44 protein-coding genes and 1 riboswitch (1 of these 45 running past the window's edge) are annotated in these 57,671 nt (G+C 46.0%); of the genes, 20 read left to right on the top strand and 24 right to left on the bottom strand.

Annotated elements, in window-relative coordinates; genetic code table 11:
• Positions 1 to 1,896 carry the 5' portion of a magnesium chelatase ATPase subunit D gene (gene bchD / locus QUA16_RS00220; RefSeq protein WP_333105775.1) on the bottom strand. Its footprint begins 213 nt before the window's first position, so 1,896 of the gene's 2,109 nt are visible here — the first part of the coding sequence; the start codon lies at positions 1,894 to 1,896; its stop codon lies off the left edge, out of view.
• Between the two features lie 34 nt (positions 1,897 to 1,930).
• Complete coding sequence (locus tag QUA16_RS00215) at positions 1,931 to 3,325, bottom strand: HAMP domain-containing sensor histidine kinase (RefSeq protein WP_333105773.1); 1,395 nt, start codon at positions 3,323 to 3,325, stop codon at positions 1,931 to 1,933.
• A gap of 231 nt (positions 3,326 to 3,556) precedes the next feature.
• Between QUA16_RS00215 and QUA16_RS00210 the strand changes: the two genes are divergently transcribed.
• Complete coding sequence (locus QUA16_RS00210) at positions 3,557 to 4,894, top strand: ArsB/NhaD family transporter (protein WP_333103782.1); 1,338 nt, start codon at positions 3,557 to 3,559, stop codon at positions 4,892 to 4,894.
• 160 nt (positions 4,895 to 5,054) lie between these two features.
• Here QUA16_RS00210 and QUA16_RS00205 read toward each other — a convergent pair whose 3' ends face one another.
• Positions 5,055 to 6,248 (bottom strand): sensor histidine kinase, encoded by a 1,194-nt coding sequence (locus QUA16_RS00205; RefSeq protein WP_333103781.1) that lies wholly within the window; start codon positions 6,246 to 6,248, stop codon positions 5,055 to 5,057.
• Positions 6,249 to 6,417: 169 nt separating this feature from the next.
• A riboswitch (cyclic di-AMP (ydaO/yuaA leader) is annotated at positions 6,418 to 6,630 on the top strand.
• A 100-nt stretch (positions 6,631 to 6,730) separates the two neighbouring features.
• On the opposite strand from QUA16_RS00205, the gene ntrB reads away from it, so the two are divergent.
• The 4 genes from ntrB to QUA16_RS00185 all read left to right on the top strand — a co-directional run bounded on the left by ntrB (position 6,731) and on the right by QUA16_RS00185 (position 11,010).
• Positions 6,731 to 7,579, top strand: a complete 849-nt coding sequence (ntrB, locus tag QUA16_RS00200) for a nitrate ABC transporter permease (protein WP_333103780.1) — start codon at positions 6,731 to 6,733, stop codon at positions 7,577 to 7,579.
• Positions 7,580 to 7,751: 172 nt separating this feature from the next.
• A complete protein-coding gene (locus tag QUA16_RS00195; protein ID WP_333103779.1) occupies positions 7,752 to 9,182 on the top strand; it encodes an ABC transporter substrate-binding protein in 1,431 nt (476 codons plus the stop codon).
• 153 nt (positions 9,183 to 9,335) lie between these two features.
• On the top strand, positions 9,336 to 10,175 hold the full coding sequence (locus QUA16_RS00190) for a nitrate ABC transporter ATP-binding protein (protein ID WP_333103778.1): 840 nt from the start codon (positions 9,336 to 9,338) through the stop codon (positions 10,173 to 10,175).
• 46 nt (positions 10,176 to 10,221) lie between these two features.
• Complete coding sequence (locus tag QUA16_RS00185) at positions 10,222 to 11,010, top strand: universal stress protein (RefSeq protein ID WP_333103777.1); 789 nt, start codon at positions 10,222 to 10,224, stop codon at positions 11,008 to 11,010.
• A 185-nt stretch (positions 11,011 to 11,195) separates the two neighbouring features.
• Here QUA16_RS00185 and QUA16_RS00180 read toward each other — a convergent pair whose 3' ends face one another.
• Together QUA16_RS00180 and QUA16_RS00175 are read right to left on the bottom strand one after the other, a co-directional pair.
• Complete coding sequence (locus tag QUA16_RS00180; RefSeq protein ID WP_333103786.1) at positions 11,196 to 11,414, bottom strand: hypothetical protein; 219 nt, start codon at positions 11,412 to 11,414, stop codon at positions 11,196 to 11,198.
• Between the two features lie 211 nt (positions 11,415 to 11,625).
• On the bottom strand, positions 11,626 to 13,587 hold the full coding sequence (locus QUA16_RS00175; protein WP_333103776.1) for a S9 family peptidase: 1,962 nt from the start codon (positions 13,585 to 13,587) through the stop codon (positions 11,626 to 11,628).
• A gap of 79 nt (positions 13,588 to 13,666) precedes the next feature.
• Here QUA16_RS00175 and QUA16_RS00170 point away from each other — a divergent pair, with 79 nt between their 5' ends.
• Both QUA16_RS00170 and QUA16_RS00165 read left to right on the top strand, forming a co-directional pair.
• The gene (locus tag QUA16_RS00170) at positions 13,667 to 14,590 is read left to right on the top strand and encodes a nucleoside hydrolase (RefSeq protein ID WP_333103775.1); all 924 of its coding nucleotides are present in this window, start codon (positions 13,667 to 13,669) and stop codon (positions 14,588 to 14,590) included.
• A 142-nt stretch (positions 14,591 to 14,732) separates the two neighbouring features.
• Positions 14,733 to 16,091 carry a DUF3370 domain-containing protein gene (locus QUA16_RS00165; RefSeq protein WP_333103774.1) on the top strand — a complete coding sequence of 453 codons (1,359 nt, stop codon included), beginning with the start codon at positions 14,733 to 14,735 and terminating at the stop codon, positions 16,089 to 16,091.
• 71 nt (positions 16,092 to 16,162) lie between these two features.
• Here QUA16_RS00165 and QUA16_RS00160 read toward each other — a convergent pair whose 3' ends face one another.
• The 3 genes from QUA16_RS00160 to QUA16_RS00150 form a co-directional block, all read right to left on the bottom strand.
• On the bottom strand, positions 16,163 to 17,746 hold the full coding sequence (locus QUA16_RS00160; RefSeq protein ID WP_333103773.1) for a DUF4335 domain-containing protein: 1,584 nt from the start codon (positions 17,744 to 17,746) through the stop codon (positions 16,163 to 16,165).
• 283 nt (positions 17,747 to 18,029) lie between these two features.
• Positions 18,030 to 18,635: a DUF3038 domain-containing protein gene (locus QUA16_RS00155; RefSeq protein WP_333103785.1), complete on the bottom strand. Its 606-nt coding sequence runs from the start codon at positions 18,633 to 18,635 to the stop codon at positions 18,030 to 18,032.
• A gap of 59 nt (positions 18,636 to 18,694) precedes the next feature.
• The gene (locus QUA16_RS00150) at positions 18,695 to 18,829 is read right to left on the bottom strand and encodes a hypothetical protein (RefSeq protein ID WP_333103772.1); all 135 of its coding nucleotides are present in this window, start codon (positions 18,827 to 18,829) and stop codon (positions 18,695 to 18,697) included.
• Positions 18,830 to 19,011: 182 nt separating this feature from the next.
• On the opposite strand from QUA16_RS00150, the gene QUA16_RS00145 reads away from it, so the two are divergent.
• Positions 19,012 to 19,224, top strand: coding sequence for a helix-turn-helix transcriptional regulator (locus QUA16_RS00145; RefSeq protein ID WP_333103771.1), 213 nt, complete (start codon positions 19,012 to 19,014; stop codon positions 19,222 to 19,224).
• On the top strand, positions 19,217 to 19,375 hold the full coding sequence (locus QUA16_RS00140) for a hypothetical protein (protein WP_333103770.1): 159 nt from the start codon (positions 19,217 to 19,219) through the stop codon (positions 19,373 to 19,375). Before QUA16_RS00145 ends, QUA16_RS00140 begins: the two co-directional genes overlap by 8 nt.
• A 348-nt stretch (positions 19,376 to 19,723) precedes the next feature.
• Here QUA16_RS00140 and QUA16_RS00135 read toward each other — a convergent pair whose 3' ends face one another.
• Entirely contained in the window at positions 19,724 to 20,665 is a 942-nt protein-coding gene (locus QUA16_RS00135; RefSeq protein ID WP_333103769.1) for a site-specific DNA-methyltransferase, read from the bottom strand.
• A gap of 157 nt (positions 20,666 to 20,822) precedes the next feature.
• Entirely contained in the window at positions 20,823 to 23,516 is a 2,694-nt protein-coding gene (locus QUA16_RS00130; RefSeq protein ID WP_333103784.1) for an endonuclease MutS2, read from the bottom strand.
• 608 nt (positions 23,517 to 24,124) lie between these two features.
• On the opposite strand from QUA16_RS00130, the gene QUA16_RS00125 reads away from it, so the two are divergent.
• Entirely contained in the window at positions 24,125 to 25,372 is a 1,248-nt protein-coding gene (locus QUA16_RS00125) for an ATP-binding protein (RefSeq protein WP_333103768.1), read from the top strand.
• A gap of 900 nt (positions 25,373 to 26,272) precedes the next feature.
• On the opposite strand, the gene thrB is transcribed toward QUA16_RS00125, so the two are convergent.
• The 4 genes from thrB to QUA16_RS00105 form a co-directional block, all read right to left on the bottom strand.
• A complete protein-coding gene (gene thrB, locus QUA16_RS00120) occupies positions 26,273 to 27,304 on the bottom strand; it encodes a homoserine kinase (RefSeq protein WP_333103767.1) in 1,032 nt (343 codons plus the stop codon).
• 90 nt (positions 27,305 to 27,394) lie between these two features.
• On the bottom strand, positions 27,395 to 27,871 hold the full coding sequence (locus QUA16_RS00115; protein ID WP_333103766.1) for a tetratricopeptide repeat protein: 477 nt from the start codon (positions 27,869 to 27,871) through the stop codon (positions 27,395 to 27,397).
• A 4-nt stretch (positions 27,872 to 27,875) separates the two neighbouring features.
• The gene (locus QUA16_RS00110; protein WP_333103765.1) at positions 27,876 to 28,442 is read right to left on the bottom strand and encodes a Uma2 family endonuclease; all 567 of its coding nucleotides are present in this window, start codon (positions 28,440 to 28,442) and stop codon (positions 27,876 to 27,878) included.
• A 203-nt stretch (positions 28,443 to 28,645) separates the two neighbouring features.
• A complete protein-coding gene (locus QUA16_RS00105) occupies positions 28,646 to 29,881 on the bottom strand; it encodes a VWA domain-containing protein (protein WP_333103764.1) in 1,236 nt (411 codons plus the stop codon).
• A gap of 72 nt (positions 29,882 to 29,953) precedes the next feature.
• Here QUA16_RS00105 and QUA16_RS00100 point away from each other — a divergent pair, with 72 nt between their 5' ends.
• The 3 genes from QUA16_RS00100 (at position 29,954) to QUA16_RS00090 (ending at position 32,218) form a co-directional block, all read left to right on the top strand.
• Positions 29,954 to 30,613 (top strand): ATP-dependent Clp protease proteolytic subunit, encoded by a 660-nt coding sequence (locus tag QUA16_RS00100; RefSeq protein WP_333038231.1) that lies wholly within the window; start codon positions 29,954 to 29,956, stop codon positions 30,611 to 30,613.
• A 254-nt stretch (positions 30,614 to 30,867) separates the two neighbouring features.
• Entirely contained in the window at positions 30,868 to 31,461 is a 594-nt protein-coding gene (locus QUA16_RS00095; protein WP_332983122.1) for an ATP-dependent Clp protease proteolytic subunit, read from the top strand.
• Between the two features lie 130 nt (positions 31,462 to 31,591).
• Positions 31,592 to 32,218, top strand: coding sequence for a J domain-containing protein (locus QUA16_RS00090; protein ID WP_333103763.1), 627 nt, complete (start codon positions 31,592 to 31,594; stop codon positions 32,216 to 32,218).
• A 56-nt stretch (positions 32,219 to 32,274) separates the two neighbouring features.
• On the opposite strand, the gene QUA16_RS00085 is transcribed toward QUA16_RS00090, so the two are convergent.
• From QUA16_RS00085 to QUA16_RS00075, 3 genes are all read right to left on the bottom strand, one after another.
• Positions 32,275 to 33,228 (bottom strand): serine/threonine-protein kinase, encoded by a 954-nt coding sequence (locus QUA16_RS00085; RefSeq protein ID WP_333180957.1) that lies wholly within the window; start codon positions 33,226 to 33,228, stop codon positions 32,275 to 32,277.
• Between the two features lie 87 nt (positions 33,229 to 33,315).
• Positions 33,316 to 33,516 carry a hypothetical protein gene (locus QUA16_RS00080; RefSeq protein WP_333103761.1) on the bottom strand — a complete coding sequence of 67 codons (201 nt, stop codon included), beginning with the start codon at positions 33,514 to 33,516 and terminating at the stop codon, positions 33,316 to 33,318.
• A gap of 139 nt (positions 33,517 to 33,655) precedes the next feature.
• Positions 33,656 to 34,387 (bottom strand): DUF7873 family protein, encoded by a 732-nt coding sequence (locus tag QUA16_RS00075; protein ID WP_333103760.1) that lies wholly within the window; start codon positions 34,385 to 34,387, stop codon positions 33,656 to 33,658.
• Positions 34,388 to 34,863: 476 nt separating this feature from the next.
• On the opposite strand from QUA16_RS00075, the gene QUA16_RS00070 reads away from it, so the two are divergent.
• On the top strand, positions 34,864 to 35,118 hold the full coding sequence (locus QUA16_RS00070; protein ID WP_333103759.1) for a hypothetical protein: 255 nt from the start codon (positions 34,864 to 34,866) through the stop codon (positions 35,116 to 35,118).
• A 3-nt stretch (positions 35,119 to 35,121) separates the two neighbouring features.
• Here QUA16_RS00070 and QUA16_RS00065 read toward each other — a convergent pair whose 3' ends face one another.
• Entirely contained in the window at positions 35,122 to 36,015 is an 894-nt protein-coding gene (locus QUA16_RS00065) for an EI24 domain-containing protein (protein WP_333103758.1), read from the bottom strand.
• 131 nt (positions 36,016 to 36,146) lie between these two features.
• Here QUA16_RS00065 and QUA16_RS00060 point away from each other — a divergent pair, with 131 nt between their 5' ends.
• Positions 36,147 to 36,938, top strand: coding sequence for a 2-phosphosulfolactate phosphatase family protein (locus QUA16_RS00060; RefSeq protein WP_333103757.1), 792 nt, complete (start codon positions 36,147 to 36,149; stop codon positions 36,936 to 36,938).
• A gap of 427 nt (positions 36,939 to 37,365) precedes the next feature.
• Here QUA16_RS00060 and QUA16_RS00055 read toward each other — a convergent pair whose 3' ends face one another.
• Positions 37,366 to 38,751, bottom strand: a complete 1,386-nt coding sequence (locus QUA16_RS00055; protein ID WP_333103756.1) for a lipid-A-disaccharide synthase-related protein — start codon at positions 38,749 to 38,751, stop codon at positions 37,366 to 37,368.
• A 207-nt stretch (positions 38,752 to 38,958) separates the two neighbouring features.
• On the opposite strand from QUA16_RS00055, the gene QUA16_RS00050 reads away from it, so the two are divergent.
• Positions 38,959 to 39,522 (top strand): Uma2 family endonuclease, encoded by a 564-nt coding sequence (locus tag QUA16_RS00050; protein WP_333103755.1) that lies wholly within the window; start codon positions 38,959 to 38,961, stop codon positions 39,520 to 39,522.
• Entirely contained in the window at positions 39,519 to 39,659 is a 141-nt protein-coding gene (locus tag QUA16_RS00045; protein ID WP_333180956.1) for a hypothetical protein, read from the top strand. The genes QUA16_RS00050 and QUA16_RS00045 overlap by 4 nt, the downstream gene beginning before the upstream one ends.
• Before the next feature lie 21 nt (positions 39,660 to 39,680).
• Here the strand turns inward: QUA16_RS00045 and QUA16_RS00040 are convergent, their stop codons facing one another.
• The 3 genes from QUA16_RS00040 to QUA16_RS00030 all read right to left on the bottom strand — a co-directional run bounded on the left by QUA16_RS00040 (position 39,681) and on the right by QUA16_RS00030 (position 49,082).
• Positions 39,681 to 44,876 carry a PAS domain S-box protein gene (locus QUA16_RS00040; protein WP_333103754.1) on the bottom strand — a complete coding sequence of 1,732 codons (5,196 nt, stop codon included), beginning with the start codon at positions 44,874 to 44,876 and terminating at the stop codon, positions 39,681 to 39,683.
• Positions 44,877 to 45,287: 411 nt separating this feature from the next.
• Positions 45,288 to 46,580 (bottom strand): ATP-binding protein, encoded by a 1,293-nt coding sequence (locus QUA16_RS00035; RefSeq protein ID WP_333103753.1) that lies wholly within the window; start codon positions 46,578 to 46,580, stop codon positions 45,288 to 45,290.
• A gap of 183 nt (positions 46,581 to 46,763) precedes the next feature.
• Positions 46,764 to 49,082 (bottom strand): tetratricopeptide repeat protein, encoded by a 2,319-nt coding sequence (locus QUA16_RS00030; RefSeq protein ID WP_333103752.1) that lies wholly within the window; start codon positions 49,080 to 49,082, stop codon positions 46,764 to 46,766.
• Positions 49,083 to 49,242: 160 nt separating this feature from the next.
• On the opposite strand from QUA16_RS00030, the gene QUA16_RS00025 reads away from it, so the two are divergent.
• The 3 genes from QUA16_RS00025 to QUA16_RS00015 all read left to right on the top strand — a co-directional run bounded on the left by QUA16_RS00025 (position 49,243) and on the right by QUA16_RS00015 (position 56,980).
• Positions 49,243 to 51,810, top strand: coding sequence for a glycosyltransferase (locus QUA16_RS00025; protein WP_333103751.1), 2,568 nt, complete (start codon positions 49,243 to 49,245; stop codon positions 51,808 to 51,810).
• Between the two features lie 143 nt (positions 51,811 to 51,953).
• The gene (locus QUA16_RS00020) at positions 51,954 to 55,460 is read left to right on the top strand and encodes a glycosyltransferase (protein WP_333180955.1); all 3,507 of its coding nucleotides are present in this window, start codon (positions 51,954 to 51,956) and stop codon (positions 55,458 to 55,460) included.
• 191 nt (positions 55,461 to 55,651) lie between these two features.
• On the top strand, positions 55,652 to 56,980 hold the full coding sequence (locus QUA16_RS00015; RefSeq protein ID WP_333103749.1) for a GH39 family glycosyl hydrolase: 1,329 nt from the start codon (positions 55,652 to 55,654) through the stop codon (positions 56,978 to 56,980).
• Positions 56,981 to 57,105: 125 nt separating this feature from the next.
• Here the strand turns inward: QUA16_RS00015 and QUA16_RS00010 are convergent, their stop codons facing one another.
• Both QUA16_RS00010 and QUA16_RS00005 read right to left on the bottom strand, forming a co-directional pair.
• Positions 57,106 to 57,405: a contact-dependent growth inhibition system immunity protein gene (locus QUA16_RS00010; protein WP_333103748.1), complete on the bottom strand. Its 300-nt coding sequence runs from the start codon at positions 57,403 to 57,405 to the stop codon at positions 57,106 to 57,108.
• A complete protein-coding gene (locus tag QUA16_RS00005) occupies positions 57,402 to 57,587 on the bottom strand; it encodes an RNase A-like domain-containing protein (protein ID WP_333235745.1) in 186 nt (61 codons plus the stop codon). Before QUA16_RS00005 ends, QUA16_RS00010 begins: the two co-directional genes overlap by 4 nt.
• Between the last annotated feature and the right edge of the window lie 84 nt (positions 57,588 to 57,671).

Below are 57,671 nucleotides of genomic sequence, written 5' to 3'. Positions count from 1 at the left end.
AGGCTTTTCTCCCTCTACAATCGGTTCGCCCAAAGAACGAGCCAAAGGAATATTGCCGCGTCCGTCAGTAATGGCGACAATCGCAACTTGACCGATATCTCCCGACTGCCGCGCGTTGACTCCCACCCGCACTGCTTGAGTCAAACCGTGGGCCAGGGGGGAACCGCCACCGCAGGGCAAACGTTCCAAACGCTTGCGGGCCAAGGCTATGGAGCGAGTGGGCGGTAGCAGCACTTCTGCTTGTTCTCCGCGAAAGGGAATGAGAGCAACTTGGTCGCGGCTTTGATAAGCTTCTGTGAGTAGCTGCATGACTGCACCTTTGGCCGACTGCATTCGGTTGAGGGCCATCGAACCGGAGGCATCGACGACAAATACGACTAAAGCTCCAGCTTTTCTGGCCAAGCGCTTCGCCCGAATGTCTCCCTGTTCCACAAATACACGCTTCTCTCGATTTGTGATTGAGCCGGCGGTGGATTCCTGGTCTGAATTCCTGTCGCGGCGGGCTTTTTGGTAAGGTGCGGCGGCTCGGAGGGTAGCGTCAACGGCGATGCGGCGGACGGGGCCTTTGGGTAAGACTGGCTTGACGTAACGGCCTCTATCTTCGGAGAAAATGGTGCTGCGGCTGCCCGATTTGCCTTGTTTGTTGGCGGATTGTTGGGCGAATAAAAGCACGCTGGGGTCGAGAATTACGCCTTCGGGGTCGAAGAGAAATTCTTCGGGAATGGTATCTTTTTCTGGTTCTTCTTCAGGTTCCGGGTTGTCTTCATCCTCTTGGTCTTCTTCGTCTTCTTGCTCGTTTTCTGGTTCGTCTTGTTCTTGTTCTGACTGCTTTTGGGGTGGTGGTGGGGGGGGAGGAGGAGGAGAGTTTTCGTCTGGGGGAGTTTGGATGATGGTGGCGCGGGGTACGATGACTAATTCTACGGCGCGGCGCAGGTCTTCGGCGTTAACTTCTGTGCGTCCTTCGATGGCGGCGGCGGCTTTGGCGACGCGGACTGCGAATATTTCGGCGCGGTGTCCTTGAACGCCACCCCGGATGGCTTCTTCTACTAGGTAGGCAATTTGTTCGCGTTTAATGCTGACATCTTTGAGCCATTCTCTGGCTAGGATGATTTGGGTTTTGAGGTTGTCGGTGTCTTCGGCGTATTGATTGAGAAATTCTTGGGGGGAGCGGGAGTAGGATAAAGCTTGTTCTACTGCATAGACTCTTTCTTCTAGTTCGAGTGCTGCGTCGGCTGAAAGTACGATCGCGATGCGATCGAGCAAATGTTCTCTCAGCGGCCCTTCTTCGGGGTTGTATGTGGCGATAAATAGAGGTTTGCAGGGGTGTTGGAAGCTAATGCCTTCGCGCTCTATTTGGTTGCGTCCTTCGGTTAATACTGTTAGCAATTGGTTGGAAATGTTGTCGTCGAGGAGGTTAATTTCGTCTACATAAAGTACGCCTCGATTTGCTTGGGCTAAGAGTCCGGGTTGAAATACGGTTTGGCCGAATTTTACTGATTGTTCGACATCGACGGAACCTAAGAGTCTGTCTTCGGTGACACCCAAAGGAATTTGAATGAATGGTGTGGGAATTATTTCAGTAGTTAAGGAATTCGTATCGGTGGTGTGGGTATCTTGCCCGCCATTTTCTGGTAACAACCCTGATGCCTGTTCGGCAATAATTTCATTAGGTTCGGCGTTGCAAAAAGAATCTTTAACAATTTCAATGGGTGGCAGTAAGGAGTGCAAGGCGCGGGCCATTACTGATTTTGCTGTGCCGCGGCGGCCTGCGATCGCAACTCCTCCCAATCCAGGATCGACTGCTGCTAACAGCAGGGCTAATTTGATTGCTTCTTGCCCGACTACGGCGGTGAGGGGAAAGGCTGTGGTGGAAGGGCTAAGGTTGGCTGCGGGCATAGGATTTTCGGATGTAAAAATTTGAACTTAATGTTTAGCTTACTTCTTGGAGTATTTTAACTTCTTGCGGCAGAATCACGGTAAAAGTTGAGCCGACTCCTATTTCTGATACTAACTCGATTTTGCCTTGCAGCAGCGAGACGAGCCGCGATACTATTGCTAATCCCAGGCCAGTGCTTTCGGTGGGAAAGAGCTGTTTGCCGGCTTCTCCTGCTTGAAAGAAGGGGTCAAAGATGCGCTTTGTATCTTCGGGGGCGATGCCGATGCCGGTATCTGTAATTGCGATCGCCCAATTTCCTTCTCCAGCAGGGCGGCAACTTAATTCAATGCTACCAGATTCTGTATAGCGAATGGCATTGCTCAACAGGTTGATCAGAATTTGTTGCAGCCGCCCAGAGTCGGAGATTACTTGTGTTGGGCCGCAGTCGCTGGTAACAGCGAGCTTTAATCCTTTAGCATCAGCAATTGGCTGCATTATCTCTACTACGGTGTTAATTACAGATTGTACATTAGTTCGCTGCAGGTTAAGTTTAATTTTTCCGGCATTGGCACGAGAAAGTTCTAGTGTGTCATTAATCATGCGAAGCAACTGTCTGCCGTTACGCAATACTCGCTCGATGTGTTCGATGCCGGGGAGGGTATCTTTGATTTCAGATTGCCATTTTTCTTGGCGCAAAAACAGTTCGGAATAACCAATAATGGAGTTGAGAGGAGTTTTGAGTTCGTGAGCTAAATGGTAGACGTTTTCTTGATTGACGCTGACGAGGCGATTGAGCTCTTGATTGGTGAGTGTTAACTGAGTTTGGATTTGGTGAAGTTCCCGCATCCTCTGATCGACGTAGCTATTGAAACACTGGGCAATTGCTTCGTCTAGTACGGCATCTATCAGCCGAAAAGCTCTGAATACGTCTGCGACGCTTCCTGCTAGCAATTCGGCTTCTAAGTGGGAGAATATTACTTGACGCAATAAATGGTATTCGCGGGCTACTTCTGCGGCGTCGTAGCCTTGTTCGGCTCTGAGAAATCCGTGATCTAAACTGGCTTCAATTATTAGTTTTATTTCGCTGTTTTGATATTGGGAAAGCACTGTGACCATCGCCGCCAGCAAGTGAGGTATGTGATTTTCGATTGCTGAGTGCGGTAAGGCGTCAGCGCTTTCAATTTTCCGATCCTGACGAACTGCTTCAATCCAGTTTTTGACGATTGTATCGGTTTTGTCGGCGAGCACTTGGCTGTAGTCCATGATGTCTGCGTGGGGGGTGAGTTTGGCAGAGATTGCCCATGCTTCATTGTAGTTGAGCGATCGCCCGATCGCCATATCAAACTTCGGGCGATCGCGACCCTGCCAAAAGAAGTAGTTTTGAGGTAATTTTTTGCCGGGGCCGGATCTCTCTTGATGAGTAGAGCCTATAGCCTTTCGATCTCTCATATGAGGTACTCCTGGGCATAGGGCATAGGGCATAGGGCATAGGGCATAGGGCATAGGGCATAGGGCATAGGGCATAGGGCATAGGGCATACCTCACCACGCTTGAGAACCGCTATAGCTTGTTGCTGCAAAAATCAGCACTTGAATTTATTGACAGAAGAGCCAGAAAGTAGTAAAATAACTCGGATCAAGAGTTTTTAATTTTTAAGTTTTAATTTTGTCAGGGGACTAAATGGAAAACGTGCAAGCTGCGATCGCTGCAACAACATTTATATGTGTAATTTTCTTAATAATTACAGAATGGATACACCTCACAGTTGCGGCATTTCTGGGAGCGGTGATTCTGGTTTTTACCCACGTGATGACGTTAAACAACGCGATCGAATATATCGGTCGGAGTCACGCCACGCTGGGCTTATTTTTCGGAGTCATGGTAATGGTGAGAGCCTTTGAGCCTACCAAAGTATTTGAATACTTGGCAACTCAAATGGTGCTTTTGGCGAAAGGCAAAGGCAAAAATCTCTTGCTGGGTATTGTCGCGATTACTACGCCAATTTGTGCAGTTTTGCCCAATGCCACGACAGTCATGCTGCTAGCACCATTAATTCCGCCAATGGCAGAAGAAGTCGGTGTAGATTTTGTGCCGTTACTGATTTTAATGGTATTTGTGGCTAACAGTTCGGGACTGCTGACAATCGTGGGCGATCCGGCGACATTCATTGTCGGCGATGCTATTAACATGAGCTTTGCAGATTACCTGCTAAAGTTAAGTTTGGGCGGGGCGATCGCAGTAGGAGTGATAGTAGTTATGTTGCCTTGGCTGTTCCGGGAAATTTGGCACAAAAACTTAGACGATTTGGAACATTTGCCCCACCCAAAAATCAATCACCCACGAGTTTTAGCAGTAGGCGGCTTAATTATAGCTTTCGTGCTGACATTTTTTGTAATAGGAGAGTCTCTGCCCGTGCCTATTTCACCGGCAGCCGTTGCTTTGTTGGGGGCTGCTTTGGCAATGCTTTTAGCTCACCATTCCAAAATTGATTCTGTTAATAATATTTTGCGGGATTTAGATTGGAGCACCCTGCTATTTTTTATGTCTATCTTTGTGCTGATTGGCGGTTTGGAAAAAACCGGAGTTATCGCCAGTATATCTGGAATATTAGCAGTGATTTTGGGTAAAAATATTTTTCTTGGTTCTTTAGTTTTGTTATTTTTTGTGGGTTTGATGTCGAGTGTGGTGCCAAATATTCCGCTGGTAGTGGCGATGGTGCCGCTGCTAAAACAGTATGTTGTCAATGTCGGGCTTGCACCGGCAGAGGTGCTGGCGCCGGATTTTGCAGGGCAGTTTCCACCTGCTGTGCTGCCGCTGTTTTATGCGATGATGTACGGAGCAACTTTAGGCGGAAATGGCACTTTGGTAGGAGCTTCTTCTAATATAGTGGCAGCGGGAATTTCTGAACAGCACGGACGCCGGATTTCTTTTCAAACTTTTCTGCGTTACGGGCTGCCTGTGATGGGGGTGCAATTGGTGGCTGCGGCTGTTTATGTAACTATTCGGTTTCTGATTTAAAGAAGTCATTAGTCATTAGTTATTAGTCATTAGTCATTAGTCAGTTGTCAGTTGTCAGTTGTCAGTTGTCAGTTGTCAGTCAACAGTTAACAGTCAACAGTTAACAGTTAACAGTTAACAGTTAACAGTCAACAGTCAACAGTCAACAGTTAACAGTAATCTAAACTCCATCCAATTCTAAGGGGAAAATTACAGTGAAGGAGGTGCCAACTCCTACTTCAGAAACTAATTCGATTTTACCTTGCAAAAGGTTGACTAATCGAGCGACAATTGCTAGCCCTAAGCCGGTACTGTCAGGCATCACAGAACCCAGGGAGTTGTTGGCCCGAACAAATGGCTGAAAAATCCGATCGCAGTCTTCTGAAGCAATGCCAATTCCTGTATCGGTGATGCAGATACTCCAATGTTCGTCTGGCAATAATTCGGTTTTTATGGTAATAGTACCAGCTTGGGTGTAGCGAATGGCGTTGCTCACCAAGTTGGTGATAATTTGCTGCAAGCGCAAGTAATCTGTCATAACTTGATCGAGAAATGGATCGCATTCAAGGGCGATCTCTAAATTTTTTGCTTTGGCCAAAGGCTCGATTATTTCGACAACAGTGCCGATCGCCGATCGCACATTTGTGGCACTTAGCTGCAATTTTATGCGTCCCGTGTCGTACCGCGAGATTTCGAGAGTATCGTTAATTAATCTAAGTAATAGTCTGCCGTTGTTGAGGACTTTATCAATATGTGCCAAATTGGGAGCCGAATCTTTAACTCTAGGATTGTTTATTTGGCGCAAAAACAATTGTGAGTAGCCAATAATAGAGGTGAGGGGGGTTTTCAATTCGTGAGCTAAGTGAGATATATTCTCTTGACTGGCGCGAAGTAAGCGACTCAGCTCTTGATTTGTAAGTTGCAATTGGTTTTGCAACTCCTGTAGTTCTTGGAATCTTGCCTGGGTATAGGTTTTGAAACAGTCAGCAATTGCTTCGTCGAGGGCACTGTCAATTAAGCGATAAGCTCGGTTCACTTCAGCGGCTGAGCCTTTTAGCAATTCTGGTTCTAAAGCATCGAAAATTACCCTCCGCAGCAAGCGGTATTCCCGCGCAATTTCTTCGGCATCGTAGCCTTGCCCGGCCCTGACATTCCCGTGGTCTAAACTTTCTTGTATAACTGCCCGAAAGTCGCTTTCTTCTGATTCGGACAGCATAGTTACGATCGCTTGCAGTACGATGGGAAGGCTGTCGCGCACGGAATCGTAGGGGAGTTGCTTGGCGGTGTCGATTTCCTCGTCGCCCCGAACAGCTTCGATCCAGTTTTCGGTAATTATATCAATTTTATCTTGTAGCGCTTGGCTAAAATCTATCATTACTTTTATAGAAATCAAGTAAGCAATCGTATTTTATATCTCTAGATTACTTTAATAATTAACTTTTTGAATTTTCTTTCAACTTTTGGGAGCTGTCGCACTCACATAGCTACTCCCAAAGACCTATTGACAATATAATACGCTCGTGCTAGCTTAAGTTAAATTGGCTTAAAACGTCAAGCCTAATCCAGCGCTGCGCGATCAAACCAAGCGTGTGGCTGGAGCGGAGGAACCAATTTTCGGGGCGAATCTCTACAGAATTAAAAATCCAAGTTAAAAATTGCCCAATTTGAGTGTAATTTTTGATTTTGAAATCTAAGGAGAAGGACATCTCTCAGTCCTAGCCCGTCAGCTAACTTCGCAGGCATTGAGAAGAGACTGAAAAGCCAAATGTTCTGAAAAAGATTGTTTGGCTTCGTCAGTGTCTCAGGTTGGTATTGTTCAAGATTCTTGTACCTGCCCTGACTCTGAAGGAGATTGAAATGTTCATACAGCTTAATTTATCTGCGATCGTACTTGCAGGAGTGGCAACGTGGAAACGTGTAAAACCCGTTGTCATCCGAGATGCTGTTTTGTTACCTGCTGCGGGTTTTTTGGGAATTATTGGCTTGTGGTGGATTGTTGCCAGCTTCAACAGCGATTTGATTCCCACTCCCTATCAGGCGTTAATCGCTAATTTAGATTACATATTCCATCCATTTTATCAGCGCGGGCCTGGAGATTTAGGCATTGGCTGGCTGCTGCTAGCGAGTTTGCGACGGGTGTTGGTGGGATTTTTCCTGGGTGCAGCAGTGGCGATTCCCGTGGGATTTCTGATCGGGATGTCGAAACCAGCAATGATGGCGCTCAATCCGCTGATTCAAATCTTCAAACCGGTGTCGCCGCTAGCTTGGCTGCCCATAGCTTTATCGATTTTTAATTTAGCAGAGCCGTCGGCAATTTTTGTCATATTCATCACGTCTTTGTGGCCGACAATTATCAACACAGCTTTGGGAGTTTCTAGCGTTTCCAAGGATTATCTGGATGTGGCGCAAGTGTTGGAAATGCCGCGCTGGAGGCGGATTACCAAAATAATTTGGCCGGCGAGTTTGCCATACATTTTTACAGGTTTGCGGATTAGTTTAGGGATTGCTTGGCTGGTGATTGTGGCGGTGGAAATGTTGACAGGCGGTGTGGGAATTGGCTTTTTTGTCTGGGATGAGTGGAGCCGTTTGAATCTGAGTTCGGTATTTTTAGCGGTGTTTGTAATTGGCTTAACTGGATTGTTGCTCGACGCTGCTGTTGACAAAGTTCAGGAATTGGTAACGCATCGATCGGTTATTAATCATTAGTCAGTTGTCAGTTGTCAGTTGTCAGTTGTCAGTTGTCAGTTGTCATTTGTCATTAATCATTAGTCAGTTGTCAGTTGTCAACAGTTAACAGTCAACAGTCAACAGTCAACAGTCAACAGTCAACAGTCAACAATTAACAGTCAACAGTTAACAGTCATTAGTCAAATTAAATATGAGTGACAAGTTTTCCAATGAATGGAACCGCCGAGAGTTTTTGCAAGGGATGGGATCGGCGGCGGCGGGAATGGCTTTATCTGGTTGTGCAATTAGCGCGGATCGATCGGCAAAAGGACTCACAGAAGAAGCCTCAGCCGTAAAGCCGGTTGTCGATTACCGAACCTTAGAAAAACCAAATTTAACCGTAGGATACGTGCCGGTTAACGATTGTGCACCATTTGCGATCGCCTGGAAAAAAGGCTTTTTCCGCAAATACGGTTTAAACGTCCAACTCAACCGCGAAGCAAGCTGGGCAACCTCCCGCGACGGCGTAATCTTCGGCCGCCTCGACGCCTCCCCAGTCGTATCCGGCGCCGTCACAAACGCCCGAGTTGGCGCCGAAGGAGCGCGCCACGCACCCCTGTGCGCGGCAATGACAATTCACCGCCACGGCAACGCCATGACGATGAACAAAGCTATGTGGGATTCCGGTTTGCGCCCGTGGCACGAATACAACGGCAATTTGGAAGAATTTGGCAAACAATTTCGCGCTTTTTTTGACCATCAGCCAGCGGAAAAAAGAGTTTGGGCAGTGGTTCTGAGTTCTGCGATTTACGAATACTTTGTCCGCTACATATCGGCGGCTGCCGGTGTCGATCCGTTCAAAGAATTTCGGGTAATTATTGTGCCGCCGCCGCAGATGGTAACTAATATCAGGATTGGCGCCATGCAGGCTTACATGGTGGCCGAACCTTGGAATACGCGGGCAATTCAAGGCAATTTGGGAGTGGGTTTTACCTTCGTGCAAGGCAAGGAAGTTTGGCTGGGACATCCCGATCGCCTTTTGGGAGTAATGGAATCATTCATTGAGGAAAATCCGAAGACTTATTACTCGCTGGTTAAGGCAATGGTGGAAGCTTGTCAGTATTGCAGCAAGCCGGAAAATCGCAGTGAAATATCGGCGCTGCTAACTGAACGATCGTTTACGGGGGCGAAACCCAAAAAAGGGGCGATCGACAAATTTACGCGACCGGCAATTGTTGGCGACTACAACTATGGAGGGTTTGACGAAAAAGACCGCACCATACAATCGGAAGATGCAACTATTTTCTATGACATTCCTAAGAATTTGCCTCAAATACCGGGAAATCATTCAACATTTATGTGGCAGTCTCAGAGTATTTGGTTGATGACTCAAGCCGCTCGCTGGGGACAGATTAAGGAAGTTCCCCAAAATGCTGAGGAATTAGCTAAAAAAGCTTGGAGAACCGACATTTACCGCAAGATTGTTGCCGAAATGGGGATCGATTGTCCGAAGGAGGATTACCAAGTGGAACCTGCAGAACTTTTCATTGATAAAAAGGCATTTGATCCCAGCGATCCGGTGGGTTATTTGAATAGTTTTGAAATTCGAGCCAACCGCCCTCAGTCTTTTTTTCAGTCTTAATGTTTGAGATGTTGCGCTTTTCCTAATGTCCCGCCAGGGAATTTATTCCCTGGCTAATAGAAGACAGTCGGTTGAAACCGACTGCCCAATTTTAGGATTTAGGCAATAGCAAGAAAATTCCATTAACACTTTACTACTTTTTAGGAGAATACCGTGAGCCAATACACTTCTACTTCTACCAGTACCCAAAGTTCGGTCAAGAGCGATCGTCTATTTCTGGAAATAGAGAATTTGTTCAAGTCTTACAAAAATGGTGACGGTACAGAATTTAGCGTTCTCGAAAATATCAATTTAAGTATTGGAGAAAACGAATTTATTTCGGTAATCGGTCACTCTGGCTGTGGCAAATCAACGCTGCTAAAAATAGTGGCTGGTTTGGAAAAACAGAGCAGGGGAATGGTGACACTGGAAGGAAAAGAAATTCGCAAACCTGGAGCCGATCGCATGATGGTATTTCAGCACTACGGGTTGCTGCCTTGGCTGACGGTGCGGGAAAATATTCGGCTGGCCGTTGATGAAGTTTTGCAAAGTCTTAGCCGCCCGGAGAAGATTAGTCTTGTCAACGAACACCTAGCAATGGTAAACTTAACGGCAGCAGCCGATAAATATCCAGACGAAATTTCAGGGGGCATGAAACAGCGGGTTGGGATTGCGCGAGCTTTGGCGATTCGACCGAAAATGTTATTAATGGACGAACCGTTTGGAGCGCTGGATGCTCTGACTCGCGGTAAGTTGCAGAAACAGGTGCTGGACATCTGGGAAAATCACAGACAAGCTGCAATGATGATTACTCACGATGTGGATGAAGCTATCTATATGTCCGATCGCATTGTGCTGATGACAAACGGCCCGGCTGCGACGATAGGTGAAATTTTGTCAGTGCCGTTTGCGCGCCCGCGCGATCGCCAAGAGTTGCGGGAATCCCAGGAGTATTACGAACTCCGCAACTATGCTTTGAATTTTCTCGATCGCTACTTTACCCAAGACGAATAACGCCCGACGGACAGACCAAACAATTCACTTAAGAGAGGTCAAGCCTGTGAATCTCAAAACAATGTTAGCGCGTTTTGAAAGTGCATTGGGATATCAAAACTTAGCCGAAGAAATGGTGTTGCTGCCGGAGCCACAAGTGCAAGGTTCTAAGAAATCAAAAGTTACAAAATCGGCAAAAAGTATCAATTTTATTGTCGGTTACAACAGTTCTCCAAAAAGTCAAACAGCTCTGGACATTACCCTTTGGATGGCGCATCAAACTCGTTTAGTAACAACTAAAGAAGTCACGGTTCAAGTTGTCTACGTGATCGACGAAGCGCCCAAAGGTTACGGCGAAGATACTTGCAAAGTTGCTGTGGGCAATGCGTTGGCTGCCAAGCCGAAAGTGTCGGATTTAGAGGAAGCATTTGCCCTTAATTGTGCAGCGCCTGCGATCGCTTTACCTCAAACCGAAATCCCATCAATATTCCAGGGAAAAAGTTGGATCGAGCCGCATTATTTCCAAGCAATTTTTGGTCAAAATAATCAGTACGAGGTAGCAGATAAGTTGCTGTGGCAAGCGCGCTGTTTGGCTGAGGAATGGCGCGGTTTATTCAAAGCTCATTTACGCATCGGGGGGGTTGCTACAGAACTGAGAAATGTGGTTGAATTAGAATCAGCAAATTTACTGTTTTTGGGCTGTGGTTCTGGCAACCATCGGCTGGTTAGGGAACTAGGCAATAATTTTCCGTGCTGCGTACTCGGGATTCCTTCGGCACTCAGCTATCAGATGGATGTTCAGCCTGAAGAAAGTTTGAGCAAGTTACAGTTGGCGACAACCATACCTGCACGTTAAACTTGTTCACTCGTTGGGCCAGAATCTAATTATGTAAGGTGCAGCGCACCCTTTTTTTGCGTAAATTCTGTATCGTTCAAAAATTAAAAATGGTTTCCTCCCTCGAAGTCCTAATTATGACACAATTAGGACTTTTTTTGATGGTGGAGATTTTAAAAATTATCGTCAATGAAAATTATCTGCGCTTATCTGATCATAGACAGTTCGTTAACTAATTTTATCTTTCCCCGGCACACAGAGCGCAGCAGGCGATCGATCGAGCGTTTGTCTTCCTCAGTCAAATTTTCGTCGAAAATAGCAGCCATCAAACCGTACCTATCGGCTATAGTAATGTAGCCATTTTGATTCACTTCGGAAAACAGCTCGCCCAAAGCAGATGGAATCAGGTGGACAGGAGTTTGCATAGTAATTGACTCTTTACTCGACGATCGCGATCGGGCGTTTCTGCAACAACAAAAGGCGATCGCACTATAAAAATTTATAGCTGTATTGCCTTTAAAGGTGTGACAATAAACAGCAAAAATTGTGAAGTAAATCACATTTAAAATTTGCGAATTACGCTAAGGTTGCAGTTGCTTTTTATGGAAGACCGAGCAACTGCAAACTTAATGTTTTCTAAAGATTGAAAATCACCACTTCCTCCACAGGTTCAGCTAACTCAAACTTAAACACCCGCGAATAGAAATAGAATTCGCCGTCAAGAGTTCTTTTGATATTTTCAGCACGGCGAAAACCGTGCTGTTCCCCTTCATAAGCAACATAAGCAACCGGCAAACCTTTAGCTTTCAATATCTCTACCATCATTTCCGCTTGATTGGGCGGAACCACTTTATCTTCTAATCCTTGAAAGAAGATAACGGGACAAGATAAACGTTCGGCGGAATGAATCGGCGAACGATTTACATACAAATCTTTTCTTTCAGGATAAGGCCCGATTAATCCATCCAGATAGTGCGCTTCAAATTTGTGAGTATCCGTTGCCAAAGCTTCCAAATCGCTAACTCCATAATAGCTCGCACCGGCCTTAAACACATCGCGGAAAATAAGAGCGCACAGCGTAGTGTACCCCCCTGCGCTGCCTCCGGCGATCGCCATTCTTTCGCCATCAACTAAACCTTTTTGAGCTAAATATTTAGCACCGTTAGCGCAGTCATCAACATCGACAATTCCCCAACTATCTTGCAGTCTTTTTCTGTATTCTCTGCCGTAACCAGTGCTGCCGCCGTAATTAACATCGAGCACGGCAAAACCGCGACTCGTCCAATATTGAATTTTCAAATTCATGCTGCTAGAAGTAGCAGCAGTTGGGCCTCCGTGACTTTTAACGACAAGCGGCGGTTTTTCACCCGCAGGCGCTGCGAAATCTTGATTTTTCGGGGGATAGAAGAAACCGAAAGCAGTCAAATTGTTTTCCGTGGGAAACTCGATAGGTTCCGGTACTGAAAGATAACCATAGTTGATGCTTAAATCGCTCGATTTTCGCAAAATTTTTCGTTGATTTGTGGCCAAATTAAATTGTACAATAGCCGTAGATTCAGTCGGCGAACCTGCCAGGAAAACCACAGTTTCTCCCCGCGCTTTGACAGACGAAATATCAGTGTAAGGCGTGTCAATTGTTATCAACTGCTTAGTCGTTAAATCAAGACTCGCTAAATGCCACTTGCCTTGCTGAGTGTAGGTGCAAATAATTTTGCTTTCCGAGACAACGGCATAAGTAGACATTCCAAACACCCACTGGGGCAGTCCGAATTCCGCAGCCATTTCGCACAAGCTGGTTTCTATCTCTGCTTCCCCCCGTACCAAGGGGGGATTGAGGGGGGTTCTAGATTGCCAGCGGTAGAAATTCCACCAGTTCGACTTGTCAGAAACAAAATACAAAACTCCATCGGGCGACCATTCCGGTTGAAAAATCGACTCCTCAACCCCGCCAGCAACTAAGTATTTTTCACCTAAAGAACCGTCAGCATTAATTTCTGCCACCCACAATTCTGTGCCATCCCACGGCATATTTGGATGGTTCCAACAAATCCACGAAAGTTGAGAACCGTCTGGACTTAAACGAGGGGAAGCATAAAAATCCTTGCCCTGAGTTAAGATTGAAATATCTTCGCCGTTATCTAAATTAATGCTAACAATAGTGTTGACAGGTTCGCCTTCCCCAGCATAGTCTTCGCGCACGCAAATCAGGCGATTTCTTTGCTTGTCAACTATCGCATCTGCATAGCGATAATTAGCAGCCGGTGTCAGAGGTTGGGGTTGAGAATCTAATGCTTGAGAGTAAATACGTTGGTCGGCAAAATGAGAAAAATAGACAACACCGCCAGCAACTGCAAAGGAAGCGCCGCCGTATTCGTGAACGCGAGTGCGAACATTAAAAGGAGGCGGTGTCACGTCGCTGATTTTACCATCAGGAGTGCGCCGCACGAGGACGCTTCTCCCCGCTTCCGAAGGTCTTCCCTCAACCCAGTAAATATCATCGCCGTCAATAGCAATTTGTCCGATTCCGACAGTTCCAGAAACAATTAAATCGGAAGAAATAGGGGATTTCCAAGAGCCGTAAGGTGATACTGTATTCATATAGTTGAGGCAGTTGTGTTTCTGGCACAAAAAAAATTATATTTGTACTTTACACTAATTCAGTCACCGGGGAAGCAAAATGTCTAAAAAACTCGTACTAATGGATCACGACGGTGCAGTTGACGACTATCTCTCAGTCGTGTTGCTGATGACAATGGAGGAAGTCGAAACTCTGGGAGTAATTGTAACTCCTGCGGACTGCTACATTCAACCGGCCGTGAGTGCAACGCGCAAAATCCTTGATTTGATGGGGCGTTCAGAAGTTCCGGTGGCGGCGAGTACCGTGCGGGGACTGAATCCATTTCCGGTGTTATTTCGGCGAGATTCCTTTGCAGTCGATCGACTTCCCATTCTAAATGAAAAAGGAACCATTGACACGCCGTTAATATCAGAACCCGGACAAAACTTTATGGTGCGAGTTTTGCAAGATGCAGCCGCACCAGTCACATTAATGGTAACAGGGCCGTTAACAACAGTAGCCCAAGCTTTAGATATCGCGCCAGAAATTGAAAGCAAAATTCAAGAAATTGTCTGGATGGGAGGCGCCCTCAATGTTATCGGCAATGTTAGCAAAGATATGGAACCCGGACAAGATATGTCGGCGGAATGGAATGCTTACTGGGATCCGATAGCAATCGAGAGAATTTGGCAAACCCAAATTCCCGTTGTCATGTGTCCTTTAGACATCACGAATAATGTACCGCTAACTGTAGAATTTTCCAATCTCTTAGCAAAACAGCGCAAATATCCAATTTCCGACTTAGCAGGACAGTGTTATGCCCTAGCAATATCTCAAGATTACTATTTTTGGGACATTTTGGCAACCGCTTATTTAGCACATCCCGAATTTTACCAACTGCGAGAGTGGGAAGCAGAAATTATTACCGAAGGCATCAGCCAAGGACGCACAAAAGTTAAAATAGGAGGGCGAAAAATTCAAGCAATGGATAAAGTAGACACAGCCAAATTTTACAATTACATATTACAACAGTGGGCGAAGTAAAAATCACAATATCTGCTAGAGACGAGTGAGCAAAATCTCCGTACAAAACCCGCCCTGACGCCAATATTTACGGGTTCTTCTCTTCCCTCTCTTCCTCTGCGCCCTCTGCGTCCTCTGCGGTTTAAAAAAACTCCTCTCAAAAATGCTACCAATTCTATCAATCATCCCCTTAGCCCAAACCCCTCCCGCACCTCAAGAAATCGTCCAAATCCAAGAAGTGCGACCACTCCCCGGACAGTTAGACAACATACCAGTATTTAACAGCAACAGTCCAGAATTAGTGCTGCAAGAAGGAATTTTGCTTTCGACATTTCCCCCCGATGGTAAAAGATTTCCGGCGGCACATTTAAACTTTCCGTTTCAAGGACGTTTCGACATATTTGCCCACCACATAGCCCGCGCACCTTCCCCGGAAGATTTGCGAACATTGTATCAAGGAGTAATTGTTTACAATCCGGGCAACAAACCTGTAACATTAGATATATTGCAAGCTGCGAGTTATCTCAGCCAACCCGATGCACCTTTCATTGAATTGCCGCCGCAAGTCGATAATTCAAACAGTAATATTTACGCAGGGCCGGGAAGCCGTGCTGTGAATGATATTCTCAGAGGAAGGAGACAGTCTGACTTTGAGCCGCAGTTAATTATTCCACCGGGAAAAAGCCAACTGTTGATGAATCATCCGATACCGGTGCGGGGATTGGTACCGCTGCTAAACGGTCGATCGACCTTGATGCGGTTGCGGAGCGATGGTATAGTCTATGTTGCCAGTCTGGCGATGTTTGCCCGAGTTGACCCAGAGGGAAACGGACAGGGAAACGAGCGATCGCCCAATTTAACAGAATGGCAAAACTTATTAGATAATAGTAATATAGCCGGGCCGCGCGATCGAACTCCCACACCGCCCGAAATCACCGAAGGTCAAATAATTTACGGCCGAGTTGCCGGTGTAGCATTAGGTTCACAATGGCGAGCACTTATCTCAGACAACCCCGCCACATCAAACCTAACAATTCCCCAACCCGGAACAGCATTTTCCTACCCATTAAGCAGCCTCCCGCGCGGAATGCTGGGCACAAATCAAGTGCAAAGTGCGAGAATGTTAGTTCGCTACCCAGATACAGCATACCGCGCCCACGGCAATTACGGAATTCAATACAATCTCAGCTTGCCTCTGTACAATTCTACCAGCAAAAATCAAACTGTAACTGTCGCGATTCAAACTCCAATTAAGACAGACAAATTAACTTCAGGAGGACTTAGTTTTTTTGAACCTCCGGCATCTCAAACTTTTTTTAGGGGGACGCTTAGAGTGCGCTATACTGATGACAATAAAGTGCCTCAAACTCGCTACGTGCATTTAGTGCAGCGGCGGGGAGAGCAGGGGGAACCTTTGGTAAAACTAGAGATGAAATCGGGAGAAAAGCGACTTGTAGAAGTGGATTTTATTTATCCGCCCGATGCGTCGCCGCCGCAAGTTTTGACAGTGAAAACCCATTAAATTTGATTTGAACTTGTTTAAGATTAGCAATTAACCGGGATTTCCCATCTCGACAATGTGTTTGAGAGCGTTTAATCACTCTCTTCCAGAAAGGTTTGTACTCGACCGTTCGGTCGCAAAACAACTCTAATTTTCGGTTTTTTTCCATTAGAAACGGCAGAAACAAACGGCTCGCCGGCTAATGGCATATTAATTTGCTCGATATAATCTGCTGCTGCTTTTCCCATCGGCACAATACTTTGAACTGACCCATTTTCATCGATCAGCACGCTATATTCCAAAGTTTGTTCCATTCCTTCCGGAGGCTTCCAGCGTTCCTCAAAGTAAGTTCTAGCTTCTGAAACTTGAGGAATTGTATCAAATAAAGTGCGGTTTTTTCTGCTGGCAGCGGCCTGGTTGTTGTCCTCAGACTCCGCTGGCGGTTGAGCATCCTCAAGGGCTGGGAGTTCGGTACTGGCGGGGGGGACAATCGGCTTGATGCGGCGGGGGAACTGTTGCGGCGCGGGAACGGGAAATCGGGAAGCAGACAGGGAGGGGGGCAGGGGGGGCGGTACGGCGGGAGCTAGTCTGGGCGGTAATGGGGGCAGCAGGTAGGGTACTGGTGCGGGTGCTTGGGGGCGGCCCTGGGGCGGTTCTTCGGGGGCGGGAATAGTGATTGTTGACCCTTGAGGGAATGCTGGGGCGCTCTGTGGAACGCTGGGTGCGCTGCCGTTAGCGGGAAAGAGCAGGGGTGGCTGCTGGATGGGGCTGGGTTTGTTGGTGGGGGGAGTTGGGGCGAGGGCTATGGGGGGCAAGCTGGGGCTGGGGGAGGCGGCGGTGTTGATGGGCGGGGGCGGCAGGGGCGGTAAACCGGGTGTGGCTGCGGGTGTTGGTGCTGGGGGTGTGGGTAGGGCGGGAACTGGACTGGGGGAGACGCCTGCAGCTAGCTGGGGGCTTCCTGGATCGGGGGCGGGAGCGGGGGCTGTGGCGGTTTGCGGAGAGGTGGCGGTTCGATCGAGCATTTTGATAATTCCAGTCGTCAGGCCCGCCATCGCGACCAGCATGGCTGCCACCTTGAGCCAGGGTGAGGACAGCGGTTGTCGGGACTCGCGGTTGAGGTTGGGAAGCGCCATCACTTCGGCGGCGCAGTCATCTAGCGCTGTGGCCAAGTCAAACAGTTGCAGGGTGCTCAAGGGAACTACTGGCCCGGATTCTGCGGCGCTCAAAGAGCCTAAAAACAAGTTGTGGGCGAGCAAGCCGCGGGGTTCTAAGCGGGGGGGAACCGGAAGGTAGGAAGTTGGGAGGGAGTAGGGGTTGGAATTTGCTAGTTCGGAAGTGTTGACGGCTAGATCGAATATAACGGCATTACGTGCGACTTCTGGCGAGTCTGAACCCGCAGGAATACGGTCGGTTTGAGAGTTGAGGTTGCTGTCCCAATCGCGGGATTCGCCGAGCAAGTTTTGGACGTAGTTGCTAACAGCTTCGTGGAGGGTTTCGAGTTGAATTCGATCGCCCCTGAGAGTAACGTGTTGGGTATCTGGCAGCCTGGGGTCGTCGAGTCGCAGCTCAAAACTTAAAGATTTAAACACCGGTTGGCCCGCCCAGCGAGATAGAGGCGAACTTTTGGCTGTAATTTCCAGCGTGCAAGTGGGGGGCGTGTACCGTTTGAGAACCATAGCAGAAAGTCTGTTGACTGTTGACTGTTGACTGTTGACTGTTGACTGTTGGCTGTTGACTGTTGACTGTTGACTGTTGACTGTTGACTGTTGACTGTTGACTGTTGACTGTTGACTGTTGGCTGTTGACTGTTGGCTGTTGACTGTTGGCTGTTGGCTGCTGACTGTTGGCTGTTGACTACTGACTAATGACTAATGACTAATGACTAATGACTAATGACTAATGACTACTGACTACTGACTACTGACTACTGACTACTGACTACTGACTACTGACTGTTGTTTAATTCTTAGCGCGGTCTAGAAGTGCCAGCCAGAGGCGGCGGTGGCCGCCGGGACTGCTGTAAAACAGCAAATCGATCAGGAGTTTGAGGGCCAAATCTGTCAACTCTCGGGCCGATAAATTTTCTGCATCTTCCATGCGCGAGCCATAAGTGTTGCTGAACCTGTCAATATAATCTCCCAGCAAAGCGATTGTGTGAGGTTCGCGGTTTTGCTCTGCCATTTGTTCGAGCAAAGCAACAGCGCGGCGGATTAAAGCTTGGTGCTGTTTTGCCAAATGACAGCTTATCAAAACGAGCGATCGAGCTTCCTCCACATCTAGTTTTTTGCGCCCTCCGTGGCCTTTCCGCAGCGGGTTAGATTGGCGCAGCCGCCACAAAGCTACCCGATCGGCTACCATTGGCTCTAAATTCAGTTCGGCTGCTACCTTGAGCATCGCCTCTGAGCCAATTTCTGCCAGTGCTTCTAGGGCTAACAGCACTAAATCCAGTTGGGCTTTAATGTTGTCCAACTGGGTAGGTTCTGGTGCTTTTTGGGTCAATTCTTCCCAGTTGGGAGATTGGCCCCTTTCGTTTGTGGGAGCGGAGGGCTTTACGGTCGAGCGCATGGCTTCAGCACGGGAAATTAAGACTGGTTGAGGCTGGATATCAAACAGTATGCCGTGATTCAAGCTTTGCGGCCTGTGGGCAACAGCACATCTGTTAATTTGTCTCCATAGCTCGTTGCTTTGATTCCGGCAATCCTAACTGCTGGACGGAGTTGCGGGTGAAAAGTTGCGGTTTCAAGTTCGATCGATCGCAATCCGCAAAACCCAGATATTTTTACCCCTAACCATCCTACGCCACACAGTGACCGAAATCAAATCAGTGCTTTGAAACTATCGGGGCTTATATCGATCCTCGCGAGAGCGAGTGCTACTTATAGTCTGTCGCTACTTATAGTCTGTCAGATTATAGTTGTCATTGCTTCATCTGGCGCAATCTATGGATATTACGGAGCAATTTGGTAAAAAAGTTAGACATTTCAGAAAGCTCAGAAATCTTTCCCAAGATCAGCTTGCAGAACTATCAGAATTACATCGCACCTATATTGGTTCAGTTGAACGAGGTGAAAGGAATATAACGCTACTTAATGCCAGCAAAATAGCCAAGGCATTATCCGTTAGTCTAGCTGATCTGGTAACTGCTGATGACTGAAAGAAGACTAGAGCAAATTTTAGCAAGATACCAAAAGTCATTTACCGAAAAAATTTATGCAGAAGAGAATGAAGAACACGATATCTTAATGGATGTGTTTGGTATTTCTCCAATAATAAAAAAAGAAAATAGGCAATATTGGAAGAGTTAGGTATGTGTTGGCAATTGTTAGTTACTGAAACGTGTAAAACATATTGCAGTAGTTTTCAGCCAGCATTTAAAGTTGGAAGCGATGAGCCGTGCGATCTGATTGTTGATGGGTACGCAATAGATACAAAATATCGTATTGGCTCAGGAGACTCTGGAACACTGAAAAAGTTCAAATCTTATGGCCCACTACTTCGTTCTTACAATTACGAACCCGTATTTTTGATTCTTAGAAAAGATAATTTGCCCGCAGCTATTACAGCGTGCCAAGTAGGGACTTGGAAAGTTTACAATGGGGATGATTCGTTTGAGTTTATACAAACAATAAGCGGGTTTGATTTAAAGTCATTTCTTATTGAAAAAGTGGGAGAATTCCCTGTATACCGCTGAAACTATCCAGGCGCTTGTTGATAATATCTATGTAGTCCGGTACTATTTCAATGCCAAGATACCTAATGCCAAATTCTTGCGCCGCCAGCAATGTAGTTCCCGATCCTGCGAAAGGATCGATTAGAATAGAATTTTCCAAACGCGGTACAAATATTTCGACCAGCTTTCTCATTAGAGCGATTGGTTTAACTGTGCAATGGACGTTAAACTCCTCGGCTTTCTCACGCTGTATACCTTCTAAAATATTTGACTGAAAACCACCGAACTGATCTTTAGTATAAAATAGACCAGTACCATACTCCTGTAGAGTTTCTAAGTAATTATTAACCAGTGGTTTTTGAAGTACGCAGATTGCTTCCCATTCGTTCCTCAGACAACTGTGCCAACCATCCCATTGTTCAGAATTTTCATATCCTTTCTTCTCTAACTGTTGTTTGATATTGACACCTTTAGGGATACCACTCGATCTTTTATAAACAAGAATATCTCTGGCATAGAAACCAGCACTTTCAAGTGCAACTTGTACGTGAGCAACAGTCCGTGTGCTGTTGAAAACTAAAACTGTCGCACCCGGTTTGCAGATCCGAAAAAGCTGCTCACCCCACTCAAAGCACCACTTTTCATAATCCAGAGTGTTGTTACGATTCCTTTGATACCATTTTTCGTTTCTGACTCCACCTGCTAAACCACTGCCATAGGGAATGTTTTTAACAAGGGTTTTATTTCCCTTGCCATTGACTCTTTCAATACGCCTTTGAATTTCTGAGTCATCCCATTTATGACCAATAAATTCATAATTATAAGGTGGGTCAGTGATACACGCAGAAATATAATTTTCTGGCAATGTCTTCATCACTTCACGACAGTCGCCAACCAAAACTTCATTTGAGGGAGTTTTTTTCATTAGTCAGGCAGTTACTAAAGTGGGAAAGCAACTCTTAATTATTCCACATTTGCAGTCTAGTATCCATTCCGGTTGCATCAGTATGATATGTTCGTTGCGACTTGTTTGCTGCAGACAACTATATAATTACGAGTCAACCGGAAATGCGTAAATCTGACTATTTCAAATAAACCACCGTCACACCTGCACCTCCTTCTTTTTGACTGGCGAGCTCAAAGCGGGAAACCTGCGGGTGATTCGCGAGGAACTCGTGAACGCCGCGCCGCAACTGTCCCGTACCTTTGCCGTGAATTATCCACAGGACTCCGTATTCCACGGCCTTGGAAAGAGCTCTGTCTATTTCGATTTCTGCGTCTGAAACTCTCGCACCCCGTAAGTCGATCGAATTATTAGCAGTGCGAATGGCAATTTCGGGATTGGGTTTTGCCTGTTCCGCCGCTGCTTGCTTAGCTTTAGCCGTAGCGAGTGCTTGTGCTTGGGCGGCCGCCTTGGCTAATTGAGCTTTAGTTTCCGGTTTTTGACCGTCGAGGGATTCAATTTCTCCTAGTTTGACAGTCATTTTCATAATCCCAAACCGAACACTCAACTCTTCGTTAGCATCGGGGCCACTGAGGACTTCGGCGGTTTGGCCCAAGCTGGGAATGCGGATGCGATCGCCCACTTTCGGCATAAAACTCGGTTTGGGTTTAGCCGGTTGTTGGCGAGAGGGCAAGTGTTTTTCAGAAATTTGATTTAAGGTTTCTGTCGCTTGTTGGGCATTTTGAGCCGTCTGGTGGCCCGACTGCAAGCGACGAATGATTTGAGCAATTTCTGATTTTGCCGACCCGATCGCCTCATTTACTGCCACTTCCTGAGCTATTTTTAGTTCTCGCTCCCGCTCTTGCAAAGCTGCTGCTTTTTGAGAAACTTCTCTGTGCAGTTTTTCGGTTTGGTGTAGCAGTTGAGTTGCTTCTCTGGCCTTGGTTTCCTGTTTCCGGCGCTGTGCTTCGAGTCCAGCAATCACTTGATTGACATCTTGAGAGGCACCCCCGACATAGGTTTGAGCTTCCTCGACTATGGAGGCTAGCAAACCGAGTCTTTGGGCAATGGTGAGGGCGTTGGAACGTCCGGGAATTCCCCACAGCAAGCGATAGGTTGGCTGCATGGAATTGTCGTCAAATTCTACTGAGGCATTTTCAAAGCGGGAGTCTTGATATTTGAGGGCTTTGAGTTCGCCAAAGTGGGTAGTTGCAACTGTTAACAGGGAATGTTGGGCGAGGTATTGCAACAGGGCGATCGCCAATGCACTGCCTTCTGAGGGGTCTGTCCCCGCTCCTACTTCGTCTAACAAAACTAAAGATTTGGGAATTGGGCATGGGGCATGGGGCATGGGGCATGGGGCATGGGGAATTTGTAATTTAGGTTTGAGGATTGGGAGAGCAGAAACAGTGTTCTGTGTATCTGTGACTTCTTCGTCTTGCTGTTGGGAATTAGTAATTGGAAGGTTTGATTTTTCTTCCTCTTCAGCCTGTGATTTATTTTGTAAAACTTCTAAAATGCGGCTGATGCGGCGGATATGGCCGGAGAAAGTAGACAAACTTTGCTGCAAAGATTGTTCATCACCAATATCGGCCAAAATATTGTCGAACCAAGGCAATTCTACGGGTTCGCGGGCGGCAACAAACATTCCTGCTTTCGCCATTAAAGCTGCCAATCCCAAGGTTTTGAGGGTGACAGTTTTGCCGCCAGTGTTGGGGCCGGTGATGGCGACGACGCGGATGTGCGGCGCGATCGTTAAATCGACCGGCACGACTGGAAACCCTTGCTCGTGCTGTTGCTGCCAAACTAATAAAGGATGGCGCAAATGGCGCAGGGTAATTTGCGATCGCAGGTTGCGAATTAATAATTGACTGTTTTCTGAGTTTTCCTCATCTTCTTTTTCCTCATCTTCTTTTTCGGGTTTTTTTGGTGCTAATTCTGGCTCTCCCAATTCGATAAATTTCGGCGGATTTGCTTGCAACCAAAAACTATAACGCGCTTTAGCGGCGGCTAAATCTAAAGTTGTAACTACCACCACCAATCTGTCTAAATCTGGTTTGACTGCTGCGACTTGCTCGGTGAGGGCGCGGCGGACTGCTTCTTCTTCGGCTTGTTCTTGCCGGAGAAATTGCCGCATTTGGTTGTTAAGATTGACTGTGCTGTGGGGTTCTACGTAGAGTGTCGCGCCGCTGGCCGAGGAGTCATGAACGATGCCCGGTATGGCATCTTTTTGGGGAGCTTTGACGGGAATGACAAAGCGTCCGCTTCTTTGGGTAATTAGCTGTTCTTGTACGGCGTTGGATTGGCGCTGCAAAATCCCCTGCAATATTTGATAAATGCGATCGCGCAACTGTCGCATTTGAACTCTAATTCCTGCTAATTTAGGAGTGGCTCTGTCTGCTACTTGAGCGCGATCGTCTATACAGCGATGGATTTCTTGCTCTAGTTCGGGATAAGTCCGCAATTGGGCTGCCAGTTCTTTGAGCGTCGGCACATCTGCCTGAGAGTCAATTATCCGGCGCAATTGCCTTGCTCCGGCGAGGGTAGTAGCAATTGCCAGCAATTCTTCGCCGCTGAGCAAACCTTGGAGTTCGGCTCGCTGCAGGGAAGTGCCGATGTCTTGGATTCCTTCAAAACTCAAAGCACCGCCAGCGCGGCTCTCTAACTGATAAGTTTCCTGAGTTTGAGCCAGGAGTTCTGCTGTTTGAGCTTGAGTTGCCGGGATTGCGAGGTCAAGGGCGGCGGCGACGCCGAGTTTGGTGGCCGCGAAGGTAGCCAAGTGCTGACACAGGCGCGGCCATTCTAATAGTTCTAGTGTTTCGGCTTGAATCAAAGTTGAGGTGGTGTTGGTAATTGGCATTCTCAGGCGCTGACCGAGAAGGTGAATTTAACGATACTATTAATTGATTTTAAAGTTTTTTATTGTTTCCTGGCGCAATTTGAGAAAGTATCTGCGATCGCCCTCAGCAGTCTTTCGGCCGAAAGCTCTGATGTAACATTAATTACGAAGGAGAAAATTTGCATTTTTGCATTACCAGTCTAAAATTATACCTTCTAGTGATACCATTCCCCAAAAAATCTGCAAATTTAGGCAAGCTCCCAACTATTATACAGTAAGTCAATCGATTTTAGATTTTAGATTTTAGATTTTAGAATTGAACCATTGACTTGCGCGACATAAATACGTTCGGCAAGTTTCTCGGATACAGGTTTTTAATTTCTCCACGGATGAATCACGTGGCGGGTATCCTGGATGTTTTCGGTCATTACCAATTTTTTACTCTAAAATATAAAATCTAAAATGGTATAAGCTATTTTTGGTTTTGAGGGAGCGGGTATTGGCGGTTTTTTGATGGACTTGAACTATTTTGGAATTTTAAATCTGTCAGCGCAATTCTGGCGGTTGTATCCTAAAAAGTAATTTGTGGAGGTGGTAGAAGTATGGCAAAGATTCTGGCGATCATCGCGGATACTGTGACTTTTCAAGTTGTCCAAGAGTTACTCAGCCAAGAGGGACATCAGGTGAGAGTCGTTCCCGACGACAAGGAGGGTTTAGACTTGGCGAAGGAATTGTCCCCCGATGCGATAATTTGCGACGGGACTTCGCCTCAAATCAACTTTTTGGATGTGTGCCGGCTGGTGAAAGCCGATCAAGAATTGGCGGCAGCCTATTTTATTCTGCTGACAACACCGGAGCAATTTGATGAAATTCCAGAATTGGATGCGCCCTTTGACGATTTTCTGTTTAAACCGATAGTTAAGCAGGAATTATTGGCGCGGGTGCGCGCGTCTAAGCGATCGCACGAGTTGAGGGGGCAGTTGGAGTTAACCCAGCAAGAATTGGATCTGTCGCGCGATCGAATGCTGCAAAATGAAAAAATGTCTAGTTTGGGCGAACTGGTGTCTGGGATTGCCCACGAAATTAACAACCCCATTACTTTTATTTACAGCAATCTAACTCACGTCCAAAGCTACGCGACCGATTTAATTGAACTGCTGCGATTGTATCAAAAAGAGCTAGTAGAACCAGGATCGGAAATTATCCAAAAGCAGCAAGATATGGATGTGGAATTCGTACTCGACGATTTATTAAAAATTGTGAGTTCCATGCGTACCGGCAGCGATCGCATCCGCCAAATAATTTTGTCGCTACAGGATTTTTCCCGCAGCGATCGATCGGGCTGGCAGTTATTTGATGTTTCCGACGGTTTAGAAAATACTCTGTTGTTGTTGCAGCACCGCTTGCCGGCTCGCGAGGGAAGGCGAGACATCAAGGTGATGAAACAATTCGGCAATTTGCCACAGATTGAGTGTTATGCAGGGCTGCTCAATCAAGCTTTTCTGAATATCATCAATCACGCGATCGATGCTTTGGAAGAGTCGGCTCAAGAGTTAGAGGAGTTGGAATCCATCAAATTTAAGCCCGTGATTTTGATTACCACTCAGGTGGTCGATGCTCAGCGAATTTCGATTGAGATTGCTGATAACGACATCGCACATAGCAAAGATATCACAGCCCAAATTTCCGAGCCATTTTTGGCAGCAAAACCTGCGGAACCACCCATATCATCGGGACTTGCTCTCAGCTATCGGATAATTGTAGAGCAGCACAAAGGAGAGTTCAAGTGTTTTTCCGAACCGGGTAAAGGCACTAAAATTCAGATAGAGCTTCCGCTGCGTCACAGTTAATTAAGAGTATTAACCGTTGGTGGGGGCGGGTTTTTGCGATTGTTGGTTTGAGCCTGAAATTCTTGTGAATCCGCCCCTACAAGGACTGCATTTTTTTAAAATGTAAAATTTTGTATAGGGAATGGCAGAAGTTATCAAAAAGAGACTTGAGTTGATATTCAAGAAATTTTAAAAAGCGGCAAAAACCATTTTTAATCCTGTAAGAAAATAGGCATTGGTGAATAGATGTCTGAGCTCAATTCCGATTGTATCGGAATGATTAAACCGCAGAGGGCGCAGAGGATACAGAGAAAGGGAAGAGAGAGATGAATAATTGCGATGCCCACAGATTTGATATTATTTAGCTATCACCGGTGACGAAGCCAGGTTGAATAAAATTTCAACCTGGCATTCTCAATGACTACTTGAATATGGAATGGGAACGTCCTCGAAGGTTAGAAACGTGAATTAGTAAAGGAATTGAATGTGGTAGAATTTGTTAGGAGTGAGAATAACAAAGAGTTCTTCTCTTCTTCACCCTCCCCACCTAAATTCATACCTTTATTATGCACCGCTTTTTTATATAATCTCCAACAACATATCAATTAATCGACTGTGAGGAACATTTAGGAAGTTATATCAAATCCGGTAACATCGTCGTGCCTCAAATCCAGTCAACAGTCAACAATCACGTATCTTGCAACCATAATTAATCTAATTAATCTGCGTTAATCTGTTTTAATCTGACCTCATCTGCGGTTAAAAAAAGATAATTTATCGGGCCGCCGATGACAAAGGATTGACGCTGATTTACGCAGAGGTCGAGAATAGAAATATGAATAACATGGAGAGGGACAACCACGGGGGATTGCCCCTACAAAACACGGTTATGTAGATGTTGTGTGTCTAGGAGTGAAATAACTAAAGGGAGACTTGCGCGCCTTGAGTATCGAGGCCGATCGCCCTTACCTCAGCCTTTACCCCAAATTCCATCCAAGCAGCCGCCATTTCCCTCTCAACCGCCTCAGCGTTAGCCACATCCGTTAAAGCTAAAAGCGTGGGCCCGGCACCGCTAATTACCATTTCATAGGCCCCTGCATTCAGGGCAGCTTGTTGCACCGCTTCATATCCCTTAATCAGAGATTGCCGGTAAGGTTGGTGAATTTTGTCTTGGAGGGCGCAGCGCAGCCAGTTTTCATTGCCAGTTTCCAAAGCCCGCACTAGCAAACCGAGGTGTGCAGCATTAAAAATGGCGTCAGCCCGACTGTAATCTGCTGGCAAAACTTTGCGGGCTTCGGCTGTAGACAGTTCAAAATCGGGGATGGCTACCACGGGCACAATATTCAGATGCCAGGGAATATCGCAAATTTGCCAGGAACCCCCCCCCTGCCCCCCCTTGCTAAGGGGGGGTGATTGTGTGAGCCCCGCGTCGGTAAGGGGGAATTCTTCTCTTAGCCCCCCCTTACTAAGGGGGGGTTGGGGGGGTGCATTGCTAGCAGCGAGGCGACATCCTCCCAATAAAGCGGGGACAACGTTGTCGGGATGTCCTTCAAGTTCGATCGCCAATTGCATCACTTCCACCTGACTCAAAGGCTTTCCGGCTAATTCATTTGCACCGACTAACCCACCGATAATAGCTGTGGCGGAACTTCCTAAACCTCTAGCCAGCGGCACTTGCATATCTATATGTATGGCTATAGAGGGCGGCGATTGGTTCAGGTGTTCGTATAACTTGACAAAGGCTAGATAAGCGAGATTGCTGTCATCTGTCTTGACTTTGGCGGCTTCTTTGCCTGTAACAGTAATTTTTAGTTTCTCGGTTGCTGAGGGTTCGAGTCGGGAGAATTGGAAGCGGTTGTAGAGGCTTAAAGCGGCGCCGATGCAGTCGAAGCCGGGGCCTAAGTTGGCGGTTGTGGCGGGTACGGTGACGGTGACGGTGGAAGTTTCGGGCATTTTTTGAATAGTTAATTTGAAATGTTTAACCGCCGATGAATGCGGATGAACGCAGATCGAAGGATATTATACTATGTTTTCAAAAGCACTCTATTCTTGCAGCATTTGAAGATGCCTGATGGCATCTTGATAATCGTTGGTATTGCCGTCTTTTTGATAAAGTTCCGCTGCTTTTTGATAATCGGCGATCGCCCCGTCTTTGTCTTCTAAGAACTCGCGGACTCTGGCGCGGTTGTAGTAAGCGTCGCCGTAGTTGGGGTTAATTTCAATTGCGCGATCGAAATCTGCTTTAGCTGCTGGATAATCTTTGAGATTGCGGCCCTGGATGATGCCGCGTTTGTTGTGGGCTTTGGCGTAGTTGGGGTTGAGGCGAATAGCTTCGGTGTAATCGGCGATCGCCCCTTGAATGTCTCCAGCCTCTGATTTGGCTAAAGCACTATTAAATAAGTCTTCAGCAGGATTTTGAACGATGAGTATTGGCGCTGACTCTGCGGGAATGGCAGGGGATATGCCACCCAAAACGGTAACAAATCCTAAAATGCCGATCGCCCGGTAAAAGTGTTTCATAAATCTAAGCAAAAATTCGAGCGACAGAGCAACTAAAACCAGGTAACAAAGGCGAGGTCAATTCATCAGCGTTCAAAAGCGTAGCAATGAGCCTTAAACTTGCTTGTTCCCTGCGATAAACTTCTATTTGCTGCAACCGCCAATTCACAATCCAGTATTCCTGTACTCCTCGTACCGAATAGAGTCTGAGTTTCAAATCTCTATCCCGTCTTTCATTGTCTGCACCGGAGGACAATACTTCAACAACTAACTCAGGTGCGGCGGTTAAATGGCCTGCTTCGTCTAGCAAGATAGCCAAGCGTTCATTGCTGGCCCAAACTACATCAGGAATAACGTTATCAGCATCCGTGAAAATGATACCTGGATTGATTCCTGCTCGTCCTAAATTAGTCTCTCGCGACCAAGTATTAAGTTCTTGGTAGAGGTTGCCTATAGCTTGTTGATGACCCCAATGCGGTGCTCTAGTCACAAATAACTCTCCATCAATAATTTCATAACGATCGCCGTTATCGGGCAATAGTTCTAAATCGGCGGTAGTCCAGCGTACTTTATCAGATATTGTCTGGTTCATACAAGCACTCTTGATAGGTGATACAAACATTCTAAACGATCGAGCATCTAAAGCATCCACAAATTTTAACCGGTGAGTGAAACGAACACAAAAACAAAACCCGCGCTGGCGGGTTTCTATATTCTTAGTCCGCGAAGGCGGACTTTGTTTGTGTAGTCGCGATTTCCAATCGCCGGATTTCCTTAGAATTACAAACCATGAGATTACTTCAAAATAGTTTTAGAAGCAATCCGAGTTTTCTTGCGATCGGCTTCACTCAATTGTTCACCAGACTGCAAACGAGTAGCAGAAGTTTGCAGCACAGTTGCGGCACTTTTATCGCCCATTTGCAGAGCAGTTTTCGCAGCAGTTTGCAGCATTGTTGCCGCGCCGGCGCGATCGCCCTGTTGCAATCTAGTTTCGGCCAGTTGAGTTTGGCGGTATTTAGCCAAAGCTAAAATGTGCTGCTGTACCATCGGGTTAATGGCCGGCTGATAAACTTTCAGGACATTAGCGGAAAGTGCAACAGGATCGGAAAGCAAACCTTGACCGACACTCGGATCGTCGTAGCGAATTTGCAATTGCCCGATCGTCTGTGTACCTTCGGGCAACTGTCCAATATAAATATTAGCCAAAACTACTCGCTCTATATCCTTCATTAAATCTCCGAGGCGCACCATAAAACGATCGCCCTCTTGCTGTACCGGTAATTCGATCGTATCCGGGGCAACTTGGGCGATCGGTTTGAGTTCGGCTAACCGCACTTTTGGCATTAGGGAAAATAGCAAATAAGCATTAGTCAAACCTACACCTTGGACGCGACTAAACAGTTTACCAAACTCGTCAACCGCATCTTCAGGACGCTGAATGTGAGCCAGAGCACCGCCACCAGCATCAGCAATCTTTTCCAAAATATCCTGGTTCCAGTTATCGCCAAATCCCAGAGAATTTAAAGTCATGTTGTAGTCGGCCGCCAATTTAGCCAACTTCAAACACCGGCTGTCGTCGCCGTGTTCGTTTTCGCCGTCAGTCAGCAGAAATGCCTGAGATATAGCTTCTTTTTTACCTTTGCCCAACTCTTCAATACCTAACTTAATGCCCTCATCAATTGCTGTGCCACCGGCCGATCGCAATTGCTCAATTTGCCGTTTAATGCTGCTGGGGTCTCCCACAATTTGATTTGGGACGAGGACTTTGGCTTTGTGGTCGAAAGCCACCGCGCAAAAGCGATCCCCGGGCTTCAACCGGTCTAGCAACCGCCCGGCGGCTTGTTTGACGGTTTCCAAGGGGCGTCCGCCCATCGAGCCGCTGTGGTCGAGAATCAGGCACAGGTTTAAGGGTACACTGGAGTCGATCGAGCTTGCCATCGCAGACACTGAAATCGCTAGCTGGCGCTGGGTCGAGGGCGCGGCAGCGTCAAGGTTAGGGTCGTTTAAAACCGGGAGCAAACTAACTTTCATGCGGGATACCTAAAGATTGCGTTACTATTTCTTTAAGAATAGCTCCATCAGTTCAGGCAACATTTCGGTTATATGAACACACCAATTAAAGCTGTGCAATCGCCATACTACGGGGAAGGGAACTCTCGGACGCCACCTCCCGATTTGCCATCCCTGTTGCTGAAGGAGCGGATCGTTTATCTGGGGATGCCTCTGGTGCCTGCGGTAACAGAACTGATTATCGCTGAACTGTTGTTCTTGCAGTACGAAGACCCGGATAAGCCGATCAAAATCTACATCAACTCGACCGGCACTTCTGGTTACAGTGGCGAACCCGTCGGCTTTGAAACAGAAGCCTTCGCTATCTGCGATACGATCAGGTACATTAAGCCGCCTGTGCACACTATTTGCCTCGGTTCGGCAATGGGGATGTCTGCGATGCTTTTAGCGGCTGGTACAAAAGGCTTTCGGGCGAGTTTGCCCCACGCTTCGATTGTGTTGCACCAACCCAAGGCTTACACGCGGGGTCAAGCAAGCGACATTCAAATTCGGGCTAAGGAAGTGCTGGCAAATAAAGCGACGATGCTTGAGATTTTTGCAAGCTGTACTGGCCAACCGATCGAAAAGATTACTAAAGATATGGATCGGTTGCTGTACATGACGCCCCAGGAAGCTAAAGAATACGGTTTGATCGATCGCGTTCTTGAAAGTTCGGAAGAATTGCCGAAACCGCTGCCGGCTGGAGTCATCTAACTGGGAATCGGGAATGGGGAATGGGGAATGGGGAATGGGTAATGGGGAAGGGGTAATGTGGCATGAGTAAGAATTAAGGGTTAATGGCTAGTAGTTTCTACCCTGATTAGTTATTCAATAGTCTTTTTATGACTAACAATTCCCAATTACCGATTCCCAATTACCAATGCCCGATGCCCTGTTTGGCCGATGCCCTGTTTGGCCGATGCCCAATTGCCCGCTCACCAATTACCAACTAAACGGAGTTCCGAATTATGCCTATAGGTGTGCCAAAAGTTCCCTACAAAATGCCGGGTGGTTATGATACTCAGTGGATTAATATCTACGATCGCCTCTACCGGGAACGAATTATTTTCTTGGGCAGGGACATTGACGATGAAATTGCCAATCAAATCATCGCTGTGATGCTCTATCTCGATTCGGAAGATTCCGGTAAGGATATTATTTTGTACATCAATTCCCCAGGGGGAATGGTGTCGGCAGGCATGGCTATTTTTGATACCATGCAGCACATTAAATCAGACGTGGTGACGATTTGTGTGGGCTTGGCTGCTTCGATGGGTTCTTTCCTGTTAGCTGCCGGTGCGAAGGGGAAACGGTTAGCTTTGCCTCACTCGCGAATCATGATTCACCAGCCTTCTGGGGGCACGCGGGGACAAGCAACGGATATTCAGATTGAGGCGAAAGAGATTCTGCGGCTGCGCCACGAACTCAATAATATCTATGCTAAGAATACTGGCAAGCCGATCGAGAAAATCGAGAAGGACATGGATCGCGACTATTTCATGTCCGCTGAGGAAGCCAGAGAATACGGCTTGATTGACAGAGTGATCGAAGATCGTCCGTAAGTTATTTTTGCGCTACCGTAGTGCGGGCAACCCTCGCACTACAACCTAGTTCGCAGTAAATTTTGGCAGAATCTTTACATTTAAGGATTCTGCCATATTTAATGGTACTATCAACGCTCATTCATGCTAGATGGATATTGCAGATTATTACCGACAGTTAGGATTGAGGTCTGGCGCGAGTTTATCGCAAGTTAAGGCCTCTTATCGGAAGTTAGCGAGACAGTATCACCCCGATGTGAATCCGGGAAACGAACAGGCTAAAAATAAGTTTATTGCTATTACTGAGGCTTATAAGTTCCTGGTGAAAATTGCCCCCCCCGATGTTGCGGAGTCGAAAGTTGCCAATTCAACTGTGCCCCCTACTTGGACACCGCCGGATCAGGGGGTGAAAGCTAAACCGCAGGCAGTTAAGGTGACTCGAAAAGAGGCTGCGGTTCAATCTAATGCGGATTTGTCGGCTGCGGAACAAAAGTTAAAGCAAGATGCTTATGTTGAATTGCAGCAGTTGCTGAAATATCAGAGGTTCCCGCGGGCGATCGCCTTGATTGAGGGTTTGGCCCAGCGGGTTCCCGAAGATTTGGAGGTGCGTCAGTGGCAGGCGATCGCCTATCAGCGCTGGGGACGGCATTTGATCGGAGAAAAGCAGGTTGATAAGGCGAGAATATATTTGAAAAAAGCTGTGAAAACTGACCCTCACAATCGGGCTTTGTGGGCGGAAGTTGAGCGGGATTTTCGCCGGTTGGAAGAGATTTATTGATTGGGGAATGGGGAATGGGGCATTGGCCCGCGCAGGGCATTGAGGATTGGGAATTATTAGTTGGGTTCTGGGGAGGCCATTAAAAGCTCTATATTTTTGAGTTTTTCTAAAATAACTTGGGTATTTTCAGGTCGGTTTTCTGGTAGCGGTTCCATCAATTCGTCGATCGACTCTAGGAGTAACGGGTCAATATCTACAGCCTGGTTCCTCCAATTAATTTTACCAGTTTTTTCATTAAGGGGAAAGTCGATCGGCTGTATGCCTGTTAATAAATGTACAAAAGTACGTCCCAGGGCAAAAAAGTCCGATCGCACGCCTGCTTTACCTAGAATTTGTTCCGGTGCGGCGTATCCAGCAGAACCTATGGGTGCGGTCTCTATATCTGCTTCTGTGGCGGCGCCCAAGTCAATTAATCTCAATTTCCCATTGGCTTCAACCATCAGGTTGGATGGCTTAATATCCCGATGCACTACATGATATTTGTGGATTTCCTGCAAAATATTGGTAATTTGTTGCAGCCAATCAATAGCGAGATTTTGAGAAACGTACTGTTTTTTAGTTAAGAATTCTGCCAAGTTTTCTCCGCTAATTTTTTCCATCACCAAACAAGACAATTTCTGGAAATTATTGGGGAGTTTAATTTGGAAATAACCGTCAGGTTCGACTTGGGGAACTGAACCCTTTCCTGCCAGCCCAATCAAAACTCGCGCTTCTTGCTTGAAGACGCGAACTAAATCGGGATTGTGTGTGTGTTTCAAGACTTTTAAAACTTTGACAGTGCCCCATTCGTTTTCCCCGGTTCCCAAATCTTCGACTTCAAAGATGTCTGTGGGGCGTGCGGGATTGGGCGATCGCACTGGTTTAAGGATACGATAGCGATCGCCAATTAACAAATCCGTGCCACAAGCCTGACAATTTTGAGCAGCAGCAGGATTTTCGCGTTGTTCGCATTGAGGATTGATGCAGTAAATCATCGGCCTTGATACGTCCACGACAGACGGATTTAACAAATTGATTCAATTATTAGCATAAAACCCAGCAGTTCTGACCTTACTACTGGGTTTATATTTACCGCCCATTTACGCACGCTATCACATTTAAGTCAAGGATTTAAGATTAATAGCATCGCGCTCTACCGATTGAGCTACCCCCCTGCGTTTGGTAGAGGGGGCTGGATATGAGCCAGCAACCTCGATGATGTTATTTTTTCCTGACATTCGTTTTAGCGATCGGCGGTGAATGCTGAGTTTAGAGTAATAGCTTGCTGTTGAATTAGTACGCAATGCTGCCTCTGCCAATTGGGCTACCCCCCTATTTTGGGTAGGAGGGACAGGACTCGAACCTGCACTATCACATTTGTACGGTTTAAGTTGAAGTTTTAGATTGAACTTGTACTCTGTTTATATCTTAAACCATAACTATCAAAAAAGCAAGCACTTAGCGGAAAATAAACTGAAAAATTCGCTCTCCCACTCTCTGTTCCTCAACTTCAGAATTGTTAGCTTCTTCGCGGGCGAACATAACAGCTTGCTGCAAGATTTCCACCCTTTGAAGCAACTCATTGATCCGCCGCGCCGGCAAAGCTCCAGAAAACTTGACAGTCCGCCAATAGCCGATCGTAATATCTTCGTAATAAACATCGACTTGCGCCGGGTGGTGTTCGGTAGCTTCAGCTTTAACGTGATTGCGCGGAGTTTTAAAAGTCTTGAGAGTTTGCACCGGTTCAGTTGCCCAGCAGTCTGCCGAAGCATCGAAGTTCCACGTCTCGGAAGCATCTAAGACGGGAAGTTTTTTGATAAATGCTTGCAAATCTGCTAACTGCTTTTCAATGAATAGCAAATAGCTGACAGGAACTTGGCTCAAAAGCACGTTTCCGTCTACAGTTACGTCAGCGCGGGCGCTACAATTTGTCCAATCTTTGGTTGCGGTTACGTCGAAGAGTTTGGTCAAAACTTCAGTCGTTTTGCGGATAATCTCTTCTGCTTTGACTTCAACTTTTTTGGACTCTGGCGGCAGTTGTTCGCCTTCTTCGTCTTTGGGGCGGTAAGTACGGGAGATTCCAGAAAGCACAGCGGGCTTCTGGAGGGCTTTTTGAGCTTCTGCTAGTTCTTGGACGGATCGGCTTTTGATGCCTTTTTCGATCGCGATAATCTGATTTAAGCGTGGCATTGTTCGATTTTATTGACGCTGAACTCATATCAAGCCTGGTTAATACTGATCGTCAAATTGTTTGTCCTGTGGCTTTTAGGGCTTTGATAACTTTCTTTCCTCAGTACAAACCTCACGATCGTTCTTGAACCAAACTTGCTCATCATGTAGTATTGCATAATTCAAAATAAATTACAAGCTTTCTTTTCTAGGGGCGGTACCAAGAGAGCGCGCCGCTACCCGTGATCAGCAATTTATCTCGCAAAAAATCGGCAAAATCTCTAGCGTGGCTACCAAAGTGTAGCAAATATCACTCTTTGTTAGCGCTGCGACTACCTCTTAAGATAGATGCGGAAATCCCTCTCAGGGCGCGTTGTCATATCGGGAAATATTTCTTAACATATAGATAACAAAGGGAATCCGAGGAGACACCAAAAATCCTTAAGCCCTTGGGGTGCCCCGGTTAATCAGACTTTTCGCAAACAAGGGCTAAATCAATGAACAAGCAGCAAAACTCCGAAGTTTCAGCATTTTTGCCCATGCTCCAAAAAGGCATTTGGCTGTTTGGGATTCTCTCTTGGATATTCGGGCTGACAGATAGAACTATTGCACTATTATCTGACGGATATTTGTCGGCGATCGATATTGTCCAGCTATTTACAGCATCATTTTTCTTCATTAGCTGGCTGTTTTTAAGCCCGTTTTGGGGTCTTAACTCCCAGAGTCAGCCGAAGGAAGAAGCATCTCCCTAGTTTTTAATTGGTAATGTTAGTTTCTCGATCGCTATGAGTTTCTTCTGGGGCAAAGCGGGCCGGCCAAATGCGATCGCAAAAAAACAAAGTTCCCGCCGTCACGCACAGCGGAATCGCCAACAGATTCAACAGCGGAATGCTCACCAAACCCAAACAAACCAAACCAAAACTCCCGCTGGCCGGCAAACTCGCCCAAATAATCTCCAACTTCTCCTGAAAAGGTCGCCTCCGCCTCTCCAAAGGTGCATCTAAAAAGTCCAAACAGACAATAGTCGCGCCCAAAGCTACGCCACCCAAGCTGCTAAGAATAGAGCCGACACCAGGGATAAAATTTAGCAGCAGCAGGGGTATACCGACGCTCAACAAAATTTGTAGTTTTCGCAGTTCAAAGGCGATCGCCCTTTGAATATCCCCAAAACTACTCGCCAGATTCATTGGTGCTTCTGCGGGCAATTGACCGTTCCGCAGCAGTTCCAATTGTTCGGAAAGTTTGCCGTACCACGGCGAACCTAAAATCACGCCAAACTGCACTAACAAAAATCCAATTATCAGCAAAAGTCCTGACACTAGGAGTAAGCGCAGCAGCCAGCCGAAAGCAACTGTTAACACACCGAGAAAGCTCAGCCAAGCGGGAAAACTCGCAATTAGAGCGTTAAATCGGACGGATAAATCGGCAACTAAAACGTCTATCCCTGCCAAACTGGGAAATAGCAAGCTTAAATAAAGACCAATACCAATTATAAAATTTAGCACCACGGGAACTAATACATAACTCCACAGCTTGGGAGTTTGCAAAATCAGCGTGAAAGCTCGCAAAGGATAGGTGAAGCCTGCCAGGAGTCGAATTGGTGCGGTAATGGCGGCGTGGGCGGGGTTTGAATTTAGCTGTTTTGACATATAGGTGAAGGAAGAAGGAAGAAGGAAGCAGGAAGAAGGAAGAAGGAAGAAGGAAGAAAGCCCTTCGACTACGCTCAGGGTACAAATTCTATTATTATTGCTGATGAGGATTTATCGCAGGTAGCCCAAAAGTGAAGCTTTTTATTTACCATACCCCGGAACTTACGCCAGCCGACAAAATGCCGGCTTGCGCGATCGCAGTTGATGTGCTGCGGGCGACTACGACAATGGCAACAGCCCTCAATAATGGGGCGGAAGCTGTCCAAGTTTTCAGCGACTTAGATAAGCTGATGGCCGAGAGCGAAAAATGGCCTGCAGATAAGCGGATTCGCGCGGGAGAGCGCGGCGGCGGCAAAGTTGATGGATTTGACATGGGGAATTCTCCCTTCGACTGCACGCCAGAAAAGGTGACTGGGAAGCGAATTTTTATCAGCACAACTAACGGTACTCGGGCTCTGCAGCGAGTGCAAGCTGCTGCAACGGTGTTAACGGCGGCTTTGATTAACCGCAAATCTGTGGTGCAGTTTTTGTTAAATAAACAGCCGGAAACTATTTGGATTGTGGGTTCTGGTTGGGAAGGGAGTTATTCGTTGGAAGATACGGTTTGTGCTGGTGCGATCGCCCAAAGTCTCCTAGCAGAAAGCGGTATTCCTGCGAGCGATTTTGCTGGTAACGATGAAGTATTTGGGGCTATTGCTCTTTATTTGCACTGGCAAGATAGGTTGCACGAATTGTTGGAAAGGGCTAGCCACGGCCAGCGCCTCCTCGGTTTAGGTGTTATTGAAGATTTAAAATATTGCGCGCAAACGGATACTTTAGATGTGCTGCCAGTGCAGCGAGAACCGGGAGTTTTGGTTAAGTCGGATTTTAAAATTCCTCAAGCTAATTTCTGGGATCAATCTTCGGAACAAACGGCGAATTAAATTTTTCTTCCAGTGGTGTATTAGTAAGGTGCGCGGCCCAGCACACCCTACTCGAACAACCAAAATAAAATTGGTTTGCAGCATCGGAATGCAACTCCTGATAAAACTCAGAGGACTTGCATTCCTCACTAATTACAACGGAAGTTAGTAGTTATATCATGTCCGGTCGATTACCCGGATTCCTGTAGGGGCGGGTTCACCAATAATATTTGCCAAAAACGGACAATCTCACAAACCCGCCCCGGCTTATGTATTATGGGCGATCCATCGGACATGATATTAGCGAACAATATTTTTTTTAATATAAAAAGCCTTTGAAAAAAAGGAAAAAGAAGCCTGCGGTCTAACTGTACTCAGTAGACCGTCAGGTTTGTTCACAGAAAGTAGAATTAAACATACTTGGTAGGGACAAAACATTGTTTTTTCCCTAGTCTATTGGAGGGAATTGAGAATTGCTGGATTCACCGCCGAACCGCTGAATTAAACACTCGGCAATTCTGGCTGCAGCACCGGGTTCTCCCATGCGCCGCCAGCCATTTTCAGCGATTAGCTGCAACCTGTCGGGGTCGCGGAGCAAAGACTGCACGGCGCCGGCAACTTCGGCGGGATGTTTGACTAAAATTAATGACGGGCCTAACAGGCGACTTTGAGCTTCTGCAAAGGCGGGAGTAAATTGCGGGCCGTTTCCGGGAATGGCGATCGCCGGTTTTCCTAAACCTACAAATTGTTCTGTAGCTGTTCCGGCCATTGCTATTGCTAAATCGGCTTCGTACAAACAATCGTTAAAACTTTGCTGAGTCAAAATCATCGTGGCGTTTCTCTGCACAAATGTCAAGGGCAATAGCAAATTAGGAGATTCTTGCCGAATTTCTTGAGGGCTAGAAACAGGAGGTCGCAAAATACTTCCTTCACGCCGCTGCGTTCTAATTTCGCCGTCTTGTCGCCAGCCGAAAAAATCTAAACTAGGTCGCAAAGCTTCTAAGTTTAACTCTGGAGAAATGGCTCCGAAAAATAACAATTTCCGATCGGCAAACAAGGATAAAATTCCGGCTACAGCCTCTACTATTAGCAGCCAATTAGCATAGGCTTCCGGCGCTCTAGAACCGGGGAGTAAGGTGATGATGAGCGATCGCTCCATTTCCCGAAACTCTGCGTCAGGGCCGTAAAAACCGGCTGGGTTTTCCGGTTCGAGTCCGTCCATCATCGGGTTTCCGAGATTGTAAGCGGCAATTCCCAGCTTTTGTAAAGTCTCGGCGGTGAGCGCGTCCCTGGCAAAAACGGCTCGACAGCGCGATCGAGCCATCAACCAGCGCTCCCAAGGGAAATAAACCGATCGCGACCAACCCCACCAACCAAAGGCCCTGGATTTGCGAGCCAGAGGCCCGTCCTCGTCTCGCAAATAATACTCCGACTTGGCAGTACCGACAAAGGCATAGGGGGCGCCACTGAGCCAAGCAAACAGCAGCGGTACAATATCCCCGCAGGCTAAAATAACGCTGTCTTGATTCCCAGACTGTTTTTGGGCTCGCACCCAAGCGCGGATGGCTTTAAACTGAGCGATTGTCAACTGAAGCAGCCCGCCTTTGACATCGCGCAAAAATTCTCTCCTGTCCATGTAAATAAAGCCGCCCGAAGGCATCCGCTGCACCGGGCCGATGATGCGGGCGTTTTCTAGTTGAGCGAAAGCTTGCCCTTCACCCACTAGCGGAAACACGGCTAATTCTGGCGGATGCGGGTGCTGTTGCAGTTCCTGCAAGATGCGAAGGGCGATCGCGTCTTCTCCGTGGCCGTTACTGAGGCAAAGTAATTTCAATCCCAACTCTCTCAAAAACTGTCTCTCATATTATCGGGCATTGGGCATCGGGCATTGGGCATCGGGCATGGGGCATGGGGCATTGGGCATACCTCACTTTTTTGAGAACTACTATATAGCGGAAAAAATGAAGTAAGTAGACCCGTGCGAGTCGGGGACTTTTTGGTAAAATAGCAGATTAAACTCCTATTTTATAGGTTAAATCGGATGGTACAAAGCCTGCCAAAATCTTTGACACTCCCAGAGTTTCTGAAGTTGCCAGAAACCAAACCAGCCAGCGAGTACATTGACGGTGCAATAATTCAAAAACCGATGCCTCAAGGAGAACATAGTGTCATTCAAGGCGAGTTGATAAGTGCTGCTAATGCTACTCTCAAACCTCAAAAGGTGGCGCGAGCATTTCCAGAACTACGGTGCATTTTTGGCGGTCGAGCGATCGTTCCAGACGTGACGGTATTCACTTGGGAGCGCATTCCCCGTAAAGAAAATGGTGGCGTGGCAAATGTGTTTGCGATCGCCCCGGATTGGACAATTGAAATCCTCTCCCCCGACCAAAGCCAAACTAAAGTTACTAAAAATATTTTACATTGTCTCAAACACGGAACTCAAATGGGTTGGTTAATCGATCCAGAGGAGCGATCTGTTTTTGTATATCGGCCGACTCAATCAACCGAGGTGTTTGACGCACCGGAACAGTTATTGCCCATGCCATCTTTTGCCGGAGAATTGCAACTGACAGTAGGAGAATTATTTGGTTGGCTATTAGAGTGAAACAACAGAATATTAGAGTAGAAGAGTATAGCCTTTCTCAGAAAGATGAGGTACCAGACTTGTATTGGGCATTGGCCAAACAGGGCATTGGCCAAACAGGGCATTGGGCATTGGAACCAATAACCACTGACCACTGACCACTGACCACTGACCACTGACTACTGACCATCGATATATTGCTTTAAAGTATTCCGAATGTGTTTGAGCTGAAATCCCTTAGCAAGTTGGCGCAGCTTCGAGACAAACGGCAGTAAATTAGGTTCTAAAATCTCCAGCTTAGCACTCTCCTCAAAAATTTCTTCAATGTCGCCCATAGCGGCGAGTTTCAAAAGTTTTGCTACTGACTCCGAAGCCGCAGGTAACAGAGAAGAATAAGCAGGAAAATCAGAGGCTGGTGACAAACTGGGAGGTTTGCGCTTTTTGCTTTCCGAAGACTCCCCATAAATCCATTGTAGTCCCAAATGCAGGCGCAACTGTTCCAAAAAGTGATTTGCTTCGATCGGTTTGGGAAGAAAAGCATCGTACCCTGCGCGGAGGCTATCTTGCTGCGTAGCCTCGAAAACGCTAGCTGACATAGCGATTAACACAACATCTTTTACTTCCGGCAACTGCCGCAGTTTTCTTGCAGTTTCTAAGCCATCCATTACAGGCATCCGCAAGTCCATTAAAATCACATCCGGTTGAAATTCAACTGTTTTGCAGAGGCATTCTTGCCCGTTTTGGGCCTCTGCAACCTCAAATCCCAAACGCCGCAGCAGCCTGCACAACAAATCGCGATTCATTTGATTGTCATCCACGATTAGCACTTTCCGCTTGTTGCCCATAAAACCGACAACCCAGCGTTTTTCCTGCAAAGGAGACACCTCCAAGTACCGTTTAGCTGCTGGCAATTCTATATCTACCCAAAAAGTGCTGCCTTTTCCCAAAGTGCTGTGAACGCGAATTTCGGTACCCATTAGTTTCGCTAATTTCTGGCTAATCGAGAGTCCGAGACCTGTACCTTCAACAAAGGTATTGCCTCCTACTTGGTGGAAAGGCAAAAATATTTCTTCTAACTTGCTTCGCTCTATTCCCGTGCCAGTATCCTCGACTTGAAAGCGAATTTTTAAAGCGTGTTTGGCTGCGATCTGATTGTGGGCGAAGCGCATATAATTTTCTTTCAGTTCCGAACTCAAAGTCGAGAACTCATAATTTTCTCCTTGGCCTCGACTCCAGGCCCCTGTGCCGACATAGCCGACTTTGAAAGTCACACCGCCACTGTTAGTAAATTTGACGGCATTGCTGAGTAAATTTATGAGAATTTGGCGCAATCTTTTGGGATCGACCCGAACGCAGCTAGGCAGGGGAGAGACTTGTTCGTAATTAAATAAAATTTCTTTTTGAGCGGCTCGCATCTGAAAGAGATCGGCAATGTTTTTCGTGAAATTTATAAAATTCAACTCTTCCGGGTAGAGCTCCATTTTTCTAGCTTCAATTTTGGAAAGATCTAAAACATCGTCGATTAGCATCAGCAGGTGTTGACCGCACTGTTGAATATTGCTGAGACTTTCTTGGTGATCTGAGCTTAAGTCTTTGTCGGTTTTGAGGATTTGAGTGTAACCTAAAACGCCGTTTAAAGGCGTGCGTAGTTCGTGGCTCATATTGGCAAGAAATTCGCTTTTGGCGCGGTTGGCGCTTTCAGCAGCTAATGCAGCTTGTTGGAGGGCAGATTCTGCAAGTTTGCGCTCGACAATTTCCGTTTGTGCTTGTTGAAATAGGGTCGATTGCTGGATGGCGATCGCCAATTGCACGCACAATTGCCGGAGGGATTCTATTTCTGAGGAATCCCAGGAACGGGGGCCGGTGCAATCGTGGGCGATCAGGAGTCCCCAGAGCTGATTTTCGACCGTCGGTTGGACCTGGGAAATGCTTTCTCTGGCTTGTAAAATCGGCACTATTAAGTTAGCTTTAACTCCAAATTGTTCTAGAAATTTAATGTGACATTCGCTCATATTTTCCGCGTAAATATTTTCTATAGCTCGAATATAGCCTTGCTGGTAAACATCAACAAATTTATCTCTAAAACACGGATCGAAATTGTCAAAGTTTTGCAGCAAACTTATATCTTTTGCTACAGATTCGACAACTACAATACCGCTCCAGTCGGGATTGAATCGGTAAATAACTGTGCGGTCTGTTTGCAAAAATTGCCGCACTTGTTCGACAGCAGTTGTCAGGACTTCTTCTAAATTTAGGGAGGAGCGAATGCGATCTAGCATGGCAACTACCAGCCGTTCTCGCCTTAATTGCTGCTGCAGTGCCATCTCCGCTTGTTTGCGTTCGGTGATGTCGGTAATTACTCCCACTAACCCGATTAAATGACCAGTTTCATCTTTAATGCCGTCGGCGCGAAATAAAGTTGTTACCAGTTTGTTGTTTTTAGTGTTGATTTTGAGTTCGCCTTGCCAAGATTTGCCTTTACGGATCGTTTTAAACATTTCTAGCAGCACTTTAGTTTGGGGGTAAATTGCTGTTAATCCGCCTGCTGTGTTTAGTTCTTCTGCGGTGTAGCCGTACTGTTGAACAAAGGCTTGATTGTGGTATAGCGATCGCCCTGTCAAGTCAGCAATGCCGATCGCATCGCTGGTGCTTTCCACCGCTTGAGTAACTCGCAGCAAATCTAATTCTGCTTGTTTGCGATCGCTAATATCAGTAATAGTGCCGATATAGCCTTTAATTTCCTGCTTGTCTCCGATTTCTGCAATTGCCTGACCGATCACCCAAATTACCCGACCGTCTGGACGCTGAAAGCGGTATTCTGATTTAAAAGGAATTTTCTCACTAATTGCTCGATGCCATTCATTTTTCACCCGCTCGACATCATCGGGATGTATGGCATTCATCCAGCCAATTTCTGCTGCTAATTCTGCGTTTAATCCCGTAATTTCACTCCACCGTTGATTCACATAAAGGCAATTTCCCAAAGTGTCGGTGTGAAATATGCAAACTGGCGATGCTTCTGCTAAAGTTTGGTAGCGGCGCTGGCTCGCTCGCAGGGCTGATTCTACCTGTTTTCTATTAGTTATATCGCGGACTATAGAAATGATTTCGCCACCTGCCAGCATTGTGAGCGACAATTCTTGCGGGAACTTAGTACCGTCCCGGCGTTGACCAATCGCTTCTATATTGCAGTACCCTTTTTGCAGGATCATCGGCATTATTTGTACTTCAAGAAATAAATTTTCTGCTTTGCTGTAGAGCATTTGCCATTTCTTTCCATACAGTTCGCTAGGGCTAGCCAAGCCGTACATTTTGAGATAAGCGTCGTTGGAGTAAATACATTCTTTATTATTATTAAAAATGGCTATTCCGTCATACGCAGCGGCCATTGCTACAGCTTGTCGCTGGAGTTGGGACTCTGCTTGTTTACGAGAGGTAATGTCGTGACCGACTGAGTAGATTAAACCTTCTTCGCTAAATGGCGATGCCGTCCACAGGAAGTATTTGTAAGAACCGTCTTTGCAGATGTAGCGGTTTTCAAAGGAGATACTGGACGTACCGGCTATTAGTTTTGCCGCTTCGGCTGCGGTGGCTTCTCGATCGTCTGGATGAACAAAATCGATCATTGGCTTGGCACACAATTCACTAATACTGTAGCCTAAAGCTGTAGACCAAGCTGGGTTTAAACGTTTAAAATGGCCGTCAAAACCTACAATGCAAAGCAAGTCTAAGGAGATGGTAAAAAAACGATCGCGCTCTGTTTGTGCCTGCTTTAATTCAGTGATATCCATCACTAAACCGTCCCAGAGAATATCGCCTTCGCTGCCAGATTTGCTTTCATTCTTGAGCCGTTCTGGTCTCGCAGCTCCTTGCAGCCACTTAACTTTTCCAGATGGCAGAGTCTGCCGCCACTGCTGCTGCCAAGGTTCCAGCGTAGTGGCTGAAATTGCGATCGATGATTTTAAATCTAAGAAGTCGTCTGGGTGAATTCCATTGGAAATCAGTTCCGCATTTTGCTCGATTGCTTCGGCCTCTAATTCGTAGAGTTGCCGGCTGCCTGAAGAGATGTAGGGGAAAGATATTTTTCCCGTTGCTGACATTCGTAATTGATAAATTATTCCTGGCAGGTTAGCTACCAATTTTTGAAAGCGAGCTTCGCTTTGTTCCAGAGCTTTTTGTTGCTGTCTGTATTCGGTAAAATCTCTAATTGTACCCACTATTACTTTACTGCCGTCTGCTATCTTGAAGACGCTTTTTTTTGTAGAAATTATGTGTTCTTTCCCGGCAGAGTCTGTGAATTTTTCTTCGGTTTCCAAGCAGACACCCGTTGTCAATACTTCTTCATCTTTTGTCCAAAACCCAGCAGATTCTGATTTTGGGAAAAAGTCATCATCTGATTTGCCGATCAGTTCTTGCCGCGATTGGCCGACCAACTGACAAAAAGCATCATTTAATATCATCCAGCGGTGTTGCTCGTCTTTGACAAAAATTGGGTCGGGCGTAGCATTTATGGTGTGGTTTAAAAATTCTTCTGACGCTTTCAGTTTTGCTTCGTATCGGTAGCGATCGCTCACGTCCAACACTACTTCGATGATCCGGTCGATAGACCCGTCCTGGCGGCGGATGCAGCGCAGGGAAACTCGCGTGTGAACTATTTCGCCGTTTTTTCTGAGCCACCTTTTGTCTAAGATGTAACCGTCGAGCCTACCTGCTAACATCTGAGAAAAATTTTCACAATTAGCCTCCAAATCCTCTGGATGAGTCAACTCTAGCCAATTCTTTTGCACGAGTTCGTAGCGCTCATAGCCCAGCAAATTGCACAGGGCATCGTTAACTTCTATCCAGTGGCCATTGAGAGGAATTTCGCTGTCAATAATTGGAGCGATGATGGCAATGCCGATCAGGGAATTTGCCACCACCGAGCGATATTTTTCTTCACTTTTTCGCAAAGCATCTTGACTGTTCTGGCGTTCTATGGCGTAACGGAGCGATCGAATTAACAGTTCGCTGTCGATTTTTCTTTTTACCAAATAATCCTGTACGCCCACCGAAATCAACCGCAGGGCAAGTTCTTCGTCGTTTTGGGCGGTCAGAACTACGATCGGCACATTTACCCCGTACTCTTGTACCCGAGCCACCGTCTCGATTCCCAGACTATCTGGCAGTGAAAGGTCTAATAAAATTATGTCAAAAGTTTCTTCATTCAATCGCTGCTGCGCTTCGCTGAGGCGCTCTACTTTCGTTAGCACTATACGCTGCGCGCCGCCAATTTCTGACAGCAAATCTTCAATCAGATCAGCTTCGTGATGGTTGTCTTCTACTAACAGAACTTTAAAGCAGATAGGAGGCAAAGCTAAGTTAAAAACTGCTTTCATAATATTTATTGACCCAGAAAATATTAAACTAACTTGAATTTTACCTTTTATTTTCAGGGCAGTCATTCAATTGCCCATACACATACATCGATCGTCAGATTGGGGAGGGTAAGCAAGCGTTACAAAAATTATGTTTAATAATTTTAATTATATCACGCACCAACTCGCCTGTCAACGGACAATAATTTTTATTATAACTGGTAATTTATACCACTAAAAAAAGGAATGCAACTGTAGCCCCTCTCCCCACCCCAATACTCACACTTATTCCCAATTATTCAATGTTTTCATCTCCCCTATTAAATATTATTAACTTCGAGATTATCTCATCTCGGTTAGGATTTATAAGAGAGAAAGTAATTAATTTTTCCTACATTATAGCTGATACCTTTTGGCGAAATTAGACCTCAATTAAGCGAGAGTAAAGTAAAAAGTTGAACCTTGCTCCGGTTCCGATTCCACCCAGATACATCCGCCGTGAAGTTCCACAATTTTTTGACAAATTGCTAAACCAATACCTGTCCCAGGATATTCTCTTTGAGTGTGCAAGCGCTGGAAAATTTGAAAGATACGTTTTTGATGCTGGGGAGCAATCCCAATTCCATTATCGGAGACAGAAATTAACCAGTTTTCCTCCTGTTTGCAAGCGGTAATATGAACCACAGGCGGTTCATCGTGGCGATATTTAATCGCATTGCTGACTAGATTTTGAAATAGCTGTACGAGTTGAGAAATATCCCCCATTACTGCGGGCAATTCGCTGTAGGTGACAACGGCTTTAGTCTCGCGGATCGCCCCTTGCAGGTGCGCGAGTGCTTGCTCGACTGCATGATTGCAATCTGTCAGTTGAAAAGGTTTCGGGCTCTTGCCAACGCGCGAATATTCGAGTAAATCGTCAATTAAAGTTTGCATTCTGGTGCAGCCATGAACGATATTGCCGATAAACTTACTACCTTGGCTGTCGAGTTGGTCTTTGTAGCGTTTTTCTAAAAGTTGAGCGTAACTGGCAATGGTTGCTAAAGGCGCTTGCAAGTCATGAGAAGCCACATAAGCAAATTGTTCGAGTTCTGCATTTGAACGCGCTAATTCTTGGTTAGATTTTAATAGAGCAGATTCGGCACGCTGGCGGTGGGATATCTCTTGTTGGAGTACCAAGTTTTGCTCTTGCAGAGCTTTTTCAACAGCGCGGCGGGTGCTGATTTCTTGTTGCAAGATTTGGTTTTTTTCCTGAAGCGTTTTTTCGACTGCTAAGCGGCTCGTGATTTCTTCTTGCAGCAGCACATTTTGTTCTTTTAGCTGCTTTTGTAAATTCCGCAGGCTGAGGTGACTTTCGATGCGGGCGAGCACTTCTTCAAACTGAAATGGCTTGCTGATATAGTCAACAGCTCCCACAGTAAATGCGTTTACTTTGTCAAATACTTCATCTTTAGCGCTGATAAAAATTACCGGGATTTCGCGAGTTTTTGCTTCTAGTTTCAAGTGCTGACAGACTTCGTAGCCGTTCATTTCCGGCATCATTATGTCGAGCAAAATCAAATCTGGTGGATTAGAATTGCAGGCTCTCAAAGCCATTTTTCCGTTAATCACGCAGCGTGGGGTGTACCCCCTCTGAGTCAACATTGTAGACAACAGACGCAGGTTTTCTGGTGTATCGTCTACTACTAAAATGTTTCCTAACGGCGTCCCTGGTTGGTGATTGTTCATTGATTATTTCCCAGTTCCTGTTTTCTTCACAAAAAATGTTGGCAGCTATTTTATTTAGGACTTACGGAAAACACCCGGTTTCTAGTAGGAATATTGGGGAAAGAAAACGAGGAATCCGCTCATAAACCGGGTGTTTAGCCGTTTGTGTACAAGCAAGTCCTGTTATTGTTCGTTTACCAATCCTCAAACCCCCAGCAGCAGAGTCAGAGCATTATTGTTCCAAGTCAATCCTTTATCTAAAACCTTAAATCCCGCGACTTCGCACATAGCTTCTAAAGCAGTAGCTGTAGGTAGCCACCACCAAGGCCCAAAGTCGTTGATGTCAAAAACTGCTTTCTGAATTACTCCTAAAATGGGTGCACCGTCGGTGTGCTGCTGCCAGTAAGCTGTTAAGATAGCTCGTTCTGCTTCGCCTAAAGCGGGAATGAAGATTACCCCAGAAGCTGGAATTTCGTAGCGACCCCGCTCGTTTTCTATAACTTCTTGAGTAATAGCTGAAGTTAAGATTAAATACTCCCCAGTTATTTGACGCAAACTCGTTAAAATTTGCAACGGATGGGGGTGATGGTACAAAACTCCTGCACAGTGAACTACATCGTAAGGCTCGCCAATGTCTGCAAGCTGAATCTGAGTGATATCTTGATTGATACAGTGATAATTAGCAAGATTTAAACTTGTCATGCGATCGTGAAAATCTTGCCACCACTGGAGGGAGGCCGGCATGGCATCAATCATTGTCAGAGAAACAGCACCGTATTTGCTAGCTACAGATACTTTTTCGTTGACAGTTCCCCACAAGCCACCGACTTCTGCAAAAGTCTTGCCTTTGGCGACTCGGGCGATATAGCGATCGCGAATATCCTTAGCCTCTAACTCTAATAATAGAGTAGATTGTCCTGTTTGACGCTGTTTTTCTAAAATTTCCTCTAATTTTTTGGATGTTTCTGGATCTTTGGGTCTAATTTCTAATGCCATCAAGTACAACATTATGGCTTCGTTAAGCCGATCGATCTCAGCAAACTTTTGGGCTATTTCGCAGTAAAATTCAGGAGCGTGCTGCGGCTGCATTTGGTGGTGATAGTAGCTAGTTGCTACATCTGTATCTACCGGAGTTCTTTTAATTAGAGCCTCACCTAACTTTAGGTAAATTCCCGGTAGAGACGGCTCGATTTGAATCGCACAAAGGTAGGCGGAAATAGCATCGTTCCATGCGTGACTTCCACTCAAAGCATCGCCTAAATTGTAATAAGACCAAGAAATAGTGGGATTAAGTTCAATAGCACGTTGGTAAACGGTAGCTGCGGCTTTCCACTGTTGGGTTTTTAACAGCGCTGCTCCTAAATTGTGGTAAGTCCAAGAGAATTCTGGATTGAGTGCGATCGCCCGCCGATAAGCGAGTGCTGCGGCTTCAAACTTTTGAAGTTTAACTAAAGTCAAAGCTAAGTTATAATGAGACCAAAATAAATCCGCATTTAGTGCGATCGCCCGTTCGTATGCAGCCTCAGCTTCTGACCACTTTTCTAGTTTAAAAAGAGCATCTCCTAACTTGTGAAAAGCAGCGAAAAAATTCTGGTCTACTTCAGTAGCGCGCTGGTAAGCTGCGGCGGATTCAGACCATTCTTCTAATCGATCGCAAGCTGCACCGATGCTGTAGTAAGACCAAGAATAATCCGGGTTAATTTCAACAGCCGTGCGGTAGGCGATCGCAGCTTCTTGCCATTTTTCTAAATTGAGCAGCACGCTGCCTAAGTTGTAGTATGATAAAAAAGAATTGGGATTTAAATCAATACTTTTTCGGTAGGCAGCCTCCGCTTCGCGCCAGAGTTCCTTAGCTTGCAAAACATTGCCTAATTTGTAATGAAACTCCGAAATCTCCGGCTGGAGTTGAATCGCTTTGCGGTAGTGAATAATAGCTTCGTCCCACTGCTTTAGCTCGCTAGCAGCTTCTGCCAATTGGCAGTAAGCTTCGCAAAAACTCGGGTTTAAATAAATCGTGCGATGGTAACAAGTCAGTGCTTTTTCGGGCTTGTTTTGCGCCAACAAAGTATTACCTAAATCGAGATATTCTTCCGCTATCTCTATCGGTTCCACCATGAGTGCTTGATACCAACAGTCTGCTGCTTCTTCAGCTTGACCGACTTGGGTAAATATCCGGCTCAAATTACGGTAAAATCCTGCAAAGTTTGGTTGCAGGGAGATGGCTTTTTGGTAACAGGCGATCGCCTCTTGCCACTGTTCCAAAGTAGCGCAGACAGTGCCGAGGTTAGCAAAAGCTTCGGCAAAATCGGGTTGCAGGGCGATCGCAACTTTATACCAATACCTTGCGTCTTCTAGTTTACCCTGAGCTTGCAGCGCCTTTCCCAAGGTCTTGCAAGTCTCTGCTGAATTGGGTTCAGATGCCAAAACTTGTTGGCAAAGTGCGATCGCCCGATCGAAGTTCCCTGTAGCCAAATAAATTTCTGCCTGCTGCTGGAAATTCACTTGCACTGTTTCTGAATTCATTTTTTATTTTCCTTTTGAGTAATCATTCCATGTAAAATTATATGCTACACTTTGCCAAAGTTCAAGTTTTGGTAAGTAGATATACCGGACACAGAATAATGCTGAATGTCCGCCACATTAATCTAAACTAGATAATCATAGGTTAACAGCGAGCTAAATAATGTCAACACCTACTCGAACACCGCAAGTAAGCGTAATTATACCTGTATATAATGGATCTCGCTACATCGTACAAGCGGTGGAGAGCGCGCTGTCCCAAACTTTTACTGATTTGGAGATTATTGTTGTAGATGACGGTTCTAGCGATCGCACGCAGCAAGTATTGCAGCCTTATTTGGACAGAATTCGCTACATATATCAGGAAAATCAAGGAGTAGCAGCCGCCAGAAATATTGCTTGCCAACTAGCGCAAGGGGAGTTTTTAGCATTTCTAGATGCCGATGACTATTTCCTACCATCCAAGCTAGAGAAACAACTAGCTTGCTTTGACGATGACCCCACCTTAGATATGGTGCAAACAGGTTGGCTGATGGTCGATGAAACAGGGAAAGATATTTCTGAAATGAAGCCTTGGCAGCAAGCGCCTAAATTAGATTTAGAAAGCTTTATTATATTTAAATGCGTGCGTCCTAGTGCGATGATGCTGCGCCGCAAGTGCTGGGAAGATTTGGGTGGTTTCGATTCTCACTTTTCGCTAGGCGAAGATTTAGATTTTGCCTTGCGTTTGACTTTAAAGGGGTACAAAGCAGTTTGGTTAGAAGAGATTCTTACCTGTTATCGCCAGCACAATTCTAATATCATGTCAAGCGGTTTGCCGCTAATGAAGAATACAGAAATTTTGATGAAAGAATTCTTCAATAGACCTGATTTGCCTGAGTCAATCCGCCAGTTAAAAAACCAGGAACACTATCTATCCTTCCAGTGGCTGGCATGGCGGATGTACCGCGACGGTCATCTAGCAGAGATGGCCCAGTGTTTGGAAAAATCATTGCAATATACGCCTTTTTCGCCCACAAAAACAGTCTTGAATTGGGTGGACACTTTTAGGAGAGCTTCTGAAGAATACGGTGAAAATTTTGATGCTTATTCGCTGAGTAAGTTAGCCCAATGGCAAGAGATAATTTTGATGGTGATGACTAATCCACCCCAATCTCAACAGAGTTCTATTCCCACACCTTCACCAGCGCGTGAAGCGAAGCTATGCCGTAGGGAATCACACATTCTACTCTACAACACGGACGATCCGGGCGTGGGAGGATTAGCACAGTACAATCATGCCCTTCTCTGTAAGTTAGCCCTATTAGGCTATCGAGTCACTTGCTTGCAAACCAAACATTCTAGCCCCTTGGTTGAGCGAGAACGAGAGTTAGGTATAGAGCACTTGTGGCTGGATTTTAGCAGCCATAAAGATTTCCAGCGGGTGTTAAGGAATACTCAGGATGCACAAGAGATTTTTGCTAGTAATAAACCGGATCTAATTATTTTTAGCGATGGTTGGCCATTTGCCAATTTTGCAGCTAAACAGGTAGTTATTCAAATGGGAATACCATACATTATGCTGATCGGGTTAGTTATGCCAGAACACGCAATTTTTGCCGGCGGGGATGTAGTGCCTTATGCACAAGGAGTGCTATACCACTGTCTGCAAGCTAGAGCCGTGATTGTTTTGGCTTACGAACATTTGAATTTATTGTGCCAACATTTCAAGTTGCCAAAAGAGCGAGGACAAGTGATTTACTTGGGGCGTTCTCCTGAATATTTTGCACCTCCTAATGCTGCGGCTCGTCAACGCCTGCGACAAGAAATAAAAATTCCTGAAGATGGGATTGTCTGTTTCACATCTGCTCGATTGGCAGCGATTAAAGGGCATCGATATCAGATCGAAGCAATCAAGCAGTTGCAGCAGTCTCCTGTGTGGTCTAAACTGTATTTTGTGTGGGCAGGAACTGGTGAGGGAAGCGCTGACAATGTAGAAATAGAATTGAGGGAAACTATTAAAGAGTTAGGGCTGAGTGATCGCGTGAAGTCGATCGGACAGCGCTGGGATATCCTAGATTGGCTGGATGCTAGCGACATATTCATTTTGACTTCTCTAGCAGAGGCAGCGCCTTCTCTTGCAGTCATCGAAGCGATGGCTAAAGGATTGCCCGTAGTTGCTTCGGCAGCGGGCGGGATTCCAGAAGGACTCGGCGATACTGGGAAGTTGTTGCCCGATCCGAATACCGATCCGGAGGGAACAGCGAGAGAATTGGCGGAAACTGTAGAAGCTTGGGCGATGAATCCAGAATTGCGGCATCAAATCGGTCAAGCTTGCAAGCAGCGGGCCGAGAAACTGTTTAAAGAGGAACGGATGTTGGCAGAGTCGATTGAGGCGATCGAAAAAGCTTTACTTTCCGATTGCGAAAAAGATCAATTTGTTACTCAAAAACAGGTGCAGGAGTGGATGGCGAAGGTAGAAAGCCGGGTGCGCTATAGCTTTTTAGTGTGGAAGGCGTGGCACGCTTACTGTCAAGAAGATCTCATCGGGATGCAGAAGTGGCTTCAAGAATCTTTGCTGTGTACGCCTTTTTTGAGTACAGAAACGCTGTTAAACTGGATAGAATTTTTTGGTAATTTTTCGTCAGCTAAAGGGCATAATTTAGATACATATTCTCTAATTAATTCAGCCGAATGGCAACAATTAGTCGAGGAAGTACAGGGGATTGAATCTGTATTTTATGCACGCTAAAAGACCAGATTTACCTTTCAAATTCGGATTGCTGTCAGCAGTAGAATTGCATCTGTCTTCTGCCTTCTGCCTGACCTCCGTTACCTCCGTTACATCCGTTTCAGAATCCGTTGCCGAACCCTTCCTTATCACCGATAAAACTCATGTCAATGGCAAATCCGACACCGCGAGTAAGTGTAATTATTCCAGCATATAATGGATCTCGCTACATCGCGCAAGCGGTAGAAAGCGTCATCAGCCAAACCTATAAAAACTGGGAAATTATCGTCGTAGACGACGGCTCAACCGACGACACCCGCCAAGCATTGCAGCCTTACTTTGACAAAATTCGCTATGTTTATCAGGAAAACCAAGGAGTAGCTGCCGCCCGCAACCGAGGAATTCAGGAATCCCGAGGTGAATTAATTGCTTTTTTAGATCAAGATGACTTTTTCTTGTCCGATAAGTTAGCTGGACAAGTTGCGTTATTTGACGCTCAGCCATCACTAGGGATTGTTAATAGTGGCTGGCGAATTGTTCAAGAGCAAGGCGAAAGTATTTGCGATATAAAATCCTGGGAATACTTTCCTCAGCTAGATTTAAAAACCTGGATTGTTTATCTGCCCCTACTTCCCAGCGCCATGATGTTTTCGCGGCAGTGGCTGGAACGAGTCGGTGGCTTTGATTCTCAGTATGATTCAGTAGATGATGCCGACTTAATTGTGCGTTTATCACTATCTGGGTGCGAAGCTGTTTGGTTGCCTCAAGTAACAGTATGCTACCGCCAGCACGGGCAAAATGTGTCCATCCAGAGAGCGATAAAACAGGCCAACCTTTGTATTAAGTTCAAGCAAAATTTCTTCAGTAGAGCCGACTTACCCGAGGAAATACGCCAATTAGAAAAGCTTGCTTTTTATGAGGCTCTGACATGGATGGCGTGGCAACTGTACTACAGTGGCTATCCGGCAGAAATGACTGACTATTTGCAAAAATCTTTGGATTATACCCCGTACTCCCGGACAGCAACTATAGCAGATTGGGTAAAGCGCATCACCGGAATTGCTAAGACCTACGGCTGCCAAATCGATGCCATTGCTATGGGAAAATTACCAGAATGGAAACAGTTAATAGCTAGTATCCTCACTCCCAAAAAAGTACGCGTCAGTGTCATTATCCCGACTTATAACTGCGAGCGCTACATTCTCAAAGCCGTAGAGAGCGTTCTCAGTCAGAGTTATGAAAACTGGGAAATTATCGTCGTAGATGACGGTTCAACTGACAACACTCGCCAAGTTTTAGCACCTTACCTCGATTTTATTCAATACATCTATCAAGATAACCAAGGATCAGCAATTGCTCGAAATAATGCTTGCAAATTAGCAAAAGGGGAATTTTTAGCTTTTTTAGATTCTGACGACTTCTTCTTAGCAGAAAAACTAGAAAAACAAGTAGCTTGCTTTGACGCTGACCCCACATTAGATTTGGTGCAAACAGGTTGGCTGATCGTTGGCAAAAACGACGAAGGCATCTATGGAGTAAAGCCTTGGGAAGAATCACCAAAATTAGATTTAGAAACTTTTGTTTTGTACAAATCAGCGCGTCCCAGCGCCATGATGCTGCGGCGAGAGTGGTGGGAACGCTTGGGGGGTTTCGATCATCGCTTGCCGCCAACCGAAGATTTAGATTTTGTTCTACGTTTAGCTTTAAAAGGCTGCAAGTCAGTTTGGTTAAAAGAGATATTAACCTGCTATCGCCAGCACGACAGTAATCTCATGTCCAGCGGCTCCAAACTAATGAAAAATATGGAAATTGTGATGGAGCAATTTTTCGCGCGGCTAGACTTACCTCAGTACATCCGCGACTTGAAAGGCGAGGAACGTTACAGGTGTTTAGTATGGCTAGCGTGGCGGATGTACCGTGATGGATATTTGGCAGAGATGGTCGAGTGTTTGGAGAAATCTCTTCATTACACTCCTTTTACAGGTACGGAAACAGTATTTAGATGGTTAGAAACTTTTAGGGGTGTTTCGCAAGAATACGGGTTCGACTTTGATACTTATGCCTTAACCAATTTAAAAGAATGGCAAGATATCGTAGTGGTTGCTGCTAACAATACTCCTCAGTTTCAACCTGCACATATTTCGATTTCCCAACCGCAAAAAGCCCGCATACTACTGTACGCAGAAGACCACGGAGTGGGAGGCTTAGCTCAGTTCAACCACTCGCTGATGTGTAAATTAGTAGCCGAAGGCTACCAAGTTATTAGCGTTCAAACTAAAGCTTCTCACCCTTTAATTACCGAACAAAAACAGTTAGGTATAGAACATATTTGGCTGGATTTTGACACAGTAAAAGAGTTTTTGCGAGGTGCTTACAATTTAGGCGATGCTGAAAACATTTACGCGCAGGCTCAACCCGATTTAATTATATTTAGCGACGGCTCGCCGATGGCCAATTTTGCGGCCAAACAAGTTGCTATTAAGCAGAATATACCGTACATAGTTACTCTCGGTTATATCGATCGCAATTATGAAACTTTCGATCGGGGCGATCAAATTCCCTATTTGGAGGCTGTCTCCTATCAGTACGGTTTAGCCAAAGCAGTAGTAGCAGTGTCCCAGGAAAATTTAAACTTGTTCAAAAGAATTTTTAAAGTGCCTCTAAAACGAGGCAAAGTTATTTATTATGGGAGACCGAACAGTTATTTTGAGCAGCCGAATCTTTCCACTCGCCAACGCCTGCGTCAAGAACAAGGAATCCCGGAAAATGCTATCGTTTGTTTTACGGCGGCGAGATTGACTCCAATTAAAGGATATCAGTATCAATTGCAGGCGATCGCCCAATTGAAAAATCGTCCAATTTGGCCCCAACTTTACTTTGTTTGGGCCGGGCCTGGGTCTACAACTCACGACAATAGGGAACCTGAATTAAGAGCAACTGTGAGCCAATTGGGAGTAGAAGAACAGGTTAAATTCTTAGGACAGCGCTGGGATATTGCTGATTGGCTCGACGCCAGCGACATCTTTATTTTATCTTCCCAATCAGAAGGAATGCCGCTAGCAATTATGGAAGCAATGGCGAAAGGATTGCCCGTAATTGCCACAGCAGTCAGCGGGATTCCTGAAGAATTGGGAGATACAGGAAAGTTGCTCCCCGATCCTACAATCGACCCAGAAGGAACAGTAAAAGAGTTAGTAGAAACGCTGGAAATATGGGCAGAAAATCCCGAATCGCGTAGACTTGCAGGACAAGCGTGCAAAGCGCGAGCCCAAGAACTATTCAAAGAAGAACGGATGCTTCGGGAATATGGAGAAATAATTGAACAGGCATTTGTAAGTGACGATGAGATCGACAGTTTCTCTATTAGTCCGAAACTTCAAAAGCAGGTACAGCAAGTGGATAGCCTGCTGAAATACTATTATTTAGTGTGGAAAGCTTGGGAGGCTTACGATCGGGGAGATATGTCCGAGATGGTGAACAATTTGCAATCTGCTTGGGCCTGCACACCTTATTTGACCACAGAAACTATCTTTCAGTGGGTGCAAAATTTTGGTAGTTTCGCTGCGGAAAAACGAGTTAATTTCGATATCAACGAGCTGATAAACTCCGGAGCGTGGCAACAAGTGATAGAATCAATACAGGGTTTTGAAGTGTTTTCCTCGGTGCGTTAAAATTCTTATTGGTAAGTTGGTAGTAAGGAGTTTAGTTCTGATTGATTAAAGAGAGGACTAAACTCCTCACTAGGAATCTACTAATGTTTAACTGGTTCTGAGGCTCTGCCTCGCTTGCAAAGCAAATCGGCGAGTGAAATCGCTACTACACATACAAAGTCCGCCTTCGCCGAAGGGAGAAAAGAAAAGAGATGCAATTTACATTCAAGTTCCCACCTATTAATAAACTGCTGCCAATTTGTTTAGCTATTGTCACTGTTTTGTTAATAGCCTATTTGGGACAGCCAAGAGCGATCGCCCAACTGCGATCGAACGTTACAGTAGATTTTGGACAGCCAGCCACCGGTACAATTTCCATGAGCGGCATCCTGCACGGAATCGACACCGCAAAACCGCCGGATAGTTCTATCAAACCCTTGCAGCCCAAACTTTGGCGGGCCGGGAGACTCGATATTTACGATCGAGTAATCGCCAGCGGAGCCGAGTTTCAACTCTTAGTCAGCGACTTGTGGGGTTACGGCAGCAATCCCAAAGGCTGGCCCTATCAAAACTACCCCGCGTGGGAAGCATTCGTGCGGCAATTAGCTCAGCAAAATAAAGGCAAAAAAATTATTTGGGATGTGTGGAACGAACCCGATTTAAAAAATCCCTTTTGGAACGGCAGCAGAGAACAATTCTTTGAAACCTACAAAAGGGCTTACAAAATTTTGCGGGAAGAATTGGGGCCGTCAGCCCTGATTGGCGGGCCGAGCATTACCAACTACAACAAAGAATATATCGCCGCTTTTTTGGATTACTGCAAAGCGAACAAACTGGAAGTAAATTTCCTAGCTTGGCACGAACTCAACGACACGATGATTTTATTTGTTGACGATCATGTCATCGATGCTAAACGTAATTTTCAGCAAAGTCCCTCTTACAAGGAACTGAACTTGCAAAAAATTTACGTCAACGAAATTGTCGGGAACTTAGCGCAGTACCAGCCAGGGGAAATCTTAGGTTATTTGTATAACTTAGAGTATGCAAAAGCTGACGGTGCTTGCAGAGCTTGTTGGGAGACTCAAGGGCCAAATAAAGTTAGCAATTGCTTCAACAATACGCTGAGTGGGATGGTCATGCCTAATACTTTTGAGCCAAGAGCAGCTTGGTGGGCTTACAAAGCTTATGCTGACGGAGTTAATTCGCGGGTGCGGAGTTGGTCAAATAACAATCGCCTTGTCGCTTTAGCCAGCAAGTCAAATCCTGAAGGTAAAGCACAGATACTTTTAGGTTATTTCGACCCCAATTTTTCCTCAGCAACAACGGTAACATTAACCCTCGGCAATTTGGAGCAGCTAGGTATTCAAAGAGGTCAGAAAATCACTCTAAAATTAGAAAAAATTCCCAACAATCAAGAAGGATCAGTGCCAAAGCTTGTCACCGTTAAAGAAGAAAGTTTTTCGGTGGGTAGCGGCAGCTTGGCTTATGTTATCCCGAATTTTAACGTCCACGAAGGCTACTTATTGACGGTTAGCAAGTGAGCTTGATTTGAAGAGAAATCGCGGGGTGGGGGCGGGTTTATTTAACCTATCTGTACTTTTTGAGGCTAGTGGTGAACCCGCCCCTACGGGCTTATCGATCACGCGGTAGCTGATGTCAGTAGAGTTTAGCTGGGATTATTCAAAGATTTTTGCACCGATTCCAACCACTCTCGGACTGTTTGATTTTCGGATTGGGGGTCGTAGTAACACCCTAATTCATCGAGGATAAATGCTTCTAAATCGGCTGGGGCGATCGGCATTTCTAGCAGTTTGCTGAGCTCTTGCGATGCAGCTTCAACACTTGCGGGCGGTTCGCTGGTGCGGTAGTTGTTCACTACATCGCTGGGAGTGTCAGCTTCTAACGGCCAGTCTTGGTGAAAGTAGGAACTGAAAAATTGGGTTAAATGAGGAAATTGATTGATCATTGGGGATAGGCTGTGAGAATAAAGTATCCGGGAGGTAATTGGGCGCTGCGCTGGAGGACGATTCTCAGGCGAGATGTTGAAGTTGCTTTGGATGCGCGGCGACGCAGAGTAATACCAATGATTCTGTTGGCATTGTAGTTGATCGTATAACGATTACCTCGACTTTTTACCCAGGAGTCGATCGCACTTCATTTGTGACAAGTTAAGAAAAAGTGCAAATTGTCAAGGGGGTAGACCAAAAAAGGTAAAATAGGATGAAACCTTTA

This window comes from Microcoleus sp. S13_C3 (assembly GCF_036700905.1).
Lineage (GTDB): Bacteria > Cyanobacteriota > Cyanobacteriia > Cyanobacteriales > Microcoleaceae > Microcoleus.
Note: the sequence above shows the minus strand (reverse complement) of the source record. Positions and strands in the feature narration are given on the sequence as shown.

Excerpts from the sequence above, each read along its gene's own strand:
- QUA16_RS00100 (WP_333038231.1), top strand. The coding sequence starts at position 29,954 with ATGAACACACCAATTAAAGCTGTGCAATCGCCATACTACGGGGAAGGG.
- QUA16_RS00215 (WP_333105773.1), bottom strand. The coding sequence starts at position 3,325 with ATGAGAGATCGAAAGGCTATAGGCTCTACTCATCAAGAGAGATCCGGC.
- QUA16_RS00170 (WP_333103775.1), top strand. The coding sequence starts at position 13,667 with ATGTCTAAAAAACTCGTACTAATGGATCACGACGGTGCAGTTGACGAC.
- QUA16_RS00020 (WP_333180955.1), top strand. The coding sequence starts at position 51,954 with ATGTCAATGGCAAATCCGACACCGCGAGTAAGTGTAATTATTCCAGCA.
- QUA16_RS00140 (WP_333103770.1), top strand. The coding sequence starts at position 19,217 with ATGACTGAAAGAAGACTAGAGCAAATTTTAGCAAGATACCAAAAGTCA.
- QUA16_RS00125 (WP_333103768.1), top strand. The coding sequence starts at position 24,125 with ATGGCAAAGATTCTGGCGATCATCGCGGATACTGTGACTTTTCAAGTT.
- QUA16_RS00165 (WP_333103774.1), top strand. The coding sequence starts at position 14,733 with ATGCTACCAATTCTATCAATCATCCCCTTAGCCCAAACCCCTCCCGCA.
- QUA16_RS00195 (WP_333103779.1), top strand. The coding sequence starts at position 7,752 with ATGAGTGACAAGTTTTCCAATGAATGGAACCGCCGAGAGTTTTTGCAA.
- QUA16_RS00180 (WP_333103786.1), bottom strand. The coding sequence starts at position 11,414 with ATGCAAACTCCTGTCCACCTGATTCCATCTGCTTTGGGCGAGCTGTTT.
- QUA16_RS00160 (WP_333103773.1), bottom strand. The coding sequence starts at position 17,746 with ATGGTTCTCAAACGGTACACGCCCCCCACTTGCACGCTGGAAATTACA.
- QUA16_RS00205 (WP_333103781.1), bottom strand. The coding sequence starts at position 6,248 with ATGATAGATTTTAGCCAAGCGCTACAAGATAAAATTGATATAATTACC.
- QUA16_RS00115 (WP_333103766.1), bottom strand. The coding sequence starts at position 27,871 with ATGAAACACTTTTACCGGGCGATCGGCATTTTAGGATTTGTTACCGTT.
- thrB (WP_333103767.1), bottom strand. The coding sequence starts at position 27,304 with ATGCCCGAAACTTCCACCGTCACCGTCACCGTACCCGCCACAACCGCC.
- QUA16_RS00210 (WP_333103782.1), top strand. The coding sequence starts at position 3,557 with ATGGAAAACGTGCAAGCTGCGATCGCTGCAACAACATTTATATGTGTA.
- QUA16_RS00035 (WP_333103753.1), bottom strand. The coding sequence starts at position 46,580 with ATGAACAATCACCAACCAGGGACGCCGTTAGGAAACATTTTAGTAGTA.
- QUA16_RS00025 (WP_333103751.1), top strand. The coding sequence starts at position 49,243 with ATGTCAACACCTACTCGAACACCGCAAGTAAGCGTAATTATACCTGTA.
- QUA16_RS00070 (WP_333103759.1), top strand. The coding sequence starts at position 34,864 with ATGAACAAGCAGCAAAACTCCGAAGTTTCAGCATTTTTGCCCATGCTC.
- QUA16_RS00030 (WP_333103752.1), bottom strand. The coding sequence starts at position 49,082 with ATGAATTCAGAAACAGTGCAAGTGAATTTCCAGCAGCAGGCAGAAATT.
- QUA16_RS00090 (WP_333103763.1), top strand. The coding sequence starts at position 31,592 with ATGGATATTGCAGATTATTACCGACAGTTAGGATTGAGGTCTGGCGCG.
- QUA16_RS00175 (WP_333103776.1), bottom strand. The coding sequence starts at position 13,587 with ATGAATACAGTATCACCTTACGGCTCTTGGAAATCCCCTATTTCTTCC.
- ntrB (WP_333103780.1), top strand. The coding sequence starts at position 6,731 with ATGTTCATACAGCTTAATTTATCTGCGATCGTACTTGCAGGAGTGGCA.
- QUA16_RS00065 (WP_333103758.1), bottom strand. The coding sequence starts at position 36,015 with ATGTCAAAACAGCTAAATTCAAACCCCGCCCACGCCGCCATTACCGCA.
- QUA16_RS00145 (WP_333103771.1), top strand. The coding sequence starts at position 19,012 with ATGGATATTACGGAGCAATTTGGTAAAAAAGTTAGACATTTCAGAAAG.
- QUA16_RS00155 (WP_333103785.1), bottom strand. The coding sequence starts at position 18,635 with ATGCGCTCGACCGTAAAGCCCTCCGCTCCCACAAACGAAAGGGGCCAA.
- QUA16_RS00075 (WP_333103760.1), bottom strand. The coding sequence starts at position 34,387 with ATGCCACGCTTAAATCAGATTATCGCGATCGAAAAAGGCATCAAAAGC.
- QUA16_RS00040 (WP_333103754.1), bottom strand. The coding sequence starts at position 44,876 with ATGAAAGCAGTTTTTAACTTAGCTTTGCCTCCTATCTGCTTTAAAGTT.
- QUA16_RS00110 (WP_333103765.1), bottom strand. The coding sequence starts at position 28,442 with ATGAACCAGACAATATCTGATAAAGTACGCTGGACTACCGCCGATTTA.
- QUA16_RS00095 (WP_332983122.1), top strand. The coding sequence starts at position 30,868 with ATGCCTATAGGTGTGCCAAAAGTTCCCTACAAAATGCCGGGTGGTTAT.
- QUA16_RS00135 (WP_333103769.1), bottom strand. The coding sequence starts at position 20,665 with ATGAAAAAAACTCCCTCAAATGAAGTTTTGGTTGGCGACTGTCGTGAA.
- QUA16_RS00015 (WP_333103749.1), top strand. The coding sequence starts at position 55,652 with ATGCAATTTACATTCAAGTTCCCACCTATTAATAAACTGCTGCCAATT.
- QUA16_RS00105 (WP_333103764.1), bottom strand. The coding sequence starts at position 29,881 with ATGAAAGTTAGTTTGCTCCCGGTTTTAAACGACCCTAACCTTGACGCT.
- QUA16_RS00010 (WP_333103748.1), bottom strand. The coding sequence starts at position 57,405 with ATGATCAATCAATTTCCTCATTTAACCCAATTTTTCAGTTCCTACTTT.
- QUA16_RS00050 (WP_333103755.1), top strand. The coding sequence starts at position 38,959 with ATGGTACAAAGCCTGCCAAAATCTTTGACACTCCCAGAGTTTCTGAAG.